This window comes from Panacagrimonas sp., assembly GCF_965216805.1.
Classification (GTDB): Bacteria; Pseudomonadota; Gammaproteobacteria; order Nevskiales; family Nevskiaceae; genus Panacagrimonas.
Genome location: NZ_CBDCGN010000003.1, coordinates 860,121 through 916,033, shown reverse-complemented (window position 1 = coordinate 916,033; position 55,913 = coordinate 860,121). Strand labels below are relative to the sequence as shown.

Sequence of the window (55,913 nt, the reverse complement as noted above, 5' to 3'; positions counted from 1 at the left end):
GGCAGGCCAGCAGACATTGGGTGCGTGCGTATTCGTAGACCGGCCGCCAGGAACCGTCGGGCGCGCGCGGGTCGCCCGCGCCGATGGCCGAGCTGAGATCTTCGCCACCCCACAGCATGCCTTTGAGCCGCGGCAGACGATGACCGATCAGCTCGCCCATGCGCAGCACCGCCGACGGCGTTTCGGTGCAGACCGCGAGCATGCCCATGCTGCCGGCCTCGCGCCCGGCCTGCACTTCGGCCATGTCCAGGTAGTGGGAGACGATCTCGAGATCCTCGGGACCGCGAATCTTGGGTTGCATGATGCCCAGCGGCCCCATCGGCACTGCGGCCGCCAGGTCCTTGAGCAACTCGCCGGAAGTCAGGTCGTTGATCCGTATCCACACCTGGCTGCTGCCGCGATAGCTGCTCAGGTATTCAGCGAGCATCCTGCGCGCAGCGGGCTTGCGCTCCGGCAGCACGGAATCTTCGAGGTCGAACACCAGGGCGTCGGCGCCACAGGACTCGGCCTTGGCCAGCTTGCGCTCGTTATCGGCGGGGACAAACAGCAGTGATCGCATCAGGAAAGCCTGGAGGAATGGTGGACCGGCCGAACCCCGCGTTCGAGGGGCAGTGCCGACGTGGCCGGTCTATACGCTGGATCGTATGGTACCGTATTATTTAGCGTCAACGCCGGGACGCGCGTCGCCATGCGCGGACTCTGGCGCCCTCACGATCCAGGAGGCAAGCGCGTGACCGGTTCCACCCGCGGTATCCAAGCTTACGGCGCCTTCATTCCGCGCCTGCGCATCGCCCGTGCGGCCATCGCAGAGGCCCATTCCTGGGCCCTGCCCGGACTCAAGGCGCAGGCCAAGGGCGAACGCGCACTGTGCAGTTGGGACGAAGACGCCATCACCCTGGCGGTGGCCGCCGCGCGCGACTGTCTGCAGGGACAAACCGCGCCGACCGCCCTGATCCTGGCGTCGACCACGGCACCGTTCGCCGATTGCCAGAACAGCGTGATCGCCGCCAGCGCGCTGGGGTTGGCCGCGTCGACTGCCTGCGCCGATCAGGCCGGTTCCACCCGCGCCGGGCTGACCGCGCTGGCGCAGGCGCTGGAATCCTCAGCCGAAGGCGCGCAACTGGTGCTGGCCGCCGACCGCCGTTCCGCCAAGCCGGGCAGCGTGCAGGAACTGCAGTTCGGCGCCGGCGCCGCGGCGCTGCGGGTCGGCGAAGGCGCTGGCGTGGCGCGTTATCTGGGTCGGGAATCGGTGTCCAATCTGTTTGTGGATCACTTCCGCGAAAGCGGCGAGAAGTACGACTACTACTGGGAAGAGCGCTGGATCCGCGATGAGGGCGTGTCGCGTCTGGTGCCAGGCGCGATCAAGCGTCTGCTTTCCAGGCTGGACCTGACACCCGCGCAGGTGAAGTGGTTCGGCCTGTCCGGCGCACCCGCTGGCAGCGACAAGCTGGTTGCCAAGCTGGCGTCGATCACGCCGGAAGCCATCCTGCCCAACCTGCTGGACCGCGTCGGCGAGTGCGGGACCGCGCACGCGCCGCTGCTGCTGGTGAGCGCTCTGGAACAGGCGCGGCCGGGTGACGTCATCGTCGTCGCGGCATTTGGCCAGGGTTGCGAGGTGCTGGCGTTCGAGAAGGGCGAAGACACCGTCGCGCCGCCGCGCGGGCTCACCGGTGCACTGGCCGCGCGCATCCCGGAAACCTCCTACCTGAAGATGGCCTCGTTCGAGGGCGAGCTGAACCTGGACTGGGGCATGCGCGCCGAGACCGAGATCAAGGCGGCGCTGACCCAGCAGTACCGCGCTGCCGACCAGATCAACGCCTTCGTCGGCGGCAAGTGCCGCGCCTGCAACACCGTGCAGTTTCCGCGCCTGCCGCACTGCGTGAGCTGCGCCGCCGCTGACAGTCAGGACCCTTGCAGTCTGGCCGACGAGCAGGCCCAGGTCGCCACCTACAGTGCCGACTGGTTGCAGTACTACCCGGCGCCGCCGCTGTACGTGGGCTTGGTGCAGTTCGACATCGGCGCGCGGCTGCTGATGGAGATGATCGAAGTGGGCAGCGCCGGTATCGACGTCGGCACCCGGCTGGCGATGCACTTCAGGGTCAAGGCGCGCGATCGCAAGCGTCATTACAGCCGCTATTTCTGGAAGGCCGCCCCGGTCTACTGACGGCCATGCTGCGACCGACATCCATAACGATGATTCTCACACGCGGCATGACTGTTCCCTCACCCACCGATTGCGGAGCAATCGGTCCCCCCTCTCCCGCGGTGCGGGCGAGGGTATGTCGGCATCTCGCTTCGCGAGATTCACGTTAATACGCGCAGGCAATCGGACACAGAACAATGGCTACGGGCATCAAGGACAAGGTCGCCATCATCGGCATGGGCTGTTCGCGCTTCGGCGAACGCTGGGACGTCGGCAGCGAGCAACTGGTGAGCGAGGCGTTCTGTGAGGCGCTGGCCGACGCCGGCATCGAGCACCGCCAGATCGAGGCCGCTTGGCTGGGCTCGGCGCTGGACTCGGTCAACGTCGGCAACTCGGCGATTCCGCTGTCGACCACGCTGCGCCTGCAGGGCATTCCGGTGTCGCGGGTGGAGAACATGTGCGCCACCGGCACCGAGGCCTTGCGCGGCGCGGCCTATGCGGTGGCCTCCGGCGCGGTCGACATCGCGCTCGCGGTGGGCGTGGAAAAGCTCAAGGACACCGGCTACGGTGGCCTGCCGGTGCCGACCAAGGGCACCCTCAACGACCTGTGGGTGCCGTACTGCTCGGCACCGGCCGGCTTTGCCCAGCTCGCCGCGGGATATCGCGCCCGCTACGGCGTGAGCCGCGAAGACCTCAAGCGCGCGCTGGCGCATGTGTCGTGGAAAAGCCATCAGAACGGAACCAAGAGCCCCAAGGCGCATCTGCGCAAGGCGGTGCCGATGGAGACCATCCTCAACGCGCCAATGATCGCCGAGCCGCTGGGCGTGTTCGATTGCTGCGGGGTCAGCGACGGCTCTGCGGTGGCCATCGTGACCACGCCCCAGATCGCGCGCGCGCTGGGCAAGCAGGATCTGGTCACCATCAAGGCGCTGCAGTTGTCCACCAGCAGCGGTCGCGAGTCCGGCATGGGCGAGTGGGACGGCAGCTATGTGGTCAACACGCGCAACGCCGCCAGGGCGGCCTATCGCGAAGCCGGCATCACCGACCCGCGCGGACAGCTCAGCCAGATCGAGGTGCATGACTGCTTCTCGATCACCGAGCTGGTGACGATGGAAGACCTGGGCGTGTCGGAAGACGGTCGCGCGGTGTTCGACGTGCTCGACGGCAAGTTCGACGCCGACGGCGCGCTGCCCTGCCAGATCGATGGTGGCCTCAAGTGCTTCGGCCACCCGGTGGGCGCCTCCGGCCTGCGCATGGTCTACGAGCACTACCTGCAGTTGCTGGGTCGCGCTGGCGAGCGCCAGCTCAAAAACCCGACCCTGGGGCTGAGTCACAACCTGGGCGGCGTGCCGTATAACGGCGTGGCCGCCATCAGCATCGTCGGACTGATGTAGCGGAGTCGCGGTACCACCTACTCTCCCGGGTGGGTATCGGGGAGGTCGCTTCGGTAGCCTTCGCCCCGATATGATGCAAGCAGCGGGCCGCATCGAATGGGTGGCTGCTCGACAACAAGACTGGGAGAAGCAGGTGGTGCGACGCAGCAAGACCGCCGATGTGGCGAAGGTCACCAAGGCGATTGCCAGGGCGCGCGGAACCGACGACGTATCGGTGGCGCGCATGGCCAAGCCCAACGGCAGCGAGCCGGCGTCGGCGGGTATCGACGAGGTGGCCCGCGACGGCATCCGCCTGAGCTTCCTGATGCACGACGTGTCGCGCATGCGTCGCAGCGCCTACGACCAGTTCATGAAGCCGCTGGGCATCACCCGCGCACAGTGGTGGGTGCTGGCACATCTGTCGCGTCACGACGGCATGATGCAGACCCAGTTGGCAGACGTGCTCGAAGTCGGCAAGGCCAGCCTCGGCGACGTGATCGAGAGCCTGGAATCCGGCGGCTGGGTGGACCGGCGGCCCGATCCCACCGACAAGCGCGCCAAACGCGTTTACCTCACCAAGCCGGCGCAGGGCCTTATCAAGCGCATGACCTCGCTGGAAGTCGAGTTCAACGATCGCATCTTTGCCGACCTGCCGCTGACCGAGCGCGCTGCGTTGTTCAACTCGCTGGTCAAGATCAAGCACGCCATCGCCAAGTTGAGCGCCGAGCCGCTCGGCGGTGCCGACTCGAACTGAGCCGTCCTCCGCGGTCTCAACTGCTGTTCCCGGCGCAGGAGCCGGCCGCGGCAAGGCCAAGACGCGGCGACTCCAGGGGCCGTGTTCAGCCCGACGCATATTCATCGCGCTGCGCGACGGCAAATGGCTGCGCTTCTGCGATCTCATGAATGCCGCATCTGGGGCGGCAACGTTCGCCGCCCCAGCTGAAGTCGTGGGGTCTCGTTGCGGCCGCCGACCGGGTCACAGCCCGGTTTGGCCGTCCTGACCCGGGCTGCGCGATGACCGCGCATACCGCAGAATCCGGCCCGGTCGCCGGTTTCTTCGCCAAACCCATCCCGCCTTGGACGCTCGCGCTCGCAAAATCCGCAACCGACTGTCGCCGGCCGATCGTCGCGCACAGCTGATCGGCTGTTCCATCCGTGCGTTGGCGGCCCATGGCGTGGCGCGCGCCACCCATGCGCACGTCGCCGATCGCGCCGGGGTTTCGGTGGCGGCGGTGCATTCTTACTTCCGCACGCGCCACGATCTGATCGAAGCCACCCTGGCGACCGTGGCGAGCTTGCTGCTCAGGATCACCGCGGAGGTCGCGGCGCGGAAACTGCCGGCGCGGGAGTCGCTGGCGCTGATGGCGGCCGGCTTCGATGCGGCGGCACGCCGCGATCCCGATGTGGTCAAGGTGTGGCTGGACTGGAGCACCGGCTTTCGCGCCGAGGTGTGGCCTTCGTATCTGGAGATGCAAGAGCGTGCGCTGGCGGATGTGCGGAGTGCGCTGACTCGCGGCAAGCGTCGCGGCGAGCTGTCTGCCCGGCTCAACGTCAAGGCGGCGGCGAGACTGTTCGTCGGCGGCGGCCGCACCATCGCGCTGGCACGATTCTCCGGCGCCGGCGAGCGCGAGATCGCGGTGTTGATCCATCATCTGGTGCTCGGTGTCACCAGCATCGGGCTGACTGCGGTCGCCGACTCGCCGCCGCCCGGCACCGATACCGGCACCCACAACCAAGATCTCTCCCGGAAACGTCCCGCATGAGCAAGACCTCCCTCGAGCAGACCCAGCGCCGCGTCCGCACGGCGGCGCGTGCACTGGCCCGCGGCGGCCTGGTTCACGCCTACGGTCATTGCAGCGCGCGTCTGGATCGCGACAGCTTCGTGGTCTGCGCCGCCAGGCCCATGGGTACCATCGCCATCGGCGAGGACGGCACGGTGGTGCCGGTCAACGGCGCGCTGCCGGAAGGCGTGCTGGGCGAGGTGCGCATCCATCAGCAGATTTATGCGCGGCGTCCGCAGGTCGGTGCGGTGTGCCGGATCATGCCGCCGCAGACCGGCCTGCTCGCCCTGCTGCGGCGCACGCCGCGGCCGCGGCACGGTTTCGGTGCCTATTTCGCGCCGGGTCCCGCTCTGTGGGACGACCCGCGCCTGCTGCGTGATGACGCCGCCGCGGCGCGGCTGGCGGAGACGCTGGGCGGCGGCAATGCGCTGGTCATGCGCGCCAACGGTGCGGTCGTGGTCGGTGCCTCGCTGATCGAGGCAGTGGCACTGTCCTGGTTCCTGGAAGAAGCGGCCAGAGTCGAGGTTGGACTGATGCAGATGGGCCAGGACGGCGACCACACCTTGCTCAGTGCCGACGAAACCACCGCACGCCAGGTGGTGGCTGGCCGCGTTTACGAACGCATGTGGGAATACCTGACCGACGGCGACCCGGAAGCGGAAAGCGTCTGATCGACGCCTGCGCGAAGTTTGACCCCGCGGCACCTCGTCCAGCGGATCAGATTCGCGAAAACGGACCATGGACTACCGGCGGCGAGGCATCGCCGGCCCACGGCCGCTACCGTCGGGCTGTGCGCTTCTTCGCCCGGGCTGCAGCAGGCTTCGGCGGCAAGCCGGAGCGGCCGGCCAGCTTGCCGCGCAGCGAGCGGGCCACGTCGATGAAACCGGCCAGCAGCGCCGAATCGTCGTCGCGCCGGCGGATGACGCACAGCTCCACCGTGGCGCGATCCGCCGGCCGCAGGGGGCGATGCACGATCCCGGGAATGCTGAGGTTGCGACCGGAGTCGGTGACCAGACTCAGGCCCAGGCCGCTGGCGACCAGCGCGGTGGCGGTGAGGACGTCGTCCACTTCCTGCACCTGGCTGGGCGCGATGCTGCGGGCGTGGAACAAACCCATCAGGTAGTCGATGAAGCCGGGACGCGGTGCGCGCGGATACAGGATCAGCGCCTCGCGTGCGATGTCGGCCAAGGCCAGACTGGTGCGAACCGCCAGCGGATGGGTGGAGGGCAGCACCACATTCATGCGTTCGGTCTGGATTACCTCCCAGCTCAGATCGGGCTCTTCGCCGAAGAAGCGATTGAAGCCGACGGTGAGTCGACGCTCGCGCAGCGCCTTGAGCTGCGCTTCTCGGTCCAGGCTGTGCAGCACCACGTCGACCTTGGGATAGCGTTCGCGAAACTCGCGCACGATCAGGGGAATTGCGCCCAGCACCGCGGACCCGAACACCCCCACGTCCAGCCGGCCGATGCGGCCCTGGCCAGCCAGTCGCACGCGATCGGCGGCCTGATCGGCCAGCGCCAGCAGATTGCGAGCCTCTTCGTAGAACATCTGCCCTACCGCCGTCGGTTCGGCACCGGCCGGACCGCGCAACAGCAACTGCACGCCCAGCGCCTCTTCGAGCAGCTGGATCTGCCGGGTCAGCGGCGGCTGCGACAGGTGCAGCTTCAAGGATGCAGCCCGGAAGCTGCGCTGCTCCACCACTGCCACGAAATAGCTCAGGCGGCGCAGTTCCATGTAGCCGAGCGTCATGCTGCCTCGCGAATCGCTTTTCGGGTGATGCCGGTGTTGTATCACCTCGGCGGTCAAAAGGTATTGGACGGGATCACCGACAAAACTTAGCGTGCGAGCATTGCAGCGTCGGCAGTCCCGGTTCGGGCGCCAAAATCGGAGGAGAACGCGCATGCCCATCGTTCAGATCAACATGCTGGAAGGTCGCAGCGTGGCGCAGAAACGACGCATGATCGGCGCGGTGACCGAAGCCCTGGTGGACTCCCTGGGCGTTGCGGCGGAGTCGGTACGCATCCTCATCCAGGAACTGCCGGCCGAGCACTTCGCCGTGGCCGGCGTATCGGCTGGCGAACGTCCGCTCGGTACACGCCGCGCCAATGGCAACGGCGCCAGTGCGTCGGAACCACCGCAGGCCAACTGAAGCACCCCAGCGTATGACCCCGTTCGGGGTCGCCAATCGAATGCAGTCGCGTAACGCAGATCGCATCGGGAAGGAGTCGAGCATGTCTCAAGATCGATCGCTGCCACGCGGCTTCCAGGAACTGGAAGCCTTTGTCCCTTACTGGTGCCACGACACCAACGATGCGCGCCGCACGGCGCGCTCGACTGCCCAGATGGCGGACATCCAGCGCTTCTACGACGCCGTCGTCGCACGCGCCGAAGACGGCATCGCGCATTGCGAGCAGTTCGAACTGGGAAAGATGCCGGACGACAGCGAGCGCCTGTTCAAACTGCTGCTGGCCATGAATCACGCCGCGATCGCGGTGGAGATGCACGGCCAGCCTCGCGCGCACGAGTCGGTGTGGCCCAGCGCGGTGCGCGTCACCCAAGGCCCCTGGCCGTACGGCGGCAGCAATATCGGAGTGCTGTTATGAGCGGGCGCGAACTGGTCGCATGCCGGCGCAGAGGCTGGGCCGAGGCGGCTGCGGAGCGCGGACGCACGACCGCCGCGCCGGCTGAAATCACGCAACCGAACGCGAAGCCAAGGAGAACGAAGTGAGCGGCGGTCTGGATGCACCGATGTCAACGCCCCACGTCATCGACGAGGACAGCTTCACCTTGGCGGCGAACCTGCCGACCGGTCCGGTTCCGGTTGAGCCCTACCGCTCTCCCGAATTCTTCGAGTTGGAGCGCGAGCGCGTGTTCAAGCGCGCCTGGCTGTACGCCGGTCGCATCGAGATGCTGCCGGAAGCGACCAGCTATTTCGTCAAGAACATCGAGGTGGTGAAAGCCTCGGTGCTGGTCACGCGCGGCAAGGACGGCCAGGTGCGCGCCTTTCACAACGTCTGCAGCCATCGCGGCAACCTGGTGGTAAACACATCCTGCGGAAAGGCCGAGCGCTTCGTCTGCCGCTATCACAATTGGGCCTATGGCTGCGAAACGGGCGAGCTGCTCGGCATTCCGGACCAGAAGCATTTCTTCGAAGTGGACAAGCGCGAACTGGGCCTCACGCCGATCGCCTGCGAGGTGTGGGAAGGCTTCATCTTCATCAACATGCAGAAGTCGCCGGAAGTGTCGCTGCTGGAGTTCCTCGGCCCGTTCGGACGCACCTACGCCAACGTGCCGTTCTTCAACCTCGACGAGACCATCGTGATCGAGGCGGATTTCAAGGCCAACTGGAAGCTGATCGCCGATGCCTTCGCCGAGCCCTACCACGTGCCCTCGCTGCATCCGGCGACGCTCGCGCCGGGCTTCGCCCATCCCGAGCAGAACCGCTACGCGCGACCGCTGAGCGCGCGCGTGCACGGTATCCATCGGCACTTCTCGGCTTATGGAAATCCCGACTACGTACCGCCGCCCTCGTCCAAGGTCGAGCGGCTGGTCTATATCCAGGACACCGGTGGGGTGCTGGGCGGCGATGCGTCTGAGAACGCCGCGGCGTTGGCCGCGCATCCGGCCATCAACCCGACCAAGAACCCGAACTGGTCGGCGGACGTGACCTGGATCTTCCCCAATTTCAACATCGACTACTCCACCGGCGGTTTCTGGACCCACGAGTTCTGGCCGCTGGCCTACAACCGCACGCACTGGACGCTGCGGGTATTCATTCCCAGGACCGCCTCGGTGCGCCACCGCCTGCAGCTCGAACACTACGCCTGCCGCTGGGGCGAGGTGGTACTGGAGGACGTGACCAACTGCGAACGCATCCAGCGCGGACTGGAGTCGGGCGCCAAGGACCACATGATCCTGCAGGACGCCGAGATGCTGATTCGCCACAATATGCGCGTGCTCGACAAGTGGGTGAAAGCAGATACCGTCGCTGAAGCGCTGCGCTGAACCCCTGTTCCACGGGCGCGGCGGGCCAGCCGGCCCGCCTTCTGTCGGCGCTGCGCCAATACAAGAACGGGAGTCCTGCATGACCCAGAAAGCGCTGACGCGCCGCAACGTACTCAAGGGCCTGGCGTACAGCCCGCTGGCTGTCGCTGGCCTCGCACCCGCCGCGCTGCAGGCGGCGGACTTTTCGATGTGGGATCTGGAGGCCGACGTCATCGTCGTCGGCAGCGGTCTGGCCGGAACCTGCGCGGCCATCGCTGCCGGACAGGCCGGGCGTTCGGTGCTGGTGCTGGAGAAGATGCCGTTCGCCGGCGGCACCACCGCCAAGTCCGGCGGCGTGATGTGGATTCCCAACAACATCTACCTGCGCAATCAGGCAATCGCCGACTCTCGCGACGATGCGTTGCGCTACATGGTGCGTTGCTCGTATCCGGATCGCTACAACCCCGCGCTGCCAACCCTGGGCGCCCCCGGCGATGCGTTCGAGGCGATCGCGACGTTCTACGACCAGGGCTACAAGGTGCTCGATCACCTGATCGCCAGTACCGACCTGCGCATCGTGCCGTGGCTGTCCTGGGACGAACTGCCGTACCCCGACTATTACGCGGCGCTGCCGGAGAACACCGTGGAGCGCGGCCGCTCCATCGTGCCGGATGTCAGCGGCCACCCCGACCGCGTGATCTGGAAGCGCGGTGGCGGCAGCGGCGAATCGCTGCTGTGGCAGTTGCAGAAATCCTTTCCGAAGTTCGGCGTGCGCGTGCTGCTCGAGCATCAGGTCACGGCGCTGACGCGCAACGCTGCAGGCGCGATCAACGGCGTCATCGTCGATACCGGCGAAGAGCAGCCGCTGCGGATCCGCGCGGACCGCGCAGTGATTTTCGGCACCGGCGGTTTTTCCCATCACCCCGAAATGGCGCAGCAATTCCTCAAGGGCCGCATCTGGGGCAGTTGCGCGGCGCCGGGCAGCACCGGCGACTTCATCCCGATAGCGACCGGAGCCGGCGCGGCCCTAGGCAACATGGGCAACGCTTGGTGGGGCCAGCTTGCGGTGGAAGCGGCGCTCAAGACCCGCAGCGTGCCGGCGCAGATCTGGTCCACGCCGGGCGACAGCATGATTCAGGTCAATCGTTACGGGCGTCGCTTCGTCAACGAAAAGATCCAGTACAACGAGCGCACCCAGGCCCACTTCACCTGGGACCCCAGCCGTGCGGAATATCCCAACCAGCTCAGTTTCATGATCTGGGATGCGCGTACCGCGCAGCATTACGCCGGCTACGACCCCATTCCCGCCGCCAACGCCAAACTGGCGCACCTCATCGAGGGCGACACCCTGGAAACCCTGGTCGCCAACATCAGCGAGCGATTGGTCGGCATTGCCGAACACACGGGCGCCTTGAAACTGGACGAACAATTTCTACCGACCTTGCAAGCCAGCATCGCCCGCTACAACGAATTGGCGAAGAAGGGCGAGGACGAGGACTTCGGCCGCGGGCGCACACCGATCGAGATCGCGTTCCAGTTCTTCAATCTGGAAAAGGCGCCCAACGAATATCCCAACATGACGATGCACCCTGTCGCTGCGCAGGGCCCTTACTACGCGGCGATTCTCGGCGCCGGCACGCTGGACACCAAGGGCGGTGCCATCGTGAACGTGCGCGGCCAGGTCCTCGACGCGCAGCGCGAACCGATCTCCGGCCTGTACGCTGCCGGCAACTGCGTCGCCCATCCGGCGGCGCAAGCTTATTGGGGCGGCGGCGGCACCCTGGGACCGCATCTGACTTTCGGATTCCTCGCCGGCAAGGCCGCGGCTGCAGAGCCCTCCAAGGTGAACGCATGAGGCACGCCTTTCCGGTGTGCGCGCTGGCATTTGCTACAGGTCTGGCCGGCACCTGCGTCGCTGCAGACGCCGAAGTCAGCTTCAAGCAGGACCTGCAGCCCCTGCTCAACGCTCAGTGCGTGTTCTGCCATGTCGACGGCGCCGAGAACGGCGAGCTCAACCTGGGTCGGCGCAAGGCCTATGCGGCGCTGGTCGACGCCAGCAGCATCGATGCTCCCCTGCCACGAGTGGCGCCGGGCGATGTCGACAAGAGTTACCTCGTGCACAAGCTGCGCGGCACCCATCTGAGCGTGGGCGGCAGCGGCAATTCCATGCCCATGGTCGACCCGCCGCGGCTGATGGATCCCGCGCAGATCGATCTGTTCGTACGCTGGATCGAGCAGGGCGCGCAGAATAACTGAAGAACGGTGCCGGTGCACCGATCCGGCGGCGGATGCTTGTGAGTTACGGCACGCGCGTTGCGGGACCGACGTCCACCGGTCACGCGCCGGTTGGCCGCCGGCGCATGACATGTTGCAAAAAAATTATCAGCGCGAGGCCAGCGCCGCACCGGAGACCGATGCGCCCACGCGTGTGGAGCGCGCGGCCTGCTCGCGGCTCAGCTCCAGCCACATGAAGACGGCATTGCCGTTGAGGTAGACGCCCCACACCAGCACCGGCATGTAGAACGCCAGCAGGCCGTGGTAGGCGAACGGTCCGGTCTTGAAGAAGGCCGGGCCGGCGGCAGTGACGATGGCCACCGCGCCCGCAATGGTGAACCACGAGAACCAGCGCGGCACCATCGGCGTTTCACGCTGGTCCTGCAGTTCGACCAGCGCGGTGGAGATCATCTCGATGGACAGATAAATCCAGCCGAGCAAGAAGGCGAACCAGGCCCAGTCGTACCAGGACTGCGCAACGTCGGCGCCGGTTTCGGGCCGGTAGGCCGCCACCATCCAGGCGCAGGCGTTGAAGAACACGATCAGCGAAATGAAGATGCCGCACACCGCGGTAGTCAGCGACCAGATTGGCCAGCGGCCCTCGATCTTGGCCAGCATGATGCCGAACTGGATCGAGCTGGGCGTCAGAAATCCGGCGGCGATGTAGAACAGCGTGCAGCCGATCAGGATGCCCCACTTGTGCTCGACGGCAAACCACTGGTGGGTGGCTTCCATCCCGGCGTCGGCCGGCACCGGCATCCAGAAATTGGCGATGCCCAGCCAGCCCACCACGGTGAGCAGCGTGAAGATCCAGGTGCAGGCGACCGCGGTCTTCTGCGACGAAATACTGGCTTGCTTTTCCATCTCGATTCTCCCGACTGCGCGCGCGGCGTACGCGGTACCAAAATTTTCAGAACACCAGAACCGGCTTGATCGCGTCGCCCTTCTCGGAGGCTTCCGCGGCCTCGTTGATCTGGTCGAACGGGAATTTCTTGATCAGCTTGTCGAAGGGGAACTTGCCCTCCTTGTACCAGCCGATCATGCGCGGGATGAAGGTCTGCGGATCAGCATCACCCTCGGTGATGCATTTCACACCCACGCCGCGCAGCAGCATGCTCATCAGGTTGCCCGGCATCATCGCGTCCGGCGGCGGTACCCCGATCAGGCCCAGCGTGCCGTTGGGGAGCAGGGTTTCCACCGCAACCGCGATCACCGCCGGAATGCCGGTGGTGTCCAGCGCATGGGTCACGCCGCCGCCGCCCAGTTCCTTGATCCTGCCCAACACGTCCTCGGTTTCCTTGGGATTGATGACGTGGGTGGCGCCCAGTTCCAATGCCAGCTTGCCGCGACTGGCGTTGGGCTCGATCACGATCACCGCGCCGGCGTCCACCGCACGTGCACCCATCAGCGCCGACAGCCCTACCGCGCCGCCGCCGAAGATCGCCAGCGACTGGCCTTTCTTGATGCCGACCGAATTCACCGCCGCGCCAGCGCCGGTCTGGATGCCGCAACCCAGCGGGCCGAGCAGTTCCAGCGGCACCTGCGGATCCACTTTCACCGCGTTGCGCTCGTGCGCCACCGCGTAACTGCCGAACGAAGACTGGCCGAAGAAATTGCCGCCGATCTGGGCGCCGTCCTGGCTCAGCGCGGAGGAGCCGTCGGCTGGCCGCACGCCGGAGAAATTGTTGGGGATGAAGTTGAAGCAGTAAGCCGGCTGCTGATCGTCACAGCTCGGACAATGGGCGCAGGAATTGAAACTCAGCACCACGTGATCGCCGGCCTTGAGCGTGGTCACGCCGGAGCCCACCGACTCCACCACACCGGCGCCTTCATGGCCGAGCACGATGGGCAGCGGCACCGGAAAGCCATCGCGCGCGACCAGATCGGTGTGGCACATGCCGGTGGCAACCATCTTGACCCGCACTTCGTGATCGCGCGGCGGCGCCACGTCGACGTCTTCGAGGGTGAAAGGGCCACCTACCTTGCGGACCAGGGCGGCCTTGGCGCTGAGGGCTGCGGTGCTCATGTGTTCTCCGTGTGATCTGTGCTGAGGTTGAGTTGCATGGGTTCGATTCAGTCGGCGAGCTTGACCAGCCGCGTGCCGCGATTGGCCCCTTCGAAGACACCCTGGAACGCTTCCGGCGCCTTGTCGAGGCCTTCGACGATGTCCTCCATGGGCTTGACCTTGCGGTCGTCGATCCAGCCCTTCATCTGTTCGTCGAATTCCTTGACCCGGCCCTTGACGTGATCCGGGGCGATCAAGCCGCGCACGGTGATGCGTCGTGCAATCACGTCCTGCATGAAGGTCAGGGTGTTCTGGTAGTCGCCCTTGTAGGCGTTTTCCCCGTAGTGCGGGGTGGCCGACTGCCCGATGGCGACGATGCGGGAGTTGATGCGCATCAGCGGCATCACCGCGTCCAGCGCGCGGCCGCCTAGTGTCTCCAGGTAGACGCTGACGCCGTTGGGACAGGCAGCGCGAAGCTGCTGTTCGAAGTCACTTGCCTGGTGGTTGACGCAGGCATCGAAACCAAGCTTCTCCACCGCGAGCTGGCACTTCTCCGGCTTGCCGGCGATGCCGACCACGCGCGCACCCTTGAGCTTGGCAATCTGCCCGGCGATGTGTCCCAGGCTGCCCAGAGCGGTGCCGGTCACCACGGTCTGCCCCGGTGACGGTGGCGCCAGCGTATCCACCGCGATAAAGGCGCCGAAGCCGGCCAGCCCATAGGCGCCGAGCGCGTAGCTGGGTTTCTGCGGACCGAAATCGAGATTGCGCAGGCGCGCGCCGTCCACCGCGTCGTACTCCTGCCAGCCCCACTGGCCACTGGCGAGGTTGCCGACCTTGAAGCGCGGGTGCTTCGAATCCACCACCCGGCCCACTGCCGAACCGCGCATCGCCTGGCCGAGTTCGATCGGGTCGCGCTGGAGGGTGGTCACGCGCTGCACCCGGGCGTACAGGGTGGACTCCATCGCCAGCCACTGCGTCTGCAGCAGGACCTGGCCTTCGCCGACCTGCGGCACGTCGGCCTTGCCCATCCTGAAACAATTGGCGGTCGGCACCAGATAGCGCGGACGCTCGGCCAGGACCACTTGACGGTTGCTCGTCATGATTCCGTCTCTCCTCCACAATGCATTATCGGTGCAGCGTTTCGGCTGAGCTGCATCCGCGCACCCGACTATTGAGCCTAGCGTCGCCGGAAAATAGTATGGTATCTTACTAATTGACGCAAACACCCCGCCACCGCGACCGATCGCGGTGCCGATTCCGGAGGAAGCATGGGCTTTTTGAAGTCGCTGTTTGGCCCCAAGGAAGCAAAGTTCGTGGAGGTGGCGCCGTTCGGCGCACGCTACGAAGTCCCAAGCGGCGAAACCATGCTGGAGGCCGCGCTCAAGAACGGGGTGCCGTTCCCGCATAACTGCACGGTGGGCACCTGCGGCTCCTGCAAGTGCAAGCTCAAGACCGGCCGGGTCAGTGCGCTGACCGACTTCGGCTACACCCTGTCGCAGCAGGAGATCGCTGCCGGCTTCATCCTGGCGTGCCAGGCCATCGTGAAGGACCCGCTGACCCAAGTGGAGGTGGAGAGCGCCTCCAGCGATGCGCCCAAGCCCGAGCAGTTCACCGCCAAGCTGGTGGCCACCGAAGACCTGACCCACGACATCAAGAAGATCACCCTGGAACTGGACCGCCCCATCCACTTCGTCGCCGGCCAGTACGCGAATCTCAAGTATCCCAACGTCAAGCGTGCGCGAAACTACTCGTTCGCCGACGCGCCGGATCGCGACGGCCGCCAGCAGATCAGCTTCTACATCCGCAAGGTGCCGAACGGCGTGTTCACCGAAGCGCTCTTCAAAGGCGAGATGGCGGAAATGACGTTCGACGTGGATGCGCCGCACGGCAACTTCCACCTGCATCCCGGCAACACGCCGATGATCTGCATCGCCGGCGGCTCGGGCCTGGCACCGCTGATGAGCGTGCTGGAGAAGGCGCGCAAGGATCGCGTGAAGCGGCCCTGTGCCTTCCTGTTCGGCGCGCGCACGCAGGCCGACCTTTACTGCCTGGACCAGATCAAGCAGATCGAGCAGGGCTGGGCCGACAGCTTCGTTTTCCTGCCCGTGCTCTCGCACGAGCCGGCGGATTCGTCGTGGACCGGCGCACGCGGACTGGTCACCCAGTTCATCACCGACGCCATGCCCAACGCCAACTGGGCCGAGGCCGAAGGCTATATGTGCGGCCCGCCCGGCATGATCGACGCGGGCATCTCCTCGATGACCGAGGTCGGCATGAATCTCGATAAAATTTTCTACGATAAATTCACCGACGAAAGTCACATCGCCAAGATGCCGTAAGCGCATCGGCGAAGGTCCGAGCGGCGGGCAGCTGCCCATCGGATCTCGAAACAAGCGTGGCATCGGAGGAGACCGACCATGACAACGCTACAGATCGCGTTCCTGACGCTGGCTGCGGTGGCGGCCGGCGGGGTGTTGATGACGGCGCTGATCGTCGCGAGCAAACCCATTCCCGCCTTTCTGGGTCCAGCCCACGGACTGGCGGCACTGGCAGCGGTGGGCGTGCTGTTTGCGGTCAACCTGAGCCTGGGCGACACCACTCCGGTGCTGGCGTGGTGGGCCTTGGGCGTGTTTGTCGCCGGGCTGGTCGGCGGCCTGCTGTTGTTCCGCGTGCTGTTCAAGGACAAGGCGCCGCTGGCGCTGGCACTGGCGCACGGCTCGGTCGGCGCTTTGGGGCTTTACCTGCTCTACGGGGCGGCGTTCGCGTAACCCCGGCGGCGGCGCCTTGCGCCCGATGCGTCCAGCCTCGGCTGCACTTCGTAAGCAACAACCCGAGTCCTCCATGACCGTATCCATGCTGCAGCGCTTCATTTGCCTTAGCCGGCTCGCCTCGACCCTGGCGGTGGGCATCGTCATCGCAGCGCAGCCCATCGCAGCGGCACACGCTCAGGGCGATGCCACGCTGGGCGGCCTGCCGCTGACGCCCGACAGCGTGGTGTACGACCTCCAGATCGTGGCGACGGTCGAGGCCGAACAGACCTGGGAGAAGAACGACCCGGAATACCCAGGCCGCCAGTGGTCGACAGCGACCGGCACGCAGCGCTACGAAATCTTTACGCAGCTGGCCACCGATGGCCGCGCCGACCCGCGCAACCTGCTGGACCACGATCTCAATACCCGGCTGGAGGCCAAGACCATCCACCTTGCGCGCAGTGCGGTGCGGCTGATGGAAGCGGCGGGCAAGTCGGTCAAGATCCCGGAGACACCGGAGGAAGAGCGCGCGCTGACCCTGCAGATGCAGCGCGAAATGATCGCCTGCGAAGCGCAACCGGTGTGCTACCAGGAAATCCAGATGCGCTACGCGGCGATTTTTGCGGCGATGAATTACCCGGAAGCGCTGGAGGAGGACACGGTCCCCGGCCAGTACCTGTACATGCTGCCGTTCCGGGGTTGCAAGGGACGCTCGCGCGTCACCCTGGAGCTGTCCATCGAAGGGGTGCGTTACAACAAGTCGGCAGACGATTTCGTGCCGTTTTCGGAGCATCGCGAGGCGGACACCGTCGACGCCTTCGAAGGCCTGCCCCTGTGCGATCGCTTCCTGGCGGTGATCGACCTCAAGGACCAGGAGCGCGGGTTCTATCTGGAGAACGTATTCGTGCCACGCCCCACCGGCACCACCACCTACACCGAGCTGGGACACACCAGCAAGAAGACCGAGCCGCAACCGATGCCGCCGGCTGCAGTGGACTGGCTGACCGCGGTGCTGCGCCAGGCCGCTCCCAGCGGCAGTGCCGAGTCGGTGCAACCGCTGTACCTGTCGCTCAACGGCAACTCGACCTGGCTGGGCCTGTGGAAGGGCGAGGCCAAGGTGAAGATGGAATGGCGCTTCGCGCCCGCCGACAACAATAACGCGCAGCCCAAGACCCCATAACCGGAGGAAACCACGCATGCATCGCGCATCCCTGCTCACGCGCGTCCTGGCGATCGCCAGCCTGACATCGGCTCTGGGCGCCTGCACCACCACCCAGCCGTCGCCGTTCGTGGGTCTCTACGCCGGGTATGACGACTGCCGCGAGCGCTATGCCGAAATCGACGCGCAGATCGATGCCGCCGGCGTGCGCGACGCCGCGTTCTACCGGGTCCCGGGCTATCCGTACATGCGTACCGATCGGCTGCTCGCCTCGTACGCTCACGAGGTGGAAGGACTCAACCAGGTTGCCGGCTGGATGCGCCGCATGCGCGAGCTGGATCAGGAGGCGCGCGAGTTCGAGATGCGCAACCTGGGCATGACCCTGGAACAGGTCGGTCTTGTACGCTCGCGCCTGCAGGATTGCGGCCGCGTGCTGGCGGCGGTGGAGCTGGACTCGCCGGAAGCGCTGGCGGCCCTGCGCGACGCGGTGCAGCCGCCACCCGAGTACTCCAGCGTGGCTCGCACCCTGGGTCTGTACCCGCTGATGGCGCCGCTGCTCAAGTCGCATACCACCCGCGAGCAGGAACAGGCGCAGGCACAATTCGACGAGGCCGCGGAGGCATCGACGCAACCACCGGTGGTGCGCTGGAAGGCGGAGGCGGTCGAGGACCTGAGTCTCGTGCCGGCCGATTTCGACAAGGCCTACCCCGACGAGCTGGGCATACCGGGTCTGGTCGACTCCGCCTGGCGCGCGCTGGCCGAAACCCACGCACCGCAGTTGTGGCTGGAGTCCGCCGACGCCGTCAATCAGCCCGGCGCCCCGGTCTGGACGGACGACGGCGTGGCGGTCGATGCCAGTCTTCCGGTGGTGCACTACCACTTCGACTTCGCGCGCTTCGGTGGCCACGCGCTGGCGCGGATCAACTACTTCATGTGGTTCCGCAAAGCCGGCGATGACGGCGCCGCCGGTGCCGGGATCGACGGCCTGATCTGGCGCGTGACCCTGGACCGCCACGCCAAGCCGCTGCTGTTCGAGAGCCTGCATGCATCCGGCCGCGACCATTACTGGTTCCCGGCGCAGTCGCTGCAACGGCGCGAGCCGAACGGCTACTGGATCGATCCGCCCCTGTTTCCGCAAACCGGTCTGGCGCCTGCCGCTCCGGTCCTGCGATTGACGCGGGACCAGCACGAGTTGCGTCAGGTGCGGCCGGCTAATGAAGTCAAAGAAGGCCCGGTGCGCACCTACGCGTTGAAGCGCTACGAAGATCTGTATCTGACCGCCACCCCAGAGGGGGGCACCCGCAGCATCTTCGGGGCCGATGGCTTCGTCGCCGGCTCCGACGCCACCGAGCCCGCCTGGTTGCTGGCTAGCGGCATGCGCCGGCCGGGGGCGCTGCGCCAGTACGGACACCACGCCACCAGCCTGCTCGGCCACCGTCATTTCGACGACCCCCATCTCCTTGAGGAAGTGTTTGTGGCACCGCCACCGCCAGTGGCCGCCAAGTCCGCCCCCTGACGCCCGTGGCCACGGTCGCGTGGCCCGCCCGGATCATGAAACCCGTCGTCGCCAACGCAGAACAACTGCTGCACCTGATTCAGCGCATCCAGGCACGCGACGCCGCCGCACTGGGCGAGCTCTACGACCACACCAGCCCGATCCTCTACGGTCTGCTGCTGCGCATGCTGCGGCGCCCCGACTGGGCCGAGGAAGCCTTGCAGGACTGTTATCTGCGTGTGTGGCAACGGGCCGAGACCTATACCCCGGACAAGGGCGAGCCGATCGCCTGGCTGATCGGGATTGCACGCTACCGCGGCCTGGACCGCCTGCCCTCGGCGCGCGAGCGCGCGGTGTCGGACCTGCCGTCGGCCGACGGTGGCGATATCGAGGAAATGCCGGACCACGCCCCCAGCCCGGAGGATGCCGCGGTCGAACGCGAGGGCCTGCAACGCCTCGATCGCTGCCTGCGGGGCTTGCAGGAAGAGCAGCGCAGGAGTGTACTGATGGCCTACTACGAGGGTTATTCCCACTCGGAGCTGGCGCTGGCCATGGACGCGCCCCTGGGAACCGTCAAGGCCTGGGTGCGTCGGGGTCTGGCGCGATTGCGCGAATGTCTGGAGCGACCATGAACTACGCCCACCCCGAGCTGTTGCGACATCTGGCCGCCGAGTACGTGCTCGGCACCCTGCGCGGCCCCGCCCGGCGCCGTTTCGAAAGCCTCATGCAGCAGCGTCAGGAGGCGCGCGAGCACGTCGATTTCTGGGAATTCCGACTCAGCGAATTCGGCCAGGCAGTGGCGCCGGTATGTCCGCCGGCCGCGACTCGCGAAGCGCTGTTGCGACGGGCCACACCGGTCCCTGCTGCGGCGCCGCTCCCGGTAGACGGCCTCGAACGGCATCCGCGTCCGGCCGTGTCGCAGCGGCGCTCGGCGCGGCGGCGGCGGCGCTGGCTGACCGCGGCCGCCTCGGTGATAGCGCTGGCGGCGGCCTTCCTGATCGGCCAGAACAACCCGTCGATTCCACCGCAGGGCCGGACGCAAATTGCGGAGGCGCCTTTGGCAGCGGTCACGCCCACGCCCGTCGCGGCGCCGGTGGCGTCCGTCGTGCCGACCGAGCCGCACAGCGCCGAGCCCGAGCTGTACCTCGCGCAGCTCAAGCTGCCGGCCTCCAGCATGGGCTGGCTGCTGAGCCTGTCGCGCGATCACCGCCGGCTCAGCGTCGTGGCCGCCGACGACCTGCTGACCCTGGGCCGGCACACGCTGCAGCTGTGGTGGATTTCGCCCGACCGCGGCCCGGTGCCGCTGGCGATGCTGCCGGCCGAGCGCGACAAGATGACGGTGATCGATCTGCCGGCCGAGGTCCTGCGCGGCTCGCACATCACCTTTGCCGTCAGCATGGAACCGGAGGGCGGCTCGCGGTCGGGCAAGCCCAGCGGTCCGGTGCTCAGCGCCACGCCGCAACTGGACACGATCTGAGCGGATTGATCGAAGCCCTTGTTCCCCGGCGGCCTGGGTCGCGACGGTTCAGCCCGGAAACCGCATTTCAACGCAAAGGCGCAAAGCCAACAGAAAGGACGCCAAGAATTTTTCTGGGCGGCGTCCCGCACCAGATGGGTGAACGCAGTCCACGGCGTTTTCCTTTGCGCCTTGCTTGCCGTTCTTCGCGTCCCTTTGCGTTCAACCGCTTTTTGTAGGTTCAGCGCCCCGAGAACTGCGGCGGCGCCTTCGCCGGCACCGACTGACTGGACCGCATTCCAGGCAAGCTTGCGCGCCAGCGTCAGCGCTTCGGCGCCGAGTTCGGCATCGTCCACCACTGTCGGGATCAGGCCGTAGTCCTGCGCCTGCTGGGCGCACTCCTTCCGGTTGAGCGTGACGAAGTCCATCGCCCTCAGCGACACCGCGCCGCCGGTGCACCGCGCGTAAACGGCCATCACCACCGGCGCATCGCACCGGGCCAGACGCGACTTCGCCTTGATCTTTCGTCCGCGTCGATCCGCGGCAAACCTGCGCTCAGCCGCGCTGCGAAAACGCCTCGCGCATCAGGATGAAGATCGCGATCAGCGAGATCACCGCGAACAGCAGCGCGGGGACCAGACCGACGATGGACGCGAGGTTGGACTCACCGAAGCGATTGTCCGCCACGCTCAGCGCCCGATTGGGCGCGAACAGCGCGGCCCAGTAGAACAGCGTGTTGGCGTAGCCGGTGCCGATCAGCATCCAGAACAACTGCCCTGCGGGCTTCTCCGATACGGGCAGCACGTAGATCAGGACGGCCACCAGCATGATGAGCATGCCGTTCAACATCCCGCCGATGTGCGTACGCACCCAGGCATCGGGACTGCCTGGGAACCCGAACTCGATAATGCGCCCCGGGATCAGTTCGATCCCCCCGAGCAGACTGACGAGCAGGCCGATCCCCGCCACCATGCCGATCAACATCACCAGTGCCCCGTGTCCCACCATGCTGCGTTGCTTCGCGTTCACTTGATCTCCCCGGTCTGTGAAACCACTGCCTCTTATTGCCACGGATCCGCACGGATGAACGCGGATGAACAGGGACAACTGTGACCCTTCAGTCGCGATCGGTCTGGCCGTTTATCCCGTGTTGATCCGTGTTGATCCGTGGCTAATTTGTCTTGGGGCTCCCTTCTACCCCGTCTTGAGCTGATCGCGCACGATGCGCTTGAGCACCTTGCCGGTCGGCGTCATCGGGAGCGCGTCCACAAAACGGACCTCTTTCGGCACCTTGTACCCGGCAATGAGTCCACGGCAATGCTTGATGATCTCTTCCTGCGTCGGCTTGGCGTCCGGCGCCGCAATGATCACGGCGGTCACGCGCTCGCCCCACTTGGGGTCCGGCACGCCAACCACCGCGCATTGGCGCACGCCCGGATGCTTGGCCAGGGCCTGCTCCACTTCGGCTGAATACACGTTCTCGCCGCCGGTGACGATCATGTCCTTGACCCGATCGACGATGTAGTAAAGCCCTTCGGCGTCGCAAAAGCCGGCATCGCCGGTGCGATACCAACCGTCACGCAACACTGCGGCGGTCGCTTCCGGCTGTTTCCAGTAGCCGCCGAACATGTTCGGCATGCGCACCCAGAACTCGCCACCTTCGCCCTGCGCGACCTGTTTGCCGTCGGCGTCCATGATCTTGATTTCGATCAGCGGCAGCGGCGTGCCGCAGGAACGCAGGCGTGCTTCGTCGTTGACATCGTGCTGTTCCGGGCGCAGCAGGGTGATGGCGCCGGAAGATTCGGTGGCGCCGTAGAACTGCATGAACTGGCAGCCCATCTCCTGCAGCGCGCGCTTGAGCAGGGTGGAACTGATGGCCGAACCGGCGTACATCACCAGCCGCAGCGAGGAGAAATCGGCGCTTTTCGCTTCCGGGTGGTCCAGGATCATCTGGATTGCAGTGGGCACCAACGCGCAGATCGTGGGCCGGTCGCGTGCCAGAAACTTGAACAGGTTGCCCGGGTCCAGCATCGGCAGCAGCGACACCGCGGCGCCGTTGTAGAGCGCCTGCACCGACAGCCCGGTACCCACCAGGTGGAACACCGGCATCACGGTGAGCATGACGTCGCCATCGCGCCACTGATAAGCCGGCTCCAGGTGCTCGCACAGGCGCATGCGATCAAGGCCGCGATGAGTCAATTGCACGCCCTTGGGCTTGCCGGTGGTGCCGGAGGTGTAGATCAGCAAGGCGGTGTCGTCGGGATGGATGCGCACTTGCGGATCGCGACCGTCGCCGGCACTCATCCAGGATTCGAATTCGCCGGCGCTGCTCGCGGTGGAATCGAAAACCACCGTGCGGAATTTTCGCGTGCACTGGTTCTGCACCGTGGCCAGTATCTCGACGAACTCGCGGTCGACGAAGATCAGCGGGCTTTCCGCATCGTCGATGACCGGCGCCAGTTCCGCCGGCGCCAGCCGCCAGTTGAGCGGCACCATGCCGGCGCCGGCCTTGAGCACGCCGAACAGCAGTTCGAAATAACGCGCGGAGTTCTTGCCGAAGAAGCCGATGTGCGCACCGGGCCGGACACCGTCGGCGACCAGCGCGCTGGCGATTCGGTTGCTGACCTGGTCGAGCTGCGCGAACGTGCGCGTACCCAATCCATCGATCAGTGCGCTGCGCTCAGGGCTCACCCTGGCGTAATGTCGCGGGATGTCGGCGACGTTCTGTATCTCGAAGTGCAACCACATGACGGGCTCTCCTGTTTCTCGTTGATCTTCGGGGTCTGGCGACTCGGGAACTAGCGACCCTGAAACTCGGCTTTGCGCTTCTGGGCAAATGCGGTGATGCCCTCACGCGCGTCGGCGCTGCCCGCCACGCCGGCAAGGGCGTGGGCTTCATCTTCGAGCTGGGTTTCCAGCGGCTGGCGGAACGCCTTGTTGATGAGACGACGAATCTCGCCATAAGCCCGCGTCGGACCTTGGCTGAGCTGGACCGCCATGCGCTCGGCCTCGGCCATTAGCTTGTCGTCGTCCACCAGATGATCGACCAGTCCGATATCCGCGGCGGTCTGTGCCTCCAACATTTCGTTGAACAGCATGAACCGTCGCGCTCGCGCAATGCCGATGCGCGAGGCCAGCGCAAAGGAGGCGCCCGCATCGCAGCTGTAGCCGATCTGCGGATAGGCCGCGCCGAAGCGGGCGCCACGACCGGCCAGCACCACGTCGCAGCCCGCGATCAGCGCCACGCCGCCGCCCATGCAGGTGGCGTGAACCGCTGCGACGATCGGCGCATCCAGTCTTTGCAATCGCGCGATCCCCATGTGCAGTCCGGCGGTCCAGCCGCGAATCGAATCCGGCAGGGTATCGAGCTGCTGGACGAACATGCGGATATCGCCACCGACGCTGAAGAACTTGCCATTCGCGGTCAGCAGGATCGCCCGCAGATCCTTGCGTCCTGCCAGCTCGTTGCCGACCTTGCAGATCTCGTCGCAGAACTCGGCGTTGAAGGGATTGCCCAGCTCGGGCTGGTTCAGAGTCAGCCTTGCGAGGCCGTTGGCAACTTCCAGACTGATCGATCGGTAGGACATGGGGCTCCAAAATAAAAAGGCCACTGATCTGCAGCGAGATCAGTGGCCGGTGTGCGTGCGAAAAAGACGCGCTGAAAGGACCGGCTCAGACGCCGACCGTGGCAGCCTTGCCGACCTGGGCTTCGGGCTCGTTCTGCCAGTCCGGCCAGCCGGCTGCAGCGTTCTGCCTGGCGGCCAGCGCACGTTCCTCGGCCGTGGCGAACTCCAGGTCCCAGCGCTTGAGCGCAGGCTTGGCGATCATCTCGTGCCACAGCGGCGGGATCAGCGCGGCCAGGAAGCACACGAACACGCTGGGCATAGGGATCGCTTCCTTGTGTGGCACCAGCTTGTAGTACACCTGATAGCTGTTCAGGTGATGATCGGCATGGTTGGTGATCTCGAAACCGCAGGTGCGCGAGAACCAGCCCAGGTGGTTCCACAGATGCCGCCGCCCGATCGGCGCACCCTTGACCCGGATCACGCCGTAATGCTGGAAGTAATTGAAGCTCTCGACCCAGAAGCGTGCCACCAGCTGCGCCGCCAGTCCGCAGGCGTTGGCGATCCAGCCGCCGACCAGATACAGCAGCGCGTGGAAGATCACCAGCGCCAGCAGCGCACGCCAGACGCGGTGGCTGATGTGCCAGGGGCTCAGGCCCTTCTTCTTCAGCGCGTCGGCTTCCATGTTCAGCGCATACAGGGTGCTCTCGATCACCGCGTTGCCGGTGAATTTGTACAGGTTGGTGCCACGCGCCGCGGTATCGCCATCGTCCGGCGTGGCGACGTCGATGTGGTGACCGACCACGTGACCGATGTCGCGCGTGCAGTCGAGGATGCACAGGTGCCCGTAGCGGCCCACGGTGCGCGCGATTGGGTTGCGCATGTGGTACAGCTCGTGCGCCGCCGGCACCAGCGGGATCACGCCCATCCAGCCCACCGACAGAATGCCGCCAAGCATCTGCCAGCCGGTCAGTTCCTCGACCGACAGGCGCCAGGCGAACGCAAAGTACAGCAGCACCGGTCCGATGCAGCACAGCCAGATCGGGATGTTGGCCAGCGTGGCGTTGCTCATCTTGCGAACGCGGTAGTCGCGTCCGACCAGGGTGTCGAGGACGGCCAGGGCCGGGAAGGTGATGATGCCCAGCCACACCCAGTCACCGCCCAGGAAGAATCCTGCGAACGCCAAGCCCAGAACCAGCACCGGAGTCCAATACTTGAGGTAGTCCATCTTTCGCCTCCTGTCCGAACTTTCGCGGACGTTGCCTGTTGCGCTTCAGTTACAACGCTATTTGGGTCTGAATCTGCCGGGAGACCCCGGAGTCTTTCCGGCCCACTTCCAATCCTGCCTCAACTGGCCGCCAATTTCCTGGGCTCGTCGGAGCTAACGGTTTGCGCGCCCGGCGAGCCGATCGGCTTGACCTTCTCGAAGCCTTCCACGCGGCTGAACAGCGACCGCCCGATGATCAGCTTCATGACTTCGATCGAGCCGCCGGCGATCTTGACGATGCGCGAATCGGCGAAGGCGCGCGAGATCGGGTATTCCCACATATAACCCCAGCCGCCGAATAGCTGCAGGCACTCGTCGGCGACCTTGCAGTGAAGGTTCGACAGCCACATCTTGGCGATGGCGGCATCGACCTCGTTCAGCTCGCCGGCCATGAACTTGGCGATGCAGTGATCGGTGAACACACGCCCGATGGTCGCCTCGGCATACAACTCGGCGAGCTTGAACTGCGTGTTCTGGAACGCTCCGATAGTGGTGCCGAAGGCCTTGCGGTTGGCGGTGTAGTCCACCGTGATATCGATCAGGTGCTCGGCCACCGTCGCCGAGCGGATGGCCTGGGCCAGACGCTCCTGCGCAAGCTTGGTCATCATCAGCTTGAAGCCTTCGCCTTCCTTGCCCAGCATGGCGCTGGCCGGAATCCGCAGATCTTCGAAAAACAGTTCGGAGGTGTCCTGGGCCTTCATGCCCAGCTTCTCCAGATTCTTGCCGCGCTTGAAGCCGGGCAGCGAGGTGTCGACCAGGAACAGCGTGATGCCCTTGCCGCCGGCGGCGCTGTCGGTCTTGGTGGCCAGCACCAGCACGTCGCAAAGCTGGCCGTTGGAGATGAAGACCTTCTGACCGTTGACGATGAAATCGTCGCCGTCACGCACCGCGCGGGTACGGATGTTCTTGAGGTCGGAACCGGCGTGCGGTTCGGTCATGCCTAGCGATCCGATCGCCTGACCCGACACCATCTTCGGCAGCCAATACGCCTTCTGCTCCTCGCTGCCGAACGATTTCACATAGGTGGCGACCAGATCGCAGTGAATGAGAAAGCCGGGGCCGGTGAAACCGCTGCGCGCCATCTCCTCGAACACCACCACGTCGAACAGGTAATCCAGTCCCAGACCGCCGTACTCCTCGGGCACGGTGCAGCACAACATGCCGGCGTCGCCCGCCTTGTGCCAGAGCTCGCGCGGCACCACGCCATCCTTTTCCCACTGCTCGTGGTGGGGGGCGATTTCCTTTTCGATGAACTTGCGCACCGAGGTGCGGAACATCTCGTGCTCTTCGCGGAAAAGCTGGCGCTGAAACATGTGACACTCCTTTTTACCGCCAAATCGTAGGGTTCCTTACGACATTTGTAAAGGCGGTTGCCGCCCTACGGCCGGAAGCTGGATGGCGGCGTCCGGAAGGCCGGGCGAGCGCCGTTGCAAGGTTCATTTCTCGTGGCGCCGCGACGGGCCACCAGCAACGCTCGAAGCGGGCGAGGGTGTGGCGCTCCGAGGTCTAGCCCGCATTTCTCACAGGGGGATCGAGCGGTGGCCGTATGTCGAGGACGTGCAGTGCGCCGGGACGGAGCGAACCCCATAGTGGTTCTATGGGGTGAGTGAGTCCCAAGCGATGCGCGCCGCAGACAGGCCAGCGCCGATCCAGTCGGAGAATCTCTCTACAGTCTGTTTCGGAATCGAAGTCGAAGAACGTTGTGCGGATTGGCGATGGCAAGGGATTCTCCGGCGACCTGTGAGAAATGCGGGCTAGTAGGACTTGGGCTGGTCCAGCACCTTTTCGGCGATGAACGACATGATCATCTGCTCGGTGACCGGGGCGATGCGGGTGATGGTGACTTCGCGCAGCAGACGCTCGACGTGGTATTCCTTGGCATAGCCAAATCCGCCGTGCGTCAGCACCGCCTGCAGACAGGCGTCGTACCCGGCGCGGGCCCCCAGGAACTTCGCGGCGTTGGCCTCGGCCCCGCAGGGCTGGTGGTTGTCGTACAGCCAGGCGGCCTTCTGCACCATGAGGTAGGCCGCTTCCAGATTCATCCACTTTTCCGCCAGCGGATGCTGGATGCCCTGGTTCATGCCGATGGGGCGATTGAAGACGATGCGCTCCTTGGCGTACTGGGACGCGCGCCGCAGAGCGTCCTGCCCGATGCCGATTGCCTCCACCGCAATCAGCACACGCTCCGGGTTGAGGCTGTGCAGGATGTAACGAAAGCCCTTGCCCTCTTCGCCGACGCGATCGGCATCGGGAATGAACAGGCCGTCGATGAAGATGGCGTTGGAGTCCACCGCCTTGCGGCCCATCTTGGGAATCTTCTTGACCTCGATCTTGGAGCGATCCATGTCGGTGTAGAAGATGGTGATGCCATCGGTGGTCTTCTTGCAGTCCTCCAGCTTGGTCGTTCGCGTCAGCAGCATGATCTTGTTGGCGACCTGGCCGGTCGAGGTCCACACCTTCTGGCCGTCGACGATGTAGCCGCCGTCCACCTTGCGGGCAAAGGTCTTGATCGCGGTGGTGTTGAGTCCGGCGTTCGGCTCGGTAAAGCCGAAACAGCACTGGTCCTTGCCGGCCACGAGGTTCGGAATCCAGCGTGCCTTCTGCTCCGGCGTGCCGAAGACGATGATGGGATGCGGCCCGAACAGGTTGATATGCACGGTGGAGGTCGCCGCCATGCCGCCGCCGTGGCTGGCGACCTCGTGCATCATCACCATCGCCTCGGTCACACCCAGTCCCGAGCCGCCATATTCCTCCGGCATGGTCAGGCCCAGCCAGCCGCCGTCGGCCATGGCGCGATGGAACTCGACGGGAAACTTGCCGTCTTCGTCGCGCTCCAGCCAGTAGTCGTCGCCGAAAGACTTGACCACGGCGGCGACGCCTTCACGAATGGCCTGGTGATCGGAATTGAGGGAGAAATCCATACGGGGCTCCGGCAGAGAGGTTGTGGCGATCGTGGCCGCGGATGCGATCAGGCCGCCGGCTTGCGCAGCATCAACCCCTGGCGCAGGCAGGAACAGACCAGTTCGTCACGCTGGTTCAAGCCTTCGTGCTTGAACGTGACGATGCCGGCGTTGGGCCGCGACTTGCTGTCGCGCAACTCCATGATCGTGGTCACCGAGCGGATGGTGTCGCCGGCGAACACGGGCTTGGGAAAGCGCACGTCGGTCATGCCGAGATTGGCCACCGTCGTGCCCAGAGTGGTGTCCTGCACGGTCACGCCGATCACCAGACCCAGCGTGAAGATGGAGTTGATCAGCGGCTTGCCGAACTCCGTGTTCTTGCAGTATTCGGCGTCGATGTGAACCTGAGCCGGATTGTAGGTGGCACCGCAGAACCAGACGTTGTCGGCCTCGGTCACCGTGCGACGAATCTCGTGTTCGAAAACACGGCCGACCTCGAACTGCTCGTAGTAAAGACCTGCCATTGCTTGCTCCAATCAGGGGTGCGCGGAAATGGACGAAAAGCGTTTTTTGCCGCGGATAAGCACGGATATACACGGAGCAAAAGCAACGCACATGCAGTTACTTTTTTTTGAACTTCCCGTCGAGACGCCGCCCCGGTCTAGCGAGCAGTTCCGATCCGCGTATATCCGTGTCCATCCGTAGCAGGAAATTTTGCAGCCGCTCAGAGATTGCGCGAAATCAGCTCGCGCATGATCTCGGTGGTGCCGCCGTAGATGCGCATGATGCGTGCGTCGGCATACAGACGACAGATCTCGTACTCGCGCATGAAGCCGTATCCGCCGTGCAGTTGCAGGCAGGCATCGACCACCCGGCCGTGCATTTCCGAACACCACATCTTGGCGGTGGACGCGTCCAGCGCGCTGAGTTCATGACGGACGTGTTTCTCCAGACACTGGTCGACGAAGGCCCAGCCGACCAGCAGATCGGCCTTGAGATCGGCCAGCTTATAGCGCGTGTTCTGGAAATCCGCGATCGCCTGGCCGAAGGCCTTGCGCTGGCGCGTGTAGTCCACGGTGATGTCGAAAGCGCGCTGGGCCGCTGCCATGGACTGGTAGGCGATGATCAGGCGCTCCTGCGGCAGCTCGGTCATCAGGGTCGCGAAGCCGGTCCCCTCGGCGCCCATCAGGTTGGCGACGGGCACCTCGACGTCCTCGAACGACATCTCCGAAGTGTCGGAGGACAGCAACCCCAGCTTGGCCAGCTTGCGACCGCGACGGAACCCCGGGCGATCGGTCTCGACCAGGATCAGGCTCATGCCCTTGGCGCCCGGTGCATCCGAAGTGCGGCAGACCACGATCACCAGATCGCAGTGCTGGCCGTTGGAGATGAAGGTCTTGGCGCCATCGATGCGGTAAACATCGCCGTCGCGCACGGCGCGGGTCTTGATCCCTTGCAGGTCGCTGCCGGTGCCGGGCTCGGTCATCGCGATCGCGCACACCGTCTCGCCGCTGACCATGCGCGGCAGCCATTTCTCTTTCTGAGCCTCGGTCCCGGCGTTGAGGATGTAGCCGGCGCAGACGTCGCTGTGCACGGAGTAGTCGGTCATCGGCCCGGCATAGCCGGCGTAGGCGATCTCCTCGACCACGACGCAGTTGTACTTGAAGTCGCCGCCGGCACCGCCATAGCCCTCGGGAATCTGCGGGCACAGCAGACCAGCCTCGCCACCGGCCTGCCAGTAGCTGCGATCCACCATACCGGCCTGCTCCCAGCGCTCGAAGTGCGGCGCGATCTGGGCCTTGACGAAGCCACGCACGGCATCGCGAAACATCTCGTGTTCTGGGTTGTAGACCGCGCGATTGCTGAGCACTAGGAGATTTCCTGCCTGAAGGTGATGCCGCCAACGACGATGAAAGCTGGGCCGGGCCCGGCCGTCCGTGGCCGCGGTACCGCGCGCGCCGCGCAGCACACGCCGGCAATTGCGACGAACACAGACCATGCTAGTATGGTTCCATACTAACTGTAAAGACGATCCCCGGTCGGCGCTGTCCAGGCGAATGCGCACTTCGCATGCCGGCATCGCATTGCAACCGGCCCCGGCGCATCGCAACCTTCACCTCAACCGAGAATCGATCATGGCTCTCTACGACCAAAACGCACTCGTCGGCAAGCGCATCCTCGTCACCGGTGGCGGCACCGGCTTGGGCAAAGGCGTGGCCGGCTTCCTGGCCCAGCATGGTGCCAACGTGCATTTGTGGGGTCGCCGCCAGGAGGTACTGGACCAGGCCGCCAGGGAGATCAACGAGCGCTGCGGCAGCGAGCGTGCCTTCACCCAGTCTGTCGACATTCGCAAGGCCGATCTGGTCGATGCCGCGGTGGCGGAAATCTGGTCGCAGCACGGCCCGCTCACCGGTCTGGTCAACAACGCGGCTGCCAACTTCATCGCTCCGACCAAGGACGTCAGCCCACGTGCGTTCGAGGCCATCACCTCCACCGTCATGAACGGCGCTTTTTTCACCACGCACGCCTGCGGCAAGCGCTGGATCGAGCAGGGCCTCAAGGGCTCGATCGTCTCCACCCTGGTGACCTGGGTGTGGACCGGCTCGGCTTTCGTCGTGCCCTCGGCGATGTCCAAGGCGGCGGTCAATGCCATGACCATGTCGCTGGCGGTGGAATGGGCCAAGTACGGCATTCGCATCAACGCGGTGGCGCCCGGGCCCTTCCCCACCGAGTATGCTTGGCAGATGCTCGCGCCCACCGACGATGTCAAGATCGGGGCGACGCAGGCGGATGAGGTGCCGATGGGCCGTTACGGCGAGATCCGGGAACTGGCCAATCTGATGATCCTGCTGCTGAGCGATCATTGCGACTACATCACCGGCGAAACCATCTGTATCGATGGCGGTCATCATCTGGCCGCGCCGTCGACCTTCGCCGGCCTAAACAAACTGAGTGATGAGGCATGGCGGAAGATCCGCGAAACCAGTCAGGCCGCGACGGCGGCATCCAAGGCACAACGCAGCGTCTGAGCCCGAGCGACCGTCGTTGGACCTGCGGCGCCGGGACCGGCGCCGCCCTCCTGCTGCTCGGTGCCGCGGCGATCGGGCCCGTTGCGGCAGACTCCAAGGCCGCCGGTAAGCTGCAGGCGGTCAAGCTGCAGAAAAAGAGCGACGACCGCATGTTCGACTGCGCCCCCCCGCCTGCCGCCGACCCGGCGCTGGAGACGCAGGTCTGGCGCGACTGCGCGGATTCTCCGCAGATGGTGCGCCTGCCCGGTGGGCGCTTTCTGATGGGCGAACAGAGCGACACCGGCACCCTGTACGAACGACCGCTGCGCGAAGTGGAGATCGCCGAATTCTCGATCGGCCGCTTCGAGATCACCTTCGACCAGTGGGACGAATGCGTGGGCGCGGGCGGCTGTCTGCGCAAGCCTGACGACCACGGCTGGGGCCGCGGCCTGCGGCCGGTCATCGACGTGACCTGGTTGGATGCCCAGCAGTACGTGACCTGGCTCAGCCGCAAGACCGGCCAGGTCTACCGGCTGCCGACCGAGGCCGAATGGGAGTACGCCGCGCGCGCCGGCACCAACACCCGCTATTCCTGGGGCGATGGCGCCGAGTGGACTTGCGGCCACGCCAACATGCTCGACCTTACCGGCCGGGAAGAGCATCCCAACTGGCATTGGCACGTGTACTGCGACGACGGCCATGCCTACACCGCGCCGGTCGGCACCTACAAGCCCAACCCCTGGGACATTCACGACATGAACGGCAATGTCTGGGAATGGGTGCAGGACTGCTGGCACAACGACTACACCGACGCCCCCACTGACGGCTCTGCCCGGGTCAGCGGCGGCGACTGCGGCAAGCGCGTCAATCGCGGTGGCGGCTGGGGCAATCACCCACGCAGCATGCGTTCGGCCTCGCGCGATGCCGATGCCGCCGACGGGCGCAGCGACGCTCTGGGTTTCCGGGTGGTGCGAGAGCACGCGCGCGCTACGCTGACGCCGATCGACACGCAGGCGCGGGCGCAGCAGACCCAGGAGCAGGGACAGAACTGAACGGCACGGGGTCGAGGCCAGCGGTGCTCAGGCCGGCGTCGTCAGGTACAGGCCCACCACCGCGGCGGTCACGAGCAACACCCAGGCCTCGAACACCAGGCGCAGCGGCAGCGGGGCATGGCGCAGTTCCATGAAGTGCAGCAGCACCAGACGCACCTTGTAGGCAGCGATCGCGATGATCGCCACCGTGCCGACCCGCGGCGCGATCACGTCCTTGGCCAGCCACCAGGTGGTGGCGACCGTCGCCGTCATCAGCAGCAGCCAGATCCGGCTGGCGGGGCGATCCCACAGGTTCTTCAACCGGTCCATGGTCAGCGCATCAGGTAAAGCAGTGGGAACAACACGATCCACAGCAGATCGACCATGTGCCAGTACAGCCCACCGCATTCGATCACGACCAGCCGCTGGCGGTTGAACGCACCACCGCGTGCCATGTTCCAGAACACCCCCAGCATCACGCAGCCGCCGATGACGTGCAGCAGGTGAAAACCGGTGAGCACGAAGTAGTACATGTAGAAATCGTTGGTCGCCGGGGTCAGGCCGGCGGCGAGCTTGTCGCCGTACTCGAAGGCCTTGGAAACCCCGAACGCCACACCGCACAGCAGCGCAGCCATCAGCCAGCGACCCGTCTCCTGCACGCGGTCGCCGCGGGCAGCCTCCAGCGCCAGCACGAACAACCATGAGCTGGTCAACAGGATCAGCGTGTTGATGCCGCCATAGTTTGGATCCAGGGTCAGCCGGCCGGCCTCGTAGACTTCCGGCGCCGTCCTGCGGCCGGTCATGAACAGCATGAACAGCAGGAAGAAGAACAGCATGTCGAAGGCCACGAACACCCAGATGCCTTCGGCTCCCGGTACGCGGCGCGTTGCAACGGCAGGGTTGCGGCTCAAGATGTCCACTCGCGGCGAGGGGCGTTGGGGAGCGGCGCGTGCACGCTTCAACGCAGCCCGCAATCGGCTCCGCTGCCGGTAAACCACCACAGCCCCAGAATCAGCGAGGCGGCCACCACCACCCATAGTTCGAAGGCGATGCGCCAGCGCAGCGGCGCGTGCTTGAGCTCCATGAAGTGCAGCACGATCAGGCGCGCCTTGACCAGCGCGATCAGCATGATCGACGCCACCGCGGCGGCGGCGTCCAGGCCGCGATTCTCGATCAACAGCCAGGTGGCCACGCTGGCTCCGACCAGGAACGCCCAGGTGAGAATCGCCGCGCGGTTTACGGACAGGCTTGCCATTGCAGGCCCAGGACGTAGAGCAGCGGGAAGATCAGTATCCAGAGCAAATCCACCATGTGCCAGTACAGCCCGACCGCCTCGATCTTGCTGCGAAAGCCCGGCGCCGCGGCATGGCGCAGGCTGTAAACCCAGATGAAGGCCAAGGCCCCCATGCCGCCGAGGAAGTGCAGGAAATGCGCGCCGGTCAGCGCGTAGTAGTACATGTAGAAATTGTTGGTGTGCATGCTGATGCCGTCGGCGAATTTGTCGCCGTACTCCACCACCTTGCTCACCCCGAAAGCGGCCCCGATGACAAAGCCCGCCAGTATCCAGTTGCGCAGCGCCGCAACACGGCCCTCGCGCGCCGCCGTCACCGCGAATACCACGCACAGCCCGCTGCTGACCAGGATCAGCAGATTGGCCAGCCCCAGGTGAAAGTTCAGCTTGTTCGCCGACTCATTGAACACCGCCAGCTCGGCCGAGCGGTCCACCATGAAGCCGGTGAACAGCATCGCGAACACGATCAGGTCCGCGATGATGAAGGACAGGATGCCGGACACCGGGTCGGCCTGCTCCCGCGATGCGCCGATCGCGGGATGCGTGGCCTCTGGCGCGCTGGGACTGGTCATTGAGGTCGACCCGGGCGTCCGCCGATCAGGTCTGTTCGAGCATCTGCGCACGCTCCTGCTGCAGGCGCGGAATCGCCTTGAGCATGAAGAAGGTGATCAGCAGGATGTAGGCAAACCAGACCACAAACTCGACCCAGAAGTTGAGCCAGCCCTGGCGCGCGAACAGGCCGGTCTTGAAGAACGGCATCAGCAGTTCGAACAGAAAGCTCAATCCGGCCCAGATCGAATACCAGCACACCCAGCGCGGGAACAGCGGTTTGGCGCGCTTGTCGGTGAGGCCGGCGACGCCGATCGCCACCATCGGAATGGTGGTGATGAAGTAGAACATGTCGATCAGCAGCCAGCCCTGGTCGTAGAGCATCTGCAGGGTGACCGGCGACAGCACGTCGGGGCGATACGCGCCGGTGAGCCAGAACACCGAGGACGTCACCAACGGCACCACGGTGAGCCCGCCGCCCCACATCTGCAGGGTGGAGATCATGTCGTTCTCGTTGCGGTTGATCAGCTGCATCACCTTGTAGATCGCCAGGGTCCACGGCAGGTACAGGCAGCCGAACAACATGGCGCCGGCCATGCCCGCGCGCACCTCGTTGTAGTTGGTGCGGAAGTGCTGGGCGAGCTGTTCCGGCGTGTGGTCGGCCGGGATCGGCGGGATGTTGTACCCGAGCATGCCCCAGCAGATCAGGAAGGCGGCGAGAAACACCGGCCCCATCAGCGCACAGGTGCGCCAGTACTTGAAGTAAGCCTCGTTGGTGAGGACCGGGTTGTAGTAGCGGAAATAGGCATCCGCGTTGATCATTCTTGGATCGTTCATGTGTCTGTCCTCCGCAATTGACTCGGGCGCGCCGGGGTCCCGGGACGCCGACCGTTTTCGATCTTGCCACCGCCGCCGGGCGGTTCTATCGGATTCGTCGCCCTTGCATGGCAGAATCGTCCAGTCGTCCAGTCATCGAACATCCCTGCCGTGATGCGTGCACGCGCCGCCGATGCCTTCCAGTCCGCCTTCCGGGTCGCACCGGTGGTGGCGCGCCAGGTGCGCGCCGACGGCCTCGGCATCTTCGGCTGGCAGACGCCGGAGTTCGAGGGCTTCGAGCTGGCGCAGCACGACGAACTGGTGGTGGCGCTGCACAGCGGCGGCTCGCGCCGGGTCCGCCAAGTCACCGACGGCGGGCTGTCCCCGGCACGCTCTATCCCCGGCCTGATCACCCTGCTGCCGCCCGGCCAGGCTGCGCGATTCCGCACCCATGGCAGCGTCGGCGTGGTGACCCTGCACGTGCCGACCGGTGGCGGTGCTGCACAGTCGCTGATTGACCTGGCTACCGCGGCCCCATCGTGTTTTGCGATGCGCGATCCCTACGTCAGCGCGGCGATGGAGACCCTGGTTCGCGCAGCACGGGCCGACGGCACGCTGCCCGCCGATTACCTGCCGCGCATCGCGGACGCGTTGCTGTGCCATCTCGAGCACTGGGCGGCGAGCGTGGAGGGCTGCGACGCGGCCGTTCGCGATCCGCTGGCGGACGCGCAGTGGGTCGGACGCCTGCGCCTGTGTCACTTACTGGACTACGTCGACGCCCATCTGCGCCGCAAACTGACGCTCGACGAACTGGCCGGAATCTGCGGCCTCAAGCGTGCGCAGTTCTGCGCGGCCTTCCAGGTCGCCAGCGGATCCACGCCGCACCAGCACTTGGTCCAGCGTCGCGTTCACGCCGCGCGCAGGTTGCTGCTGCACACCGCACACGACCTCGCCTTCATCGCTCAGGAGTGCGGGTTCTCCAGCCAGTCGCACTTCACCGAACAGTTCCGCCGATGCACCGGACAGACCCCCGCGCGGTATCGAGGCCGGCACTGAGCGCTGGCGCCGGTCGCCGTCGCTTGCCACCACGCGGCGGACTAACTTACGGCTGGGGGGAATTGGCACCATTTGCGGTGATATCCGAGCATCGGCGCAACACCTCGGGCAACCCGTTTGCGTGTGGCGCGCACCGCAAAAGCAGTCTGGTACCATACGATGTGAATATCAGTGCCGCGGGCGACCCTGTCCACGGCCGCTAACGGACGGAGATCATCATGGGCGTGCAGGACCATCTTCAGAACGCGTTCTACATCGGCGGCGAGTGGGTGGCCCCGTCGACAACCCGCAGCTTCGAACTCATCAACGCCTCCACCGAGGAAGTGATCGGCTCGGTGCCCGAGGCGATGGAGGCCGACGTCGACCGCGCCGTGGCCGCCGCGCGCAAAGCTTTGGAATCCGGCGCCTGGGCGCAGGCCACGCCCAACGAGCGTGCCGAGATCATGCATCGCTTCGCCGCCAGCCTGGCCAAGCGCAGCGACGCCATCGCCCGCGCGGTGAGCGTGCAGAACGGCATGCCGCTGGCGGTCAGCACCGGCCTGGAAGGTCAGTTCGGCGCTGGACTGATGCAGTACTACGCCGAGTTGGCACGCAGCCAGGGCACCGACGAGGTGCGTCCTTCGCAGGTCGGCAAGGAAACCCGGGTCAGCCGCGACCCGATTGGCGTGGTGGCCGGCATCGTGCCCTGGAATTTCCCGGTCACCCTGGCGCTGAGCAAGATCGCCCCGGCCATGGCGGCCGGCTGCACCCTGGTGATGAAGCCCTCGCCGGGCACGGTGCTGGACAGCTACATCGTCGCCGAAGCGGCTGCCGAAGCGGGCGTGCCGGCCGGCGTGGTGAACTGGGTGGCGGCGGATCGCGAGGTCGGCGCCTATCTGGTGTCGCACCCGGGTGTGGACAAGGTCGCCTTCACCGGTTCCACCGCGGCCGGACGCATCATCGCCCGCGTCTGCGGCGAACTGCTGCGCCCGGTCACCTTGGAGCTGGGCGGCAAGTCCGCCGCCATCATTCTCGATGACGCCGACCTCAACGCGGTGATGCAGGGTCTGCCGCAGGTGGCCATGCTCAACAACGGTCAGACCTGCTTCAACTGCACCCGCATCCTGGCGCCGCAGAGCAAGTACGAGCAGGTGCTGGAAGCCATGGCCGGCCTGATGGGCGCGCTCAAGGTCGGCGATGCGCTGGACGCCGACACCCACGTCGGGCCGATGGCTTCGGCACTGCATCGTGATCGCGTGCAGGGCTACATCGAGAAGGGCAAGTCCGAGGCACGCCTGATCGCCGGCGGCGGCAAGCCGGGCACCGATCGCGGCTGGTTCGTGCAGCCCACCGTGTTCGCCGACGACCACAACAACACCACCGTCGGTCGCGAGGAGATCTTCGGACCTGTGCTGACGGTGATTCCGTACAAGGACGACGCCGACGCGGTGCGTCTGGCCAACGATTCCATCTACGGCCTGGGCGGTTCGGTATGGGGCAGCGACCCTGATCGTGCGAGCAAGGTCGCGCGTCAAGTGCAGACCGGCACCATCGGCATCAACGGTTACATTCCGGCGGTGGGCTCGCCGTTCGGCGGCGTCAAGGCCAGCGGCCTGGGCCGCGAGTTCGGCCCCGAAGCACTGAGCGGCTACCAGCAGTACAAGTCGACGTATGTGATGGGCTGATCGCGAGCCTTGCCGTTTCAAAGCCGGCCGTCGTTCGACGGCCGGCTTTTTTGTGTCGGCGCTCAGCGCCTCGGCTTCTTGGTGATGCCCTCGGTCAACAGCCGCGGCCGCGCGTCCAGATGAAAACCCTCGAATGGTCGAGATTTGTCTGCCGGTGTGTTCGCCAGCGGCGTCGGCGGATTCCAGCAGAAGCGCGCGTTGGGCGCGCCGCCGTCCACCCGGATGCAGGAACCGGTCACGAACGAGGACACCGGCGACAGCAGGTACACGATGGCGCCCGACATTTCCGCCACGTTGCCGTAACGCTGCGCCGGAATGGTCGGCGGAAACTTGAGAATTTCCTGCTGCGCGTCCGGCTCGTAAGTATCGAACCCGCTGCTCTCGATACCGCCCGGCGCCACGCAGTTCACCCGCACTCCGGCCGGTGCCCACTCTGACGCGGCCGACTCCGTCAACGTCCACATGCCGCCGCGCGCAGCGCCGGAGTGACCGTAGTTGGCCCAACCGCCCCAGATGTCGGCAATGATGTTGACGATGCTGCCGCCATTGGCGCTCATCCAGCGGTTGTAAACCTCGCGCATGACCTGGAAGCCGCCGAACAGATTCAACCGGACCACTGCCTCAAAGCCCTTGCTGCTGATGTCCTTGAGCGGTTGGCGATACTGGCCACCGGCGTTGTTGACCAAGCCGTCGATACGACCGTGCTGGGCCAACACCTCGTCGACCATGGCGATCACCTGCTCTTCCTTGCGGATATCGCAGGCGTGCGTGCTGACCTTGCCGGCTGCGATACCCTCGGCCTCGATCTCCGATTTAACCGTGGCAAGCTTGTCGAGATCGCGGCCGACGATGGCGACGGTGGCACCGATGGAAGCCAGCTCATGTGCGGTGCAGCGGCCGATGCCGCTGCCGCCGCCGGTGATCAGAACGACCTGGCCGTCGAACAGTCCTGGCCGGTACACGGATTGATAAGGCATGTGGGGCCGCTCCGAATGGCAGAAATTGGTATGGTTCCATATTATCACGGCGAAGATCGATTCGACTCTCACCGCTTACTGACAGGAGCCCCATGAGCAAGCTCAGCCCCAACCGCGTCATTCCCACCCTGGACCCGGTCAACGACGGCCGCCATGCGCTGCGCGACCTGCCGCTGGAGCGCGAGTCCATTCCCTACGTAGTGTCGCTGCCCGAGCACGGCATCGGCACCTTCATCTACACCTGGGTGACCAAGGACAATCTGGCCGGATCGGTGTTCGTCGCCTATGGCCCCGGCATCGGCGACACGCCCATCATGGAAGCCTGCGACGGCATTCCGATGGGTCCGGAAAAGAATTTCGACGACTGGCAGGTCGGCCCCTTGCATCTGAAGCAGGACCTCAAGCTGCAGACCGCGGAGCTGCGCGCCAACGGCCCGCGCATCCAGCTCGACGCCAAATTCGAGGCGCTCCACCCCGCCTATGCCTACGGCTTCCATCCGGACGGCTGCCCCGACTGGGCGGCACGCGACCGCATCGAGCAGGCCGGGCGCATGCGCGGCGAACTCAAGGTGGACGGCAAGACGTATGCGATCGACACCACCTGCGCGCGCGACCATTCCTGGGGCACGCGCGACTGGGACGTGCCGCAGCACTGGAAGTGGCTGCACGCACAATCCGCCGACGGCACCTGCGTGCACTTCTGGCAGATCCAGGCGCGCGGCCGTACCGAGCAGCGCGGCTATGTCGTCAGGGACGGTCGCATGGCCGAAGTCACCGGCGTCGACGTCGACTGGGAAAACGATTCGATGTTCCGCCACCAGCGTATCCAGGCGGTGGTCACCGACACCGCCGGACGCAGCGCCAAGCTCAGCGGCCGCTACTTCGGACATTTCCCCTTGCAGCCGGTGCCGAGCTGCACCCTGTTCGAGGGCGCCATGAGCTGCGAGATTGACGGCCAGGCCGGCGTCGGCTGGTCTGAATTCATGTGGCCCACTGCCTACCTTGATTACCTGCGCGCCCCCAAGGGCTGAGCGCGCCCGCAACCACGCGGCAGAACCTCACGGAAGAACGCCATGAATCCCGATCCCGACCATGTGAAGTACGAAGGGCTGATCGACGGCAAGGGCGTCGAGCGCTGGAATCAGAGTTACTACTATCAAGCCTACGATCCGGCCACGCGCACCGGCGCCTTCATCCGCATCGGATTGCTGGAGACCGATAGCGAAGCCAACACCTGGCTGATCGTGTTTCGGGATGGCCGGCCCATCTTCACCCGCACCAACCAGAATCTGGCCTACACGCTGGAACGGCCGGCTCAGGGCATGAAGATCGCCGGCATGCGCGTGCACGCCGAGGTGCCGCTGGTGAAGACCCGCATCAGCATCGAGACCCGCGACTTTTCCATGGACCTGTGCTGGGACCAGCTCACCCCGATGGTCGATTGCATCGCCATGACGCAGGACAAGGAGGGCTCGTTCGCGCGCGAGATCGCGCAGGTACACCTGGAGGGCACGTCCACGGTCAGCGGCCACATCGTGCACCGTGGCACGCGCCAAAGCTTCAGCGGCAAGGGCTTTCGCGATATCGCCGCCGGTGTGCGCAACTGGGACGGCCTGCAGCACTACCGGCTGGCCTGGCCCATCTTCGACAACGGCATGGCGTTCGCCGGTATCCACGGCATTTCCACCGGCGGCCAGTCCGCGTACATGCGCATGCTGCACGACGGCAAGCAATGGTGTCGGGTCCCGCATGTGGAAGCGCAGCTCGACTTCGACACCGAAGGCTTCGCCGCCACCTCCAGCCGGTGGATCTTTGTCGACGACCAGGATCGCCGGTTCGAGATCACCGCCAAGCCGCTGTTCAACTGGCTGTTCCCGCTCGACACCTTTGTGCTGCGCGAGCAGTTGATGGAATGCCGCCTGGCCGACGGCACCTTGGGCTACGGCATGTTCGAAACCGGCTACCGACTGCCCTGGACGCCGCCGCGCTGAGACTTGCGAATCCCAGGAAAATCTTCGGTGCACCTAAATCTGAAAACCGCGTAGCCCGGGTGCAACCCGGGGTTTACCTTCGCGGGCACTTGGAACCCCGGGCTTCGCCCGGGCTACGGGACTACCGACTGCCCTGGACGCCGCCGCGCTGAGCGCAGCAAGTCGGGGCGCCTCGGCAATACGGACTTCTATCCGCGCAGGAACTGCAAGGACAGCGCGTTGAATTTTTCGGCATGCTCCCATTGCGCCCAGTGGCCGCAGCGGCCGAACACATGCAGGTCGGCGTGCTGCATTCCCCACACCAGCTTGAGGCCGTTATCCAGCGGCACGAAGCGGTCGTCACGACCCCAGATCACCAACGCCCTGGACTTGATTTCCGCCAGCCGCGGGGTGAGATCCACGAACAGCGCGCGCGGATTCAGCTCGAAGCTCTTGATGAAGTTCGCCAGATGCTCGGCGCTGCGCTGCATGGCCTGCCAGCGGCCCTGGACCAACTCCTCGGTGAGCACCGAGTTGTCGTAAACCATCACCTGCAGCATGGCCTGCAGATTCTCCAAGGTCGGCTGCTGATACAGCTTCAGCAGCAGCTTGATGCCCTCCTGTGGCGAAGGCTGGATCAGGCTCTGGCCCAGGCCCGCCGAGCCCATGAGCACCAGGCGATCCGTGTGCTCGGGATACTCGAGCGCAAACGTAAGTGCCGACAGCCCACCCATGGAATTTCCGACCAGGTGTGCCTTGTCGATCTTCAGCGCATCCATCAGCGCCTTGACCGCACGTGCGTTGACCAGCCCGCGGGGGTCGGCCGAGACCAGTGGCGAGGATTTGTTGAAGCCCGGACAGTCGAGCAGGATCACGCGAAAGCCTGCGCCCGCATAAGCCTCGATGTTGCGATAAAAGTTGCTCCATCCGCCGGCTCCCGGTCCGCCGCCGTGCAGCATGATGACGGCCGGACCCGAGCCTGCTTCGTTGTAATGCAGCACCTGGCCAGCGGCTTCGACGGTGCGGCTGGTGGACGTTTCACTGAGTTGGGTCATGGGATAGCCTCTTTAGGAAGGAACGTCGCGCGAGTGCGCGCTGCAAATCTATTTCTGATGTCCTGCTATTGCCGATGTCCTGCCGTGCTCCAGTTTCTTCGACGGGGGCTGACGCAGCAGGAACACCGTTTCCGCCGGTCGCGCGCGGCCTGTCCTACGAATCGGTCAGATCGATCAGCACCTCGCCGTTGTCGACCCGCACCGGATACACACGAATGGTGGTGCTGCCGGGCGCCGCCCGTACCGCGCCGCTGCGCAGACAGAATCTGGCGCCATGCAAGGGACATTCGATTTCGAGCGCGTCGACAGCCCCGTCGGTGAGTGGAAAATCCTCGTGCGTGCAGCGGTTCTCGAAGGCGAACCACTCGGCGCCTGCGCGACAGATGGCGAGCGGCAGCGGCGCGTCGCTCAGCTCGCGGATTTCGCCGTCGGCCAGTTCATCGACCGCGCAGGCACGCAGTAACCGGCCCATCAGAAAAAGATGCTCAGGTTGTTCGCCAGCAAGGTGCTCTGATCCAGCACGATCACCCGTCTGGCGATTTTCCAGCGCGTGCCGTCGCTGGCCGGCCGCAGCCGATCCACGCGGCCCCCCACAAAGATATCCACGTGCCGCTCCGCGCGCGAGCGGTACAGCATGAAACAGCACTCCACGTCCCACTCACCCTCGACGGCCGCCGGCCGCAGATAGACGTTGCTGACGCTGTGCCGGGTACGCGACGGCGGCATCTCCGCCCAGGCTTTGCCGGTCTCCAGACGCTTGATGCGCTGGCCCAGCGATTCCAAGGTCTCGTCGAAGTAGGCGGCCACGAAACTGGCCGGGGGTTCGGCGCCACTGACCAGCTCGTGGTAATCGGTGCGCGCCGGCATCCGGTACTGCAGATCGGGCGCGAACAGGTTCAGCCACTGGCGATACTCGCGGCGGTCCAGCAGCGCGGCCTCCTCGTAGAGAAAGCGCTCGACATCGAGCTGCAACTCGGGCGTGACGGTGCTCACGGGCGCACTCCCGTGGCGGCTGTCCTGCCCAGCTCTGCGTGCGACTCGCCCATCATCATGCGGGTCCAGCGATCGTAGAATCCGCGCGCCGCCGCTTCCGAGAACACGTAGCTCAGCGGACCCGGGAAGCGCTCATCCTGACGGTTGTTGCCCAGGCCCATCTGCAGGTTGAAACGCTGGCGTCGCGCCTTGCTCCCGCGCAGCACCTTCTGCACCTCGATCCAGTTTTCGCCGTCGTCCTGTTCGAACATGCCGCCCGGGCTGAAAGTCCGCGTGATGCCTTGACCCCAGCAGTCCTTGACCTCCTGCGGCGCATCGGCATCGACGATGGCCAGCGCCCACACCTCGATCTCATTGGGTCCGCGCGGATGCCACACACGCAAGGTGTTGATGCCGGGCAGGAAGGAACAGGTCGGGAAGATGGTCATGTGGGCGCCATTGATGGCCTGGGTGCGCGTCTCGCCCAGGCGCTCGATCACCCGCGGGCGCGACTCCATCAGATAGCGGGCCACGGGCGCGCCGACGATGGCCCCGAGCAACTGGCCCTGGTCGTCGGCGGTGTGAAAGCCGGTGCCATGGCCGGCCGCGGCAGATCGCCACTGCAGGCCTTCGGTGGGCCAGGTGGCGGCCTCGGGCGGCACACCGTCAGGCAGCACCGCCAGGATCGCCGACATATGCGACAGCGGCGCGTGATACATGTCGCTGCAGAACTGCTCGGCGGCGAATTTCCAGTTGCAGGGAATCACCCAGCGGTGCACGCCGCCCCAGACTTCGGTGCCGGCGTCGGAGCGATCGAACATCGCATCCATGTAGAACCTGGCGTCGCCAAGACAGGTGTCCAGGTCCGGCGCCTCCTGGTCCCAGCAGCCGAAGATCAGGCCCTTGTACTCGGCCACGCGCGGCACCCGGACGGCGCCCCATTCGGCCTTGTTGAGCTTGCCGCAGAACGCTTCCTTTTCCCTTGGGACATTGACCAGATTGCCGGCGCTGTCATAGCTCCAGCCGTGGTAGGAACAGGTAAAGAAGCGTGCGTTGCCATGCGACAGCCGGCTCAGTTTCATGCCGCGGTGTCGGCACTGATTGAGGAAGGCCACGACCTTTCCGTCCTTCTGCCGCGACACGATGACGGGGTCTTCGCCCATGTAGGTCGTAAAAAAATCGCCGGCCTTGGGAATCTGGCTACGGTGGGCCAGGAACAGCCAGCTGCGACCGAAAACCTGTTCGAGTTCGCGCTCGTACAAGTCCTGATCGCAGTAGATGCGCGGATCGACAGTGCCGTTGTCGACGTCCACGAGTTCGCGGATGCGCTGCGGGGTCCAGCGTTCGCTGCTTGTGCTTGAGCCGTCTGCGGCCATGTGGGTTCTCCAGAATACTGAGGCCTGCGTCCCGTCCTGCCGAGCACCGCGACTGCGTGGCGGCGACACCCGGGCGGCGTCCTCGGTTTGCCTTATGCGGTTGGAATCCCCCGGCGCGTCTGTACGCCGCGGTTGTGCTGGCTGGCAAGTCGCCGCCAAACCAGGGTGTAGCCGTCGCCCTCGAACAGGTTCTCGACGCTGCGATAAGGCAGTCCGTCGGTGCCGGTTTCCACGCCGAGATTGGCGATCAGATCGGTGCGATTGAACTGCTCGTAGCCCAGGTATTTCCACTTGGTGTGGACCTCGTGCGCGAACGCCGCCTTGTCGGCGTCGGTTTCGCAGGGTTTGCCCCAGGCGATGAAATAGCGGTGGTTCTTTTCGTCCACCGGCACATACCACTCGTAGTGCACCATGCCCAGGATCGGCCAGGGCGCCACCTTCAGCGCACCGGGCAACCAGATCGAGCCCTCGATGGAACCGTAGGCCAGGTAGGCCATCTCGTTGGGTGGAATCTTCGACGCCATGCGCCCGCGCTCGCCGTCGCATTCGAACTCGAATTCGAACACCGGCTCGGATTTCCCCAGCGCGTCGACCAGACCCTTGGGCCCGGGCCCGGTGACCTCGGTGATCTCGTGAAACGTGTCGCCGCCGACGATGCGGTTGGCGATCGGAAACGGACGGTCGAGCGCAGCCAGGAAATGATCGTCCTTGTGGATGAAGATGTGATTCGGATCGAAGCCGGAGTCCGCCGCCAGCCGCCAGTTGCAGGCGGACGGCACGTTCACCGCGCCCACCACCGTCCAGCCCGGATCGAGAAACCCCGGCGGCACGTCGTGCGCCAGTGGCGGTGGCGGATCCATGTCGCCGACGAACGCGAACACCATGCCGTTGATCTCCTGCACCGGGTAGCTGTGCAGATGCCGCTTGCCGATCAGGCGGCTGTCCGGCGCGCTGGGAATGGCCACCAGCTCGCCGTTGCGGAAGTTGTAGGTGAACGCGTGCAGCCAGCAGGTAATCGTGTTCTTGGTGAAGCATTCCGGTTTGGTCGAGAACTTGAAACCGCGATGCAGGCACTGGTCGGCGATCGCGTAGACCTGGCCGTCGATCCGCTTGAACAGCAGGTTCTCGCCGAGCAAGGTCAGCGGCACCAACTGCTCTTCGCCGATCTCGCTGCTGAGCAGCGCCGGATACCAGTGATTGCGAAAGCCCAGCGCGGCGTCTTCGTAGCGTCCCGGCTTGATCTGCAACTCGGGCTTGCGGTCTCCGTCCATGGGTGTCCTCCTCAGGTTTGCAGCTTCGATCACGAGAAAAGCCACGGACGCAATCCGCGGCACCAAGGCATCAATGCCCGCCCGGCGCGGCATGCCCCCAATCGCTGAGCTGCGAGTAGCTGCAGACTTCCCAGTGCTCGGGGTCCACCACCGTGCCGCCGCTGCCGAATTCCACCGCGAAGCCCGAGGGACTGACGGCGTAGAACGAGAACATGCCGTCGTTGGGGTGGTGGCCCAGGCCCATCATGATCGGCACGCCGGCCTCCAGGCAGCGGTCGTAGGCCATGCCGACATCGTTGGGGTCGGACACTTCCACCATGATGTGATGGATGCGCTTGGGAAACGGAACCTGCGCGGTGGCGAACGAGTGATGACGCCCGGTGCGGGTATGGAAGAACGTCCCCTCGAACGGGATCGTGCCCATCGGCGTTTGCAGCGGCGCGCGGATGTGATCGCTCACCCGCAGTCCCAGCACGTCGCGATAGAACGCCACCGTCCGCCCATAGTCCCTGGCCGCGCTCACGTAATGGCCGACCCCCAGCGCGCCGGTGACGAAGCCGCCACGCAGGACTTGCGAGCGAAACGGCTGATCCCTGGGCGCGCAGGCCGGACCGTAGAAGAACTCGTGACGGATGCCGTCGGGGTCGGTGCAGGTATAGACCCGCTCCACCCGCCGCGACGCGGTGAGTTCGGGCGAGCCGGGCTCGGCATGCACGCCGCGCTGCGCGAGTTGTGCGACATAGGCTTCCAGCGCGCCCGCGGTGTCGAACTTCCAGCCGGCGGCAGCGAGATCGTCGTCGTCGTCGCGCTCGATCAGGATGCGCTGCTCGTAGTCGTCCATGCGCAGCGACAAGGCCCTGCCCGGTTCATGGCGGCCCAGTTGCAGGCCCAGCACCGCAACCGCAAACCGCTCCCAGGCGCTCAGGTCGCTGGCCGCGATGCACAGGTAGCCGAGAGTGGAAATTTCCGCCATGGGGTTCTCCGTCCAGGGTGTCGGACCGACGTCCTTGCACCGGTCTCATGAGCGTGAAAGCGCAAGGCTCATGCCATGCGCGTCCGCGACTGCGCCCGTGTTCCTGCCGGTCGCGCATCTGTATGTATTGCCGGGGCATTCGCTCGAAATGCGGCACATCACGCCGGACGCACCACGACTTCGTCGGGACCATGCTTTAATCAAATTCATAAACATGCAAAAGCGTTCTCATCATTTGATGCAAAGCGCGCCAGCGCAGGAGGGCTGCCCCGTGCCTGACCCGCATCGTTCCCCACAACGCTCCCGACCCAAGCTCGCGGGTGCGCCACTGGCGACATCGCGACGCATATCCACCCGCCACGCGGCCGAACTGCGCTTTCCGCAGATCGAGGACATCGCGGAGCGCCTGCATTTTTCGCCGGACCACGGTCGCATCTGGCTGGAGGACCGGCGCATGGTGCTGCTACCGACCGAGGCCTACTGCGATCTGCGTGCAGAGCTGATTGCGATTGCCGGCGTGGAAAACGCACGCGGCCTGATCACGCGCATGGGCTATGTCAGCGGCAGCCGCGACGCCGAACTCGCCAAGTCCACGCGCGGCGACGCCAGCCTGTTCGAAGCCTTCAGCGTCGGCCCGCAGTTGCACGCGCTCAAGGGCATGGCGGAAATCGAGCTGCTCGAATTCCACATGGACACCGCCGCCGGCGAGCTCTACAGCGAATTCCTGTTCAAGGATTCGTTCGAGGACGAACGCCCGTCCGCCGACTCGCAGCTGGACAGCCAAAGCGCCTGCTGGATGCTTGCGGGTTACGCCTCCGGCTACGCCAGCGCGTTCATGGGCAAACGCATCCTGGTGCGGGAGGTGGAGTGCCGCGCGCAGGGACACGCGCAGTGTCGCGCGGTGGCCAAGCCGGTCGAGGACTGGGACGACCCCGAAACCGATCTGCGCTACCTGCAGCCTCTGCCCAGCGCGCCACAGGTCGAAACCGCCGGCCGTCGCGGCCGTCCGCTCCGGCAGGCCCGCGCGGCGGTGGCGAGTCTGCCCGACCCGCCTCGCGGCAGCGCAAGCGATGCGCCGGTCGGCGGGTCGACCGCGTTCAGCACCATCCTGCACCAGATCAATCGCGTCGCGCCGACGCCCGCGGCGGTGTTACTGCTTGGCGAAAGCGGCGTCGGCAAAAGCCTGTTCGCACGCGAGGTACATGACCGCAGCCGGCGCAGCGAGCGTCCCTTCATCGCGGTGAACTGCGCGGCGATCCCCGACACCCTGATCGAGGCCGAGCTGTTCGGCGTGGAGCGCGGAGCGTATACCGGTGCCACCGGTTCGCGCGCCGGTCGCTTCGAGATGGCCGACGGCGGAACGCTGTTTCTGGACGAGATCGCCACCCTGAGCCTGACTGCGCAGGGCAAGCTGCTGCGCGTGCTGCAGTCCGGCGAGTTCGAACGCCTGGGCAGCACCCGCACGCGCAAAGCCGATGTGCGGGTGATCGCCGCCACCAACGTCAATCTCGACGAGGCCCTGGCGCAGCAGAGTCTGCGCCAGGATCTGTACTTCCGGCTCAACGTCTTTCCGATCACGATTCCGCCCCTGCGCGAACGACGCGACGACCTGCCGTTGCTGATCGGTCACTTCCTGTCGCGCTACTCGCAGATGCACGAGCGCCGGCTGCCCGGTATCAGTCCGCAGGCGCTGGCCGCGCTGCTGGCCTATCGCTGGCCCGGCAATGTGCGCGAGTTGGAGAACGTGATCGAACGCGGCGTGATCCTGGCCGACGAGGGCCGTCCGCTGGAGCGCGCGCACCTGTTCGCGACCCGTCAGGCCCTGCCCGCAGGCGATCTCATGCAGCTCGACCAGGGCGGCGCCCTGGTGCCCAGCTCGCAGAGACCGGAAGCCGACGTGCTCGACGCATTCGCCCGCCGGCTGGTGGAGGACAGCACCCTGACCCTGCATGCAGCCGAAGACCGCGCGGTGCTGGCCGCCATCGGCAAGGCCCGGGGCAATGTCACCCAGGCCGCCGCGCTACTGGGACTGACGCGCGCCCAGCTCGACTATCGGCTGAAGAAGTTACGCCACAAAGCCCCGCGTTTGCCGGCGCTTGCGCCGACGGGTCGATCGGCACTCTGATTCAGGCTTTGACGCGCGCGCCGATCCAGTCGGTCATATCCTGCAACACCAGCGCACGATCGGCCGGCAGCTCGTTGAAGATCTCGTGGTACAACCCCGGATAGACCTTGAGCGTCTTGTCCTTGGAACCGCACTTGTCGATGACCATCTGGCTGCCGGCGACGCCAGCCAGCTTGTCGTCCTGCCCGTGCATCACCAGCAGCGGCAACTGCAGCGCCGGCAGCAGCGCCGGCAGTATCTCCACGAAGTTCACGATCTCACCCAGGGTGCGCGCCGGCACCTTGCCGTGCGCGTTCAAAGGGTCGCTGGCATAGGCCGCAACCATGTCCCGGTCGCGCGAGACCAGACTGGGATCGATGCCGAACATGCCGAGCCTGGGCGCGACCATCGACAGGAACTTGGCAATCGGCTTCATCATCGGCGGCGCGCCGTCCAGCGCCACTGCCGGACCCGACAGCATCAGCGCATACAGCTTGCCGGGATTCTTCAGCGCATAGCTCAGCGACAAGGCGCCGCCCATGCTGTGGCCGAGCAGAAAGGTCGGCAGACGCGGCTGCTCGCGGCGTGCCAGGTCCACCAGGTGATCGATGTCCTCGACCGCGTGGGCAAAGCGATCCACGAATGCACGCGGACCACCGGACTTGCCGTGTCCGCGATGATCGATGGCGTAGACCGCACAACCGGCGCCGACCAGCGCCTCGGCCACGTGCGCATAGCGTCCGCTGTGTTCGCCCAGGCCGTGCACCAGCACCACCAGCGCCTTGGGCGAGGTCGGCTGCCAGCTCTGCCAATAAATTTCAACGTCCTTCTTGCCCTTGAAGCGGCCTTCGCTGTGATTCATGAGTTCACTCAGTTGATCCTTGGGCTTGGTGAATCCCGGGTTGCACCCGGGCTACTGTTTCTTGCCTGGGGCGAGGATTTCATCCAGCACCTGTAGCCCGGGCGCAGCCCGGGGTTGTGTGCCACATGCCCAGTGCGTCCCACGCCCAGCCACGGCCCGGGGCTGCACCCGGGCTACCGCTTTTTGCCGAGGGCGATAATTTCATCCAGGCCGGCGCGCAGGCATTCGATCAGCAGCTCCGGCTCGGTGACCGCGGCGCGATCACTGTTGATGCCGATACAGCAGCGGCCGTTGTGCGACATCATCACGATCATCATGCCGCAGCCAGGCACCGGCGCGAACGGCCAGAAGTGGGTGATCTCGGCGCCGGCCATGTACACCGGGTAGGGTATGCCGGGCACGTTGCTGATCTGCGCATCCTGCGCCGCGGTGAAGTCCGCCGTCATCGCGGTGATCGCCGCCAGCGGCAGGCGCGTCACCACCGGCATCATGCGGATCATGATGTCCAGCGCCGCCTCGGCGCGGGTGTCCCTGACGAAGCGCTGGATGTGGCGCACGCGCTCGACTGGATCGTCGATGTCCAGCGGCGCGGCGTACTGGCTGCCGGCGAACTTGTTGCCGCCCATGGGATCGTTGTCGGTGCGCAGCGAAATCGGAAAACCGATCGGCATCTGGTTCAGGGTGACGCCCATTTCCTGGTGATAGCGGCTGAAGCCACCGACCAGCCCCGCCAGGAACACGTCGTTGAGCGAGCCCTGCGCGGCCTTGGCCGCGGCCTTGAAATCCGTCAGCGGGTATTCGATGCCATCAAAGCGCCACGACAGGCTGCGCTTCTTGAACAGCCCGGAACCGGGCACCGGTTTAGTACCCAGCACCCGCTTGGCCGAGGCCAGGTATTCGCGCCCCTTCTGCGCCGCCTCCGGGTCGCGCAGCCATCGTCCGAGCGAGCGGGTGATCGTGGAAACCTTACCGGCTGCCTCCGAGGGCAATGCGAACAGGCTGTTGCGCAACTGCTGGCGGGCGACCTGGGTCGACGTGGGCGCACGCCGGCTGCGCTCCTCGCACGGCGGTCGCGGGCGATCGCTCTCGTCACGCTGCTTGCCCAGCACCCGCGACAGCAACTGGATGATGCCCAGGCCGTCGGAGGTCGCGTGATGCAGCTTGAGCACGTAGCCGGCGCGGCCGCCTTCCAGGCCTTCCACCAGGGTCGCCTCCCAGGGCGAGCGCGCCTTGTCGAACGGCGTCATCGCCAGGTTCTGCGCCAGATCGAAGAACTGCCGCTCGCTGCCGGGTTCGGGCAGACGCACGCGGCGCAGGTGGTAGTCGAGATTGAAATCCGGGTCTTCCACCCACACCGGATTGCCGACGCCAAAGGCCGGATCGACCACGCGCTGACGAAAGCGCGGCACCGCCTGGGTCACCCAGCGATGCCCGGCCACCACGCGATCCCAGTCCGGCGTCTGGTCCAGGAACAGCACCGAGGTGGTCGTTGATCGCAGGCGCGGATCGACTTCCGCACGCCACATCACCGCCTCGAACGCACTCATCTCGGCCGGGCCACCCCACTCGCGCAGTTCGGCCAGCAGGTCGGTTTCCATCGGTTCAGCTTTGCCCATTTGCTCGCTCATTTTTTAGAAGGAACCATTAGCCACGGATCACACGGATGAACACGGATCAAAATCCTGCGTGATTAGCAACGAAGCTCAGCAACCGGGGTGAGGGCCGCTCAGCCAGGTGCTGCGGCGTCGGCGGGGCCCTCACCCCCAGCCCCTCTCCCGCTTGCGGGAGAGGGGAGCACGCAACGCGGCCGGACCGCGGCTCGTCGCCGATCGAGAAATCCTGTGATGCTTCACCCGTGTGCATCCGTGGCAGAAAAAAGTTCAACCCGACTCCTGCTCCGCACCGGCCGCCAGCTTGCGCAGTCCGCGGAAAGCCTGCACCGCACCGTGGTCGCCCCTGACCACGGCAGCCACTTCGCGCGCGATCGGCATGTCCACGCCGTAGCGCGCGGCCAGTTCCATCACCACGCTGCTGGTCTTGATGCCTTCGGCCACCATATTCATCGAGGCAACGATCTCGGCCGTGGTCTTGCCGGCGGCAAACTGTTCGCCGACCTGGCGGTTGCGGCTCAGCGGACTCATGCAGGTGGTGAGCAGATCGCCCAGGCCGGTGAGGCCGGAGAACGTCTCGGCGCGACCGCCCATCGCGACGCCCAGACGGGTGATCTCCGCCAGCCCGCGGGTGATCACCATGGCGCGCGTGTTCTCGCCCACGCCCAGACCCTGACCCATGCCGGCGGAGATGGCGATGACGTTCTTCAACGGTCCGCCCAGCTCGGAGCCGATCACATCGGTGTTGGTATAGACGCGAAACACCGCGCTGGAAAACAGCGGCTGCAGGGCGCAGGCGATGCGCTCATCCGGCATCGCCACCACCGCGGCGGCAGCCATGCCTTGCAGCACTTCGCGCGCGATGTTGGGCCCGGCGAGCAGCCCGGCCGGATGACCCGGCAGTTCCTCGTGGATGATTTCGGTCATGCGCCGCTGGGTGCCCTGCTCCAGGCCCTTGGCCAGGCTGACCACCGGCACCCAGGGTCGCACCCGCGGCGCGACCTGCTTGAGGGTGTCGCGGAAGCTGTGCGAGGGCACGCCCATCACCAGCACGTCGCAGTCGTGCAGTGCCTCGTCCAGATCGGCGGTGGCGCGCAGGTTGCGATGCAGCGGCAGGTCTTTCAGGTACTGGCTGTTGCGCTGATCGCGGTTGATCTCGTCGACGGTGTCGGTGCGGCGCGCCCAGATCAGCGTTTGTGCATTGCGCGCGGCCACTGACGCCACCGTGGTTCCCCAGGAACCCGCGCCCAGGACGGTGACCCGCATCGGTCGGCTCATGAGGCCTCCTTGGATTTCTTGTCGGGCCAGTTCTCGAGGGTCTGCACGTAGCGCTGACGTACTTCGTCGATCCGCTCCGCCATCTCGGAGACTTTCCAGGCGCTGACGTCCACCGGCGGCAGCACTGCGACCTGGATGGTGCCGGAGCGCATGGTCTGGTCGTTGCGGCCCATGATCTCACCGGCATTGCGGATCACCACCGGCACGATCGGCACGCCGGCCTGCATCGCGAGGTGAAACGGGCCTTTCTTGAACGGCCCCAGTTTCGGCGTCCAGGAGCGCGTGCCCTCCGGCGCGATGCATACGGACAGGCCGCTCTTGAGACGATCCACTGCGGGCTTGAGCGCGTCCACCGCCTTCTGCGAGTTGCTGCGATCCAGGAACGCGACTTCCGCCATTTCCATGAAGCGGCCGAAGCCCGGCACCTTGCGTGCCTCGGCCTTGGCCACGCCGGTAAAGCCGCGGCGCACCAGATGCATCATCAGGAACATGTCGAATTTGCTCTGATGATTGATGATGAACACGCAGGGCCGGTGATCGCGCAGATGCTCTTCGCCGATCACCTCGGCCTTGACGCCGAGCACCTTGAACGCGGCGTCGCTGGACATCGAGGTGATCAGATCCACCGCCTTGCGCGTGTCGCCGGTGGCGCGCGCGTACCCCAGCCCGGCCAGGAAGGTCAGCCCCATCGCGCCGTAGGCACCGACGGTGCGTGCCATCGCCTTGACCGGCCCGCGCAGACGCTTGTCGAAGCGCAGGACCGGCCAACCGGCATCGTTCGCGGTCTGCTCCAGCAGTTCCTTGGGCTGCACTGCGGTGGCGTGGCCCACGCTGCGCAGAAATGCGATGTCCTCGTTGCCGTTGGCGTAGCCGTAACTCTGGTCGAGCTTGATGCGCTGCTCGCGCGCGAACTGGCGTACCGCGGCCGCCTTGCCCTCCCCCCAGGCCGGCGCTCCGACGATGCCGCCGGTCAGTTTCCCGTTACGCAGCTTGGCCTGGGTGCACAGGATGTGCTGGATGCCGTACTCCTCGGCCAGCGGCTCGATCTGGTAGCGCGTTGCCGACGAGGCGATCGCCACCGTATGGCCCATGCGCTGATGCGCCTGCACCAGCTTCCAGCCTTCCGGGAACAGAGTGCTGCCGATCTTGGCCAGCCACAGGCGCCGCCACAGCGCGCGCATGTCCTCTTCAGTCTGACCCGCCCATTCCAGGATGCCGTCACGGATGACAGTGGCGAACTCGTCGTCGGTCAGGTCCTTCTTGCGGGCCAGCTTGAAGGTGTCCACCAGCTGCTTGCGCCCCATCTCGCCGCGGCGGATGCGATCGGTCAGATAGGCAGCGGCGGAATAGCCGTCGATCAGGGTGCCGTCGAAATCGAAGAAGGCGCCGATCTTGGGCCCTTTGGGTCCTTGCAGTACGCGATCGATCGCCGTTTGCAGTGCGCTGTTCATGCGGTCACTCCTTCACTGCGCCGGGCGCGGTCCAGTTCTTCGATGGCGGCCACGCTTTGCACGGCGGCAGCCAGTTCGTCGGCAAATTCGCGGCGGCGCTGCGCCAGATCTGCGGCCCCGGGCGTGAGCAAGCCGCGGTTGGCGGCCAGCGACAGCGCGTTGGCGAAGACTTCGCGGGAGACACACTCGGGATTGCGCAGGCGCTGCTGCAGCACATATTGACGCCCCACTTTCACGCACTCCTCGGTCAAGGCTTTCTTGTCGATCTTGAGATCCACCGGTTGCGCGGCCAGGCGATCCGCCACGATGAAATAGGCTTCCAGGAACGGCGTGAGCACCCGGTGGGCGATCAGCACCGGCACCGTCATCAGCAGCTCGCGACGGTCTTTTGCGATTGCCACGCGCTGGCGGAACTTGGGATCAATCAGGCGCGACTCGGCCTTCTGTTCTTCACGGAACGTCGCCTTGTCGCTGAAGAAAAATTCGAACTTGAGCAGGTCGCGCAGGGCAAAGGCCGACGCCCAGGCGCGTTCCAGCGGGCCGGTAATGTCGTCGCGGGTGGCGTCCAGCAGCGCCAGTTCCAGAATCGCGCGATTGACGAACCAGTGGACCGCACTGTTGCGATAGAACGCGGCTACCGAGTGCTGGCCGGTTTCGATCTTGAACACCGTATCCAAACCGCCCTCGTGTCGGCTGACCACCCCGCTGCCTTCGAGCATGCGCAGGGTGTCGTCCACGCCGGCGGTGGTGCGCAGGTTTTCCAGGTGCGAGCTGGGCAGGCCGCGTGCATCGGCGTAGTCCAGCAGCGGCAGCACCTGCTCGTGCACCTCGCTCAGGGTCAGCGCGCGGTCGCGCATGCCCAGCAGCGCAAAGGCCACCAGCGCCGGCGCGGTCACCGGCGTACAGCGGTTGATGCGCTGGAACACTTCAAACGCGATCTTGGCCACGGTCCACTTGCCGCCGCCCTCCTCGTCGGCCTGCGCCAGGGCTTCGCGCAAAGACAGCGGCTCACCGAATCGCACGTAGGCGGTGCCGATGCGCTTCTGCTGGGTGCGCGCATAGCCGGCCAGCCACAGCAGGTTTTCCTTGGACTTGGTGGCGCCGGCCTCTTCGGCCGCCATCACGCTGACCTCGTGCATCAGGTCGTAGGTGGTCGACACCGGCACCAGCAGCATGTCGTCGGCGCCGCCGGACTCGATGGCCGACACCAGATAACTCAGCAAGCCGTACTTGGGCGGGCGCAGCTTGCCGGTGCGCGAGCGGCCGCCCTCCATGTACCACTCCAGGTTCAGGCGCTGCGATGCCAGCCAGGCCAGGTATTCGCGCACCACCAGCTTGTAGACCTCGTCGTCCTGGAAGCTGCGGCGGATCAGAATGCCGCCGCTGCGGCGGATGATGGTCCCCAGCGGCCAGAAGCCGAGGTTGTTGCCGCCCAGGATGTGGTTGCGCTTCATGCCGTGATCGCGCAGCAGGCGCGACAGGATGAAGGCATCGGCGTAGGAACGATGCGTGGGCAGGTACACCAGCGCATGCTGCTGGTTGAGCGCCTTGAGTTCGCCCAGCGCGGTCTCGTCGACGTCCACCGTCCACGCCCGCGTGTGCAGTGGCCCCAGACCGTAGTCGAACGCCGCGGCGAATGCCGGGCTCTGCACGGTGACGATCTCTTCCAGCCCGATCCGTGCTTCGGCGGCGACGTCTTCCGGCGTGCGTCCGATCTGCCGGGCCAGCACCGCGACCTGCTCCTGGAAACGCTCGGTAGCGGCGACCTTGCGCGCCACCTGCTTGCGTTGCAGCAGGGTGGCGGCCACCAGCGGATTGAGCGCCATCAGATTCATGGCGCTGCCGTCATCGCTTCGGCGCGGGCCGTGGTCTGAAGGATCACCTCGGCCACCTGCTGCGGGTCGTCGTACATCGGCACATGGCCGACGCCCTTGACGATCAGGTGCTGCGCGCCCTTGACCCTGTCCCGCATCGGCTTGCCGTAGGTTTCGTAGGGAATCACCTGGTCGTGTTCGCACCAGGCGATGGTGACCGGCGTACTGCCGGCATCCAGCGGGCGCAGACCGCCCTTGTCGCGCATGCTGGTCAGCAGCGCCGGCAGCATGGCGGTGCGTCGCAGGGAGTTCATGGCGCCACGGAATTCGTCGGGCGGCATGCGGTCGCCATGCATCATCGCCTGCTTATTGAGGGCGCGGCGCACGCCGGCAAAGCGCAGCAGCCAGGCGGTCAGGAAGATCAGTACCGCGATCAGGGCGAACACCCGCCGGAACGGGGTTTCCACCCGGCGGTAGGCTTCCGGCGTGGTCCAGCCGCCGGCCGGCGACAGCGCGGTGACCGAGCGCGCCACGCCGCGCCGCGCCAGTTCCAGCGCCAGCCAGCCGCCCAGGGAATTACCCGCAACATGGGGATTGTCGATCCCGCGTGCGCGCAGGTCTTGTTCCAGCACGTC

At 65.7% G+C, this 55,913-nt stretch carries 54 protein-coding genes (2 of these 54 cut by a window edge); 23 read left to right on the top strand and 31 right to left on the bottom strand.

Features of this window, described 5'->3' with window-relative positions; all coding sequences use genetic code 11:
- Positions 1–559 carry the 5' portion of an HpcH/HpaI aldolase/citrate lyase family protein gene (locus ACOOHP_RS17280; protein WP_420467730.1) on the bottom strand. It extends 299 nt beyond the left edge of the window, so 559 of the gene's 858 nt are visible here — the first part of the coding sequence; the start codon lies at positions 557–559; its stop codon lies beyond the left edge, outside the window.
- Positions 560–730: 171 nt separating this feature from the next.
- On the opposite strand from ACOOHP_RS17280, the gene ACOOHP_RS17275 reads away from it, so the two are divergent.
- The 5 genes from ACOOHP_RS17275 (at position 731) to ACOOHP_RS17255 (ending at position 5,968) form a co-directional block, all read left to right on the top strand.
- Positions 731–2,164: a 3-oxoacyl-[acyl-carrier-protein] synthase III C-terminal domain-containing protein gene (locus tag ACOOHP_RS17275; RefSeq protein WP_420467729.1), complete on the top strand. Its 1,434-nt coding sequence runs from the start codon at positions 731–733 to the stop codon at positions 2,162–2,164.
- 176 nt (positions 2,165–2,340) lie between these two features.
- Entirely contained in the window at positions 2,341–3,537 is a 1,197-nt protein-coding gene (locus ACOOHP_RS17270) for an acetyl-CoA acetyltransferase (RefSeq protein ID WP_420467728.1), read from the top strand.
- Between the two features lie 133 nt (positions 3,538–3,670).
- Positions 3,671–4,270, top strand: a complete 600-nt coding sequence (locus tag ACOOHP_RS17265) for a MarR family winged helix-turn-helix transcriptional regulator (RefSeq protein ID WP_420467727.1) — start codon at positions 3,671–3,673, stop codon at positions 4,268–4,270.
- A gap of 322 nt (positions 4,271–4,592) precedes the next feature.
- Positions 4,593–5,279: a TetR family transcriptional regulator gene (locus ACOOHP_RS17260; protein WP_420467726.1), complete on the top strand. Its 687-nt coding sequence runs from the start codon at positions 4,593–4,595 to the stop codon at positions 5,277–5,279.
- Positions 5,276–5,968, top strand: a complete 693-nt coding sequence (locus tag ACOOHP_RS17255) for a class II aldolase/adducin family protein (RefSeq protein WP_420467725.1) — start codon at positions 5,276–5,278, stop codon at positions 5,966–5,968. Before ACOOHP_RS17260 ends, ACOOHP_RS17255 begins: the two co-directional genes overlap by 4 nt.
- 106 nt (positions 5,969–6,074) lie before the next feature.
- Here ACOOHP_RS17255 and ACOOHP_RS17250 read toward each other — a convergent pair whose 3' ends face one another.
- Positions 6,075–7,046 (bottom strand): LysR family transcriptional regulator, encoded by a 972-nt coding sequence (locus tag ACOOHP_RS17250; RefSeq protein ID WP_420467724.1) that lies wholly within the window; start codon positions 7,044–7,046, stop codon positions 6,075–6,077.
- A gap of 91 nt (positions 7,047–7,137) precedes the next feature.
- Between ACOOHP_RS17250 and ACOOHP_RS17245 the strand changes: the two genes are divergently transcribed.
- The 5 genes from ACOOHP_RS17245 to ACOOHP_RS17225 all read left to right on the top strand — a co-directional run bounded on the left by ACOOHP_RS17245 (position 7,138) and on the right by ACOOHP_RS17225 (position 11,537).
- On the top strand, positions 7,138–7,446 hold the full coding sequence (locus tag ACOOHP_RS17245) for a 2-hydroxymuconate tautomerase (RefSeq protein WP_420467723.1): 309 nt from the start codon (positions 7,138–7,140) through the stop codon (positions 7,444–7,446).
- 82 nt (positions 7,447–7,528) lie between these two features.
- Complete coding sequence (locus ACOOHP_RS17240) at positions 7,529–7,900, top strand: hypothetical protein (protein ID WP_420467722.1); 372 nt, start codon at positions 7,529–7,531, stop codon at positions 7,898–7,900.
- A 121-nt stretch (positions 7,901–8,021) separates the two neighbouring features.
- Positions 8,022–9,302, top strand: a complete 1,281-nt coding sequence (locus tag ACOOHP_RS17235; protein WP_420467721.1) for an aromatic ring-hydroxylating oxygenase subunit alpha — start codon at positions 8,022–8,024, stop codon at positions 9,300–9,302.
- A 79-nt stretch (positions 9,303–9,381) separates the two neighbouring features.
- A complete protein-coding gene (locus tag ACOOHP_RS17230) occupies positions 9,382–11,136 on the top strand; it encodes an FAD-dependent oxidoreductase (RefSeq protein WP_420467720.1) in 1,755 nt (584 codons plus the stop codon).
- Positions 11,133–11,537 (top strand): hypothetical protein, encoded by a 405-nt coding sequence (locus ACOOHP_RS17225; RefSeq protein ID WP_420467719.1) that lies wholly within the window; start codon positions 11,133–11,135, stop codon positions 11,535–11,537. The genes ACOOHP_RS17230 and ACOOHP_RS17225 overlap by 4 nt, the downstream gene beginning before the upstream one ends.
- Before the next feature lie 126 nt (positions 11,538–11,663).
- Here ACOOHP_RS17225 and ACOOHP_RS17220 read toward each other — a convergent pair whose 3' ends face one another.
- The 3 genes from ACOOHP_RS17220 to ACOOHP_RS17210 are packed head-to-tail and all read right to left on the bottom strand — an operon-like array spanning position 11,664 to position 14,660.
- Positions 11,664–12,419, bottom strand: a complete 756-nt coding sequence (locus tag ACOOHP_RS17220) for a hypothetical protein (protein WP_420467718.1) — start codon at positions 12,417–12,419, stop codon at positions 11,664–11,666.
- A gap of 46 nt (positions 12,420–12,465) precedes the next feature.
- Positions 12,466–13,581, bottom strand: coding sequence for an NAD(P)-dependent alcohol dehydrogenase (locus ACOOHP_RS17215; RefSeq protein WP_420467717.1), 1,116 nt, complete (start codon positions 13,579–13,581; stop codon positions 12,466–12,468).
- Positions 13,582–13,628: 47 nt separating this feature from the next.
- A complete protein-coding gene (locus ACOOHP_RS17210) occupies positions 13,629–14,660 on the bottom strand; it encodes a zinc-binding dehydrogenase (RefSeq protein WP_420467716.1) in 1,032 nt (343 codons plus the stop codon).
- A 168-nt stretch (positions 14,661–14,828) separates the two neighbouring features.
- Between ACOOHP_RS17210 and ACOOHP_RS17205 the strand changes: the two genes are divergently transcribed.
- The 6 genes from ACOOHP_RS17205 (at position 14,829) to ACOOHP_RS17180 (ending at position 20,441) form a co-directional block, all read left to right on the top strand.
- A complete protein-coding gene (locus ACOOHP_RS17205) occupies positions 14,829–15,899 on the top strand; it encodes a 2Fe-2S iron-sulfur cluster-binding protein (protein WP_420467715.1) in 1,071 nt (356 codons plus the stop codon).
- A 78-nt stretch (positions 15,900–15,977) separates the two neighbouring features.
- Positions 15,978–16,328, top strand: coding sequence for a hypothetical protein (locus ACOOHP_RS17200; RefSeq protein WP_420467714.1), 351 nt, complete (start codon positions 15,978–15,980; stop codon positions 16,326–16,328).
- 73 nt (positions 16,329–16,401) lie between these two features.
- Positions 16,402–17,490, top strand: coding sequence for a hypothetical protein (locus ACOOHP_RS17195; RefSeq protein ID WP_420467713.1), 1,089 nt, complete (start codon positions 16,402–16,404; stop codon positions 17,488–17,490).
- Between the two features lie 16 nt (positions 17,491–17,506).
- A complete protein-coding gene (locus ACOOHP_RS17190; RefSeq protein ID WP_420467712.1) occupies positions 17,507–18,985 on the top strand; it encodes a hypothetical protein in 1,479 nt (492 codons plus the stop codon).
- 35 nt (positions 18,986–19,020) lie between these two features.
- Positions 19,021–19,596, top strand: coding sequence for a sigma-70 family RNA polymerase sigma factor (locus ACOOHP_RS17185; protein WP_420467711.1), 576 nt, complete (start codon positions 19,021–19,023; stop codon positions 19,594–19,596).
- On the top strand, positions 19,593–20,441 hold the full coding sequence (locus tag ACOOHP_RS17180) for an anti-sigma factor (protein ID WP_420467710.1): 849 nt from the start codon (positions 19,593–19,595) through the stop codon (positions 20,439–20,441). The genes ACOOHP_RS17185 and ACOOHP_RS17180 overlap by 4 nt, the downstream gene beginning before the upstream one ends.
- A gap of 534 nt (positions 20,442–20,975) precedes the next feature.
- On the opposite strand, the gene styC is transcribed toward ACOOHP_RS17180, so the two are convergent.
- The 8 genes from styC to ACOOHP_RS17140 all read right to left on the bottom strand — a co-directional run bounded on the left by styC (position 20,976) and on the right by ACOOHP_RS17140 (position 29,981).
- Positions 20,976–21,449 carry a styrene-oxide isomerase StyC gene (gene styC, locus ACOOHP_RS17175; protein WP_420467709.1) on the bottom strand — a complete coding sequence of 158 codons (474 nt, stop codon included), beginning with the start codon at positions 21,447–21,449 and terminating at the stop codon, positions 20,976–20,978.
- Positions 21,450–21,614: 165 nt separating this feature from the next.
- The gene (locus ACOOHP_RS17170) at positions 21,615–23,168 is read right to left on the bottom strand and encodes a long-chain-fatty-acid--CoA ligase (RefSeq protein WP_420467708.1); all 1,554 of its coding nucleotides are present in this window, start codon (positions 23,166–23,168) and stop codon (positions 21,615–21,617) included.
- A gap of 50 nt (positions 23,169–23,218) precedes the next feature.
- A complete protein-coding gene (locus tag ACOOHP_RS17165; protein WP_420467707.1) occupies positions 23,219–24,007 on the bottom strand; it encodes an enoyl-CoA hydratase/isomerase family protein in 789 nt (262 codons plus the stop codon).
- An 85-nt stretch (positions 24,008–24,092) separates the two neighbouring features.
- Positions 24,093–25,211: an alkane 1-monooxygenase gene (locus ACOOHP_RS17160; protein ID WP_420467706.1), complete on the bottom strand. Its 1,119-nt coding sequence runs from the start codon at positions 25,209–25,211 to the stop codon at positions 24,093–24,095.
- 119 nt (positions 25,212–25,330) lie between these two features.
- Positions 25,331–26,563 (bottom strand): acyl-CoA dehydrogenase family protein, encoded by a 1,233-nt coding sequence (locus tag ACOOHP_RS17155; RefSeq protein WP_420467705.1) that lies wholly within the window; start codon positions 26,561–26,563, stop codon positions 25,331–25,333.
- A gap of 441 nt (positions 26,564–27,004) precedes the next feature.
- Positions 27,005–28,171 (bottom strand): acyl-CoA dehydrogenase family protein, encoded by a 1,167-nt coding sequence (locus ACOOHP_RS17150; protein WP_420467704.1) that lies wholly within the window; start codon positions 28,169–28,171, stop codon positions 27,005–27,007.
- A 47-nt stretch (positions 28,172–28,218) separates the two neighbouring features.
- On the bottom strand, positions 28,219–28,674 hold the full coding sequence (locus ACOOHP_RS17145; protein ID WP_420467703.1) for a MaoC family dehydratase: 456 nt from the start codon (positions 28,672–28,674) through the stop codon (positions 28,219–28,221).
- Between the two features lie 200 nt (positions 28,675–28,874).
- Positions 28,875–29,981, bottom strand: coding sequence for an acyl-CoA dehydrogenase family protein (locus ACOOHP_RS17140; protein WP_420468734.1), 1,107 nt, complete (start codon positions 29,979–29,981; stop codon positions 28,875–28,877).
- A 304-nt stretch (positions 29,982–30,285) separates the two neighbouring features.
- On the opposite strand from ACOOHP_RS17140, the gene ACOOHP_RS17135 reads away from it, so the two are divergent.
- Positions 30,286–31,179: an SDR family oxidoreductase gene (locus ACOOHP_RS17135; RefSeq protein WP_420467702.1), complete on the top strand. Its 894-nt coding sequence runs from the start codon at positions 30,286–30,288 to the stop codon at positions 31,177–31,179.
- Complete coding sequence (locus tag ACOOHP_RS17130) at positions 31,113–32,210, top strand: formylglycine-generating enzyme family protein (protein ID WP_420467701.1); 1,098 nt, start codon at positions 31,113–31,115, stop codon at positions 32,208–32,210. Before ACOOHP_RS17135 ends, ACOOHP_RS17130 begins: the two co-directional genes overlap by 67 nt.
- A gap of 27 nt (positions 32,211–32,237) precedes the next feature.
- On the opposite strand, the gene ACOOHP_RS17125 is transcribed toward ACOOHP_RS17130, so the two are convergent.
- From ACOOHP_RS17125 to ACOOHP_RS17105, 5 genes are read right to left on the bottom strand one after another with little or no spacing between them, the layout of a single operon-like run.
- A complete protein-coding gene (locus tag ACOOHP_RS17125; RefSeq protein WP_420467700.1) occupies positions 32,238–32,519 on the bottom strand; it encodes a cytochrome C oxidase subunit IV family protein in 282 nt (93 codons plus the stop codon).
- A gap of 2 nt (positions 32,520–32,521) precedes the next feature.
- Positions 32,522–33,109: a cytochrome c oxidase subunit 3 family protein gene (locus tag ACOOHP_RS17120; RefSeq protein ID WP_420467699.1), complete on the bottom strand. Its 588-nt coding sequence runs from the start codon at positions 33,107–33,109 to the stop codon at positions 32,522–32,524.
- A gap of 38 nt (positions 33,110–33,147) precedes the next feature.
- Complete coding sequence (locus tag ACOOHP_RS17115) at positions 33,148–33,444, bottom strand: cytochrome C oxidase subunit IV family protein (protein ID WP_420467698.1); 297 nt, start codon at positions 33,442–33,444, stop codon at positions 33,148–33,150.
- Complete coding sequence (locus ACOOHP_RS17110; RefSeq protein ID WP_420467697.1) at positions 33,426–34,052, bottom strand: cytochrome c oxidase subunit 3; 627 nt, start codon at positions 34,050–34,052, stop codon at positions 33,426–33,428. Before ACOOHP_RS17110 ends, ACOOHP_RS17115 begins: the two co-directional genes overlap by 19 nt.
- Positions 34,053–34,077: 25 nt before the next feature.
- Complete coding sequence (locus ACOOHP_RS17105) at positions 34,078–34,866, bottom strand: hypothetical protein (protein ID WP_420467696.1); 789 nt, start codon at positions 34,864–34,866, stop codon at positions 34,078–34,080.
- 153 nt (positions 34,867–35,019) lie between these two features.
- On the opposite strand from ACOOHP_RS17105, the gene ACOOHP_RS17100 reads away from it, so the two are divergent.
- Together ACOOHP_RS17100 and ACOOHP_RS17095 are read left to right on the top strand one after the other, a co-directional pair.
- Positions 35,020–35,901: a helix-turn-helix transcriptional regulator gene (locus ACOOHP_RS17100; RefSeq protein ID WP_420467695.1), complete on the top strand. Its 882-nt coding sequence runs from the start codon at positions 35,020–35,022 to the stop codon at positions 35,899–35,901.
- Between the two features lie 218 nt (positions 35,902–36,119).
- Positions 36,120–37,565: an aldehyde dehydrogenase gene (locus ACOOHP_RS17095; protein WP_420467694.1), complete on the top strand. Its 1,446-nt coding sequence runs from the start codon at positions 36,120–36,122 to the stop codon at positions 37,563–37,565.
- A 62-nt stretch (positions 37,566–37,627) separates the two neighbouring features.
- Here the strand turns inward: ACOOHP_RS17095 and ACOOHP_RS17090 are convergent, their stop codons facing one another.
- Positions 37,628–38,542 (bottom strand): SDR family oxidoreductase, encoded by a 915-nt coding sequence (locus tag ACOOHP_RS17090; RefSeq protein WP_420467693.1) that lies wholly within the window; start codon positions 38,540–38,542, stop codon positions 37,628–37,630.
- 92 nt (positions 38,543–38,634) lie between these two features.
- Between ACOOHP_RS17090 and ACOOHP_RS17085 the strand changes: the two genes are divergently transcribed.
- Positions 38,635–39,573 (top strand): DUF7064 domain-containing protein, encoded by a 939-nt coding sequence (locus tag ACOOHP_RS17085; RefSeq protein ID WP_420467692.1) that lies wholly within the window; start codon positions 38,635–38,637, stop codon positions 39,571–39,573.
- Positions 39,574–39,615: 42 nt separating this feature from the next.
- A complete protein-coding gene (locus ACOOHP_RS17080; protein WP_420467691.1) occupies positions 39,616–40,533 on the top strand; it encodes a DUF7064 domain-containing protein in 918 nt (305 codons plus the stop codon).
- A 188-nt stretch (positions 40,534–40,721) separates the two neighbouring features.
- On the opposite strand, the gene ACOOHP_RS17075 is transcribed toward ACOOHP_RS17080, so the two are convergent.
- The 6 genes from ACOOHP_RS17075 to ACOOHP_RS17050 all read right to left on the bottom strand — a co-directional run bounded on the left by ACOOHP_RS17075 (position 40,722) and on the right by ACOOHP_RS17050 (position 46,159).
- Entirely contained in the window at positions 40,722–41,567 is an 846-nt protein-coding gene (locus ACOOHP_RS17075; RefSeq protein WP_420467690.1) for an alpha/beta fold hydrolase, read from the bottom strand.
- Positions 41,568–41,721: 154 nt separating this feature from the next.
- Complete coding sequence (locus tag ACOOHP_RS17070) at positions 41,722–42,039, bottom strand: non-heme iron oxygenase ferredoxin subunit (protein ID WP_420467689.1); 318 nt, start codon at positions 42,037–42,039, stop codon at positions 41,722–41,724.
- Entirely contained in the window at positions 42,039–42,560 is a 522-nt protein-coding gene (locus ACOOHP_RS17065; RefSeq protein WP_420467688.1) for an aromatic-ring-hydroxylating dioxygenase subunit beta, read from the bottom strand. Before ACOOHP_RS17065 ends, ACOOHP_RS17070 begins: the two co-directional genes overlap by 1 nt.
- Entirely contained in the window at positions 42,557–43,915 is a 1,359-nt protein-coding gene (locus ACOOHP_RS17060) for an aromatic ring-hydroxylating oxygenase subunit alpha (protein ID WP_420467687.1), read from the bottom strand. Before ACOOHP_RS17060 ends, ACOOHP_RS17065 begins: the two co-directional genes overlap by 4 nt.
- Positions 43,916–44,007: 92 nt before the next feature.
- The gene (locus tag ACOOHP_RS17055) at positions 44,008–45,186 is read right to left on the bottom strand and encodes a Rieske 2Fe-2S domain-containing protein (protein WP_420467686.1); all 1,179 of its coding nucleotides are present in this window, start codon (positions 45,184–45,186) and stop codon (positions 44,008–44,010) included.
- A 70-nt stretch (positions 45,187–45,256) separates the two neighbouring features.
- On the bottom strand, positions 45,257–46,159 hold the full coding sequence (locus tag ACOOHP_RS17050) for a VOC family protein (RefSeq protein ID WP_420467685.1): 903 nt from the start codon (positions 46,157–46,159) through the stop codon (positions 45,257–45,259).
- 271 nt (positions 46,160–46,430) lie between these two features.
- Here ACOOHP_RS17050 and ACOOHP_RS17045 point away from each other — a divergent pair, with 271 nt between their 5' ends.
- Positions 46,431–48,284: a sigma 54-interacting transcriptional regulator gene (locus tag ACOOHP_RS17045; protein WP_420467684.1), complete on the top strand. Its 1,854-nt coding sequence runs from the start codon at positions 46,431–46,433 to the stop codon at positions 48,282–48,284.
- A gap of 1 nt (position 48,285) precedes the next feature.
- Here the strand turns inward: ACOOHP_RS17045 and ACOOHP_RS17040 are convergent, their stop codons facing one another.
- The 6 genes from ACOOHP_RS17040 to ACOOHP_RS17015 all read right to left on the bottom strand — a co-directional run.
- The gene (locus ACOOHP_RS17040) at positions 48,286–49,125 is read right to left on the bottom strand and encodes a lysophospholipase (RefSeq protein ID WP_420467683.1); all 840 of its coding nucleotides are present in this window, start codon (positions 49,123–49,125) and stop codon (positions 48,286–48,288) included.
- Between the two features lie 173 nt (positions 49,126–49,298).
- Entirely contained in the window at positions 49,299–50,741 is a 1,443-nt protein-coding gene (locus tag ACOOHP_RS17035; RefSeq protein WP_420467682.1) for a wax ester/triacylglycerol synthase family O-acyltransferase, read from the bottom strand.
- Between the two features lie 264 nt (positions 50,742–51,005).
- The gene (locus ACOOHP_RS17030) at positions 51,006–52,013 is read right to left on the bottom strand and encodes an NAD(P)H-dependent glycerol-3-phosphate dehydrogenase (RefSeq protein WP_420467681.1); all 1,008 of its coding nucleotides are present in this window, start codon (positions 52,011–52,013) and stop codon (positions 51,006–51,008) included.
- Complete coding sequence (locus ACOOHP_RS17025) at positions 52,010–53,464, bottom strand: HAD-IB family hydrolase (RefSeq protein ID WP_420467680.1); 1,455 nt, start codon at positions 53,462–53,464, stop codon at positions 52,010–52,012. Before ACOOHP_RS17025 ends, ACOOHP_RS17030 begins: the two co-directional genes overlap by 4 nt.
- A complete protein-coding gene (locus ACOOHP_RS17020; RefSeq protein ID WP_420467679.1) occupies positions 53,461–55,299 on the bottom strand; it encodes a 1-acyl-sn-glycerol-3-phosphate acyltransferase in 1,839 nt (612 codons plus the stop codon). Before ACOOHP_RS17020 ends, ACOOHP_RS17025 begins: the two co-directional genes overlap by 4 nt.
- Positions 55,296–55,913: the 3' portion of an alpha/beta fold hydrolase gene (locus tag ACOOHP_RS17015; protein WP_420467678.1), read on the bottom strand. 183 nt of this gene lie beyond the right edge of the window; 618 of the gene's 801 nt are visible here — the last part of the coding sequence; the start codon falls outside the window, past its right edge; its stop codon occupies positions 55,296–55,298. The genes ACOOHP_RS17020 and ACOOHP_RS17015 overlap by 4 nt, the downstream gene beginning before the upstream one ends.

Bases quoted from the DNA above. Each gene is read 5' to 3' on its own strand.
- ACOOHP_RS17270 (WP_420467728.1), top strand. From the start codon at position 2,341: ATGGCTACGGGCATCAAGGACAAGGTCGCCATCATCGGCATGGGCTGT.
- ACOOHP_RS17255 (WP_420467725.1), top strand. From the start codon at position 5,276: ATGAGCAAGACCTCCCTCGAGCAGACCCAGCGCCGCGTCCGCACGGCG.
- ACOOHP_RS17250 (WP_420467724.1), bottom strand. From the start codon at position 7,046: ATGACGCTCGGCTACATGGAACTGCGCCGCCTGAGCTATTTCGTGGCA.
- ACOOHP_RS17240 (WP_420467722.1), top strand. From the start codon at position 7,529: ATGTCTCAAGATCGATCGCTGCCACGCGGCTTCCAGGAACTGGAAGCC.
- ACOOHP_RS17230 (WP_420467720.1), top strand. From the start codon at position 9,382: ATGACCCAGAAAGCGCTGACGCGCCGCAACGTACTCAAGGGCCTGGCG.
- ACOOHP_RS17225 (WP_420467719.1), top strand. From the start codon at position 11,133: ATGAGGCACGCCTTTCCGGTGTGCGCGCTGGCATTTGCTACAGGTCTG.
- ACOOHP_RS17220 (WP_420467718.1), bottom strand. From the start codon at position 12,419: ATGGAAAAGCAAGCCAGTATTTCGTCGCAGAAGACCGCGGTCGCCTGC.
- ACOOHP_RS17215 (WP_420467717.1), bottom strand. From the start codon at position 13,581: ATGAGCACCGCAGCCCTCAGCGCCAAGGCCGCCCTGGTCCGCAAGGTA.
- ACOOHP_RS17210 (WP_420467716.1), bottom strand. From the start codon at position 14,660: ATGACGAGCAACCGTCAAGTGGTCCTGGCCGAGCGTCCGCGCTATCTG.
- ACOOHP_RS17205 (WP_420467715.1), top strand. From the start codon at position 14,829: ATGGGCTTTTTGAAGTCGCTGTTTGGCCCCAAGGAAGCAAAGTTCGTG.
- ACOOHP_RS17200 (WP_420467714.1), top strand. From the start codon at position 15,978: ATGACAACGCTACAGATCGCGTTCCTGACGCTGGCTGCGGTGGCGGCC.
- ACOOHP_RS17195 (WP_420467713.1), top strand. From the start codon at position 16,402: ATGACCGTATCCATGCTGCAGCGCTTCATTTGCCTTAGCCGGCTCGCC.
- ACOOHP_RS17190 (WP_420467712.1), top strand. From the start codon at position 17,507: ATGCATCGCGCATCCCTGCTCACGCGCGTCCTGGCGATCGCCAGCCTG.
- ACOOHP_RS17185 (WP_420467711.1), top strand. From the start codon at position 19,021: ATGAAACCCGTCGTCGCCAACGCAGAACAACTGCTGCACCTGATTCAG.
- ACOOHP_RS17180 (WP_420467710.1), top strand. From the start codon at position 19,593: ATGAACTACGCCCACCCCGAGCTGTTGCGACATCTGGCCGCCGAGTAC.
- ACOOHP_RS17170 (WP_420467708.1), bottom strand. From the start codon at position 23,168: ATGTGGTTGCACTTCGAGATACAGAACGTCGCCGACATCCCGCGACAT.
- ACOOHP_RS17165 (WP_420467707.1), bottom strand. From the start codon at position 24,007: ATGTCCTACCGATCGATCAGTCTGGAAGTTGCCAACGGCCTCGCAAGG.
- ACOOHP_RS17160 (WP_420467706.1), bottom strand. From the start codon at position 25,211: ATGGACTACCTCAAGTATTGGACTCCGGTGCTGGTTCTGGGCTTGGCG.
- ACOOHP_RS17155 (WP_420467705.1), bottom strand. From the start codon at position 26,563: ATGTTTCAGCGCCAGCTTTTCCGCGAAGAGCACGAGATGTTCCGCACC.
- ACOOHP_RS17150 (WP_420467704.1), bottom strand. From the start codon at position 28,171: ATGGATTTCTCCCTCAATTCCGATCACCAGGCCATTCGTGAAGGCGTC.
- ACOOHP_RS17145 (WP_420467703.1), bottom strand. From the start codon at position 28,674: ATGGCAGGTCTTTACTACGAGCAGTTCGAGGTCGGCCGTGTTTTCGAA.
- ACOOHP_RS17140 (WP_420468734.1), bottom strand. From the start codon at position 29,981: ATGTTTCGCGATGCCGTGCGTGGCTTCGTCAAGGCCCAGATCGCGCCG.
- ACOOHP_RS17135 (WP_420467702.1), top strand. From the start codon at position 30,286: ATGGCTCTCTACGACCAAAACGCACTCGTCGGCAAGCGCATCCTCGTC.
- ACOOHP_RS17130 (WP_420467701.1), top strand. From the start codon at position 31,113: ATGGCGGAAGATCCGCGAAACCAGTCAGGCCGCGACGGCGGCATCCAA.
- ACOOHP_RS17125 (WP_420467700.1), bottom strand. From the start codon at position 32,519: ATGGACCGGTTGAAGAACCTGTGGGATCGCCCCGCCAGCCGGATCTGG.
- ACOOHP_RS17115 (WP_420467698.1), bottom strand. From the start codon at position 33,444: ATGGCAAGCCTGTCCGTAAACCGCGCGGCGATTCTCACCTGGGCGTTC.
- ACOOHP_RS17110 (WP_420467697.1), bottom strand. From the start codon at position 34,052: ATGACCAGTCCCAGCGCGCCAGAGGCCACGCATCCCGCGATCGGCGCA.
- ACOOHP_RS17105 (WP_420467696.1), bottom strand. From the start codon at position 34,866: ATGAACGATCCAAGAATGATCAACGCGGATGCCTATTTCCGCTACTAC.
- ACOOHP_RS17100 (WP_420467695.1), top strand. From the start codon at position 35,020: ATGCGTGCACGCGCCGCCGATGCCTTCCAGTCCGCCTTCCGGGTCGCA.
- ACOOHP_RS17095 (WP_420467694.1), top strand. From the start codon at position 36,120: ATGGGCGTGCAGGACCATCTTCAGAACGCGTTCTACATCGGCGGCGAG.
- ACOOHP_RS17090 (WP_420467693.1), bottom strand. From the start codon at position 38,542: ATGCCTTATCAATCCGTGTACCGGCCAGGACTGTTCGACGGCCAGGTC.
- ACOOHP_RS17085 (WP_420467692.1), top strand. From the start codon at position 38,635: ATGAGCAAGCTCAGCCCCAACCGCGTCATTCCCACCCTGGACCCGGTC.
- ACOOHP_RS17080 (WP_420467691.1), top strand. From the start codon at position 39,616: ATGAATCCCGATCCCGACCATGTGAAGTACGAAGGGCTGATCGACGGC.
- ACOOHP_RS17075 (WP_420467690.1), bottom strand. From the start codon at position 41,567: ATGACCCAACTCAGTGAAACGTCCACCAGCCGCACCGTCGAAGCCGCT.
- ACOOHP_RS17070 (WP_420467689.1), bottom strand. From the start codon at position 42,039: ATGGGCCGGTTACTGCGTGCCTGCGCGGTCGATGAACTGGCCGACGGC.
- ACOOHP_RS17060 (WP_420467687.1), bottom strand. From the start codon at position 43,915: ATGGCCGCAGACGGCTCAAGCACAAGCAGCGAACGCTGGACCCCGCAG.
- ACOOHP_RS17055 (WP_420467686.1), bottom strand. From the start codon at position 45,186: ATGGACGGAGACCGCAAGCCCGAGTTGCAGATCAAGCCGGGACGCTAC.
- ACOOHP_RS17050 (WP_420467685.1), bottom strand. From the start codon at position 46,159: ATGGCGGAAATTTCCACTCTCGGCTACCTGTGCATCGCGGCCAGCGAC.
- ACOOHP_RS17040 (WP_420467683.1), bottom strand. From the start codon at position 49,125: ATGAATCACAGCGAAGGCCGCTTCAAGGGCAAGAAGGACGTTGAAATT.
- ACOOHP_RS17035 (WP_420467682.1), bottom strand. From the start codon at position 50,741: ATGGGCAAAGCTGAACCGATGGAAACCGACCTGCTGGCCGAACTGCGC.
- ACOOHP_RS17030 (WP_420467681.1), bottom strand. From the start codon at position 52,013: ATGAGCCGACCGATGCGGGTCACCGTCCTGGGCGCGGGTTCCTGGGGA.
- ACOOHP_RS17025 (WP_420467680.1), bottom strand. From the start codon at position 53,464: ATGAACAGCGCACTGCAAACGGCGATCGATCGCGTACTGCAAGGACCC.
- ACOOHP_RS17020 (WP_420467679.1), bottom strand. From the start codon at position 55,299: ATGAATCTGATGGCGCTCAATCCGCTGGTGGCCGCCACCCTGCTGCAA.